Consider the following 40,474-nt stretch of genomic DNA (forward strand, 5'->3'; position numbering starts at 1 on the left):
GCCTCGCGCTGCGAGGTCCAGGTCGCCTACGCCATCGGCAAGGCCGAGCCCGTCGGTCTCTTCGTGGAGACCTTCGGCACCGCGAAGGTCGACGCGGAGAAGATCGAGACCGCCATCACCGAGGTCTTCGACCTCCGCCCGGCGGCCATCATCCGTGACCTCGACCTGCTGCGCCCGATCTACTCCCAGACGGCGGCCTACGGTCACTTCGGCCGGGAGCTGCCCGACTTCACGTGGGAGCGGACGGACCGGGTGGACGCGCTCCGCAGGGCCGTCGGCCTGTAACCGTTCGCGGCTCGCCGCGTCTTGACGAGGCCCGGCGCCCCCTCGGGGGTGGCGGGCCGCCGCGGGGGGGGGGTCGCGCCCCGCCCTTGGTGGCCCCGCCCGGGGGGGCCGCGCCCCGCTGGGCCGGCGCCCGGTACCCGTCCGCGGCCCGCCGCTTGTTCACGCGGCCCGGCGCCCATGCGGGGGTGCCGGGCCTCGTCGTGGGTCCGTGCCCGCCACGTCGGCCCCCGCCCGGCTTGTCGTCCCCACGTCCTCTGTCGTCCCCGCGTCCTCTGTCGCCCCCGTGTCGCCTGTCGTCCCGCCGTCGCCTGTCGGGTCCGCGCGGCCTGCTTCGTCGGTCCGGCGTCCCTGCCGGCGCTCGGCCGTGACGCGGCCGGCTCGGCACGGCGTCCGCGTCGGCGTCCGGCCCGGACGCCCTCGGCGGGGCACGCCCGCGGCGTCCGGCCCCGACGCCCTCGGCGGGGCACGCCCGCGGCGGAAAACGCCTGGCGCGGACCGCCCGCCGTTCCTACGCTGGTGATCTCCCGGTGCGATGGCCGCGGCTACTTCGGCGGAGCGCGTCCCTACGGGCGTGCGGTGAAACTGGACGCATCATGAGCCGCTGCCGCCTGGACCTCGGGAGAGCCGACGTCGCGACCCCCCTTCCCGCCGGTCGGAGGGTGTGGGAAGCGGGCGCGGCGCGAGGCGTCCGTGATCCGCGGCGGCCCTGGTCCGGGGCGCGCGGCGGTGTCGGTGCGGTCTGGTAGGAATACTGCTGTGAGCAGCGCGAACGGGCGGGGTGAGGAAGGCGCGGAGGGCGCGCCGCCCGAGCAGCTTGCGCTGATCCGCGAGGGCGTACGGCAGGCCAGGGCACCGAAGGCGAAGCCGCGGACCTGGCGCGGTGCCGCGCTCGCCAAGGAGCTGCCCGTCGCGCGGGTGCTCGTCGACAAGGGCGTGCTCCACCTGGACCGGTACTTCGACTACGCCGTGCCCGAGGAGCTCGACGCCCAGGCGCAGCCCGGCGTCCGGGTCCGGGTGCGGTTCGGGGCCGGACGGCACCGGGTGCGGGACGGGCGGCGCGAGGGCGGCGGCCTCATCGACGGCTTCCTCGTCGAGCGGCTGGCCGAGTCCGACTACGCAGGACCGCTCGCGGCGCTGGCCCAGGTGGTGTCTCCCGAACCGGTCCTCGGCCCCGAACTGCTGGGGCTGGCCCGGGCCGTCGCCGACCGGTACGCGGGCAGCCTCGCCGATGTGCTGCAACTCGCGGTGCCGCCGCGCAACGCCCGGGCGGAGGCGAAGCCCTCTCCCGCGCCCCTGCCCGCTCCCGACGCGCCCGCGGCGGAGTCCTGGACGCGGTATGCGCGGGGGTCGGCCTTCGTGGAGTCGCTCGCCCGCGGCGGCTCCCCCCGGGCCGTGTGGAACGCGTTGCCGGGCCCCGAATGGGCCGACGAGCTGGCGCGGGCCGTGGGCGCGACGCTCGCCTCGGGGCGCGGCGCGCTCGTCGTCGTACCGGACGGCCGGACCGTCTCCCGGGTGGACGCGGCGCTGACCTCGTTGCTGGGGGAGGGGCGGCACGCGGTCCTCACGGCCGAGGCCGGGCCCGAGAAGCGGTACCGGGAGTGGCTCGCCGTGCGGCGCGGATCCGTACGGGCCGTCGTGGGGACCCGCGCCGCCATGTTCGCGCCGGTGCGCGATCTCGGGCTCGTCGTCCTGTGGGACGACGGGGACGGCAGTCACAGCGAGCCGCACGCCCCCCAGCCGCATGCGCGGGAGGTCCTGCTGCTGCGGGCCGCCCACGACAAATGCGGCTTTCTGCTGGGGAGTTGGGGCTGCACGGTGGAGGCCGCGCAGTTGGTCGAGAGCGGCTGGGCGTTGCCGTTGGTCGCCGAGCGGGACCAGGTGAGGGCGAGCGCCCCGCTCGTCCGGACCGTGGGGGACGGGGATCTCGCGCGGGACGAGGCGGCACGGGCCGCCCGGCTGCCCACCCTGGCCTGGCAGGTCGTCAGGGAGGGGCTGCGGCACGGGCCCGTGCTGGTGCAGGTGCCGCGGCGCGGGTACGTACCGAGGCTGGCCTGCGCGCAGTGCCGGGCTCCTGCCCGGTGCCGGCACTGCGCCGGCCCGCTGGAGGCGCAGGACGCCGGCGCGCTGCGGTGCACGTGGTGCGGGCGTGACGAGACGGCCTGGCACTGTCCCGAGTGCGGTGGTTTCCGGCTGCGGGCGCAGGTCGTGGGCGCCCGGCGGACCGCCGAGGAGCTGGGGCGTGCCTTCCCGGCGGTGCCGGTGCGGACGTCGGGGCGCGAGCAGGTGCTCGACACGGTGCCGGGTGCACCCGCGCTCGTCGTGTCCACGCCGGGCGCCGAACCCGTCGCGGAGGGCGGGTACGCGGCGGCGCTGCTGCTCGACGGCTGGGCGATGCTGTCACGGCCCGATCTGCGGGCCGGCGAGGAGGCGCTGCGGCGCTGGATAGGGGCCTCGGCGCTGGTGCGCGGGCAGGGCGCGGGCGGCACCGTGGTGGTCGTCGCGGAGCCGACCCTGCGTCCCGTGCAGGCGCTCGTACGGTGGGACCCGGTCGGGCACGCGGTGCGTGAGCTGGCCGAGCGGGCCGAGCTGGGATTTCCGCCGGTGTCACGGATGGCGGCGGTGTCGGGTACCGCGGAGGCGCTCGCCGGGTTTCTCGCGGTGGTCGAACTGCCGGGCGACGCGGAGGTGTTGGGGCCGGTGCCGCTGCCCGTCACCGATGCCGGGCGTCCGCGCCGGACGGGGGCGCCGCCGCCGGGGGAGCGGTGGGAGCGCGCGCTCGTCCGGGTGCCGCCGGGGAGCGGTGCCGCACTGGCGGCCGCGCTGAAGGCCGCGCAGGCGGCGCGGATGGCGCGCGGGGGGAGCGAGCCCGTACGGATCCGGATCGATCCGCCGGACATCGGGTGACGGGTGGACGAGGGACTGCCTCCCGGGGCGGCGGCGCCGGGAGGCAGGGCGGAGCGGGAGGAACGGAACCGGGCTCAGCCGTTGCGCGGGCCCGGGAAAGCGGTGGGCCGCACGTCTTCGCGGAGGGTGGGGCTGCCCGCTGTCGGCTGCGTCGGCATGGAGCGGGCGGCGGGGACCGTCGGCACCGCGGGGACGCCGGTGGTGACCGCGACCGTGCGGGCGCTCGCGGTCTCGGTGGCGCGCTCGGCCTCCGCGGCGGCCTGGGCCGCGGCGCGACGGGCGCCGTAACGGCGGTGCACCGCCTGCTTGGTGACGCCGAGGGCCGAGCCCACCGCGTCCCACGAGAAGCCCAGTGAGCGGTCGAAGTCCACGGCGGCCGTGACCAGCGTCTCGACGCTGTCGCGCAGCTCCTGGGCGAGGCGGACGGTCGGGGCGGGGGCGCGCCCGTAGACGACGAAGCCCGTGGCGGGGCCGGAGCGGCGCGGGCGGTAGACGTTGCCCAGTTGGGCGGTGAGCGTGCGCAGTGCGTCCACCTGCCGGCGGACCCGCTCGATGTCCCGCACCAGCAAGTGCAGGCTGGCCCGAGCCTGGGCGTCGTGGGTTGCGTGGTCGGCCATGAACAAGCCTCTCGAACCGGCGTTGAAAAGGATCGGGCCGCGATCACGGCCCGTTGGTGGTCAACTCTCTCTTGACCAACGCGTTTCCGGGTGAGTGGTCACGCTGCGGGGGCGTAGGGGCATATGCACAGGGCGCGTCAGGGGGCGTACGCCCCCGGTGTGCACGGCCCGTACGGAGCGATCCCGGTCCGCGCGCCCCGTGCGGGACGCGGGGTGCGCGGGATACGGGGCCGTCGGCGCGGCGGGCTTCGGCGGTGGGAGCTGCGTCGGTGCGGACGTCGGACCCGGCGTCGGTGCGGGATGTCCGGGCAGCGCCCGAGCCCGGTGCCTGCGCGACGCATAGACTGGTGCGCCGCCCCGTACTCCGGCCCCGTCGGCGTGCTCGCGGGGTCTGAAGCGTTCCCGCCCGAGAGGCCAACCGCCACCCATGAAGCTCGTCTTCGCAGGTACCCCCGAGGTCGCCGTTCCCGCACTGGACGCCCTGATCGCCTCCGGGCGGCACGAGGTGGCCGCCGTCGTCACGCGGCCCGACGCGCCCGCCGGGCGGGGGCGCCGGCTCGTCGCGAGCCCGGTCGCCGAGCGTGCGGCGGAGGCCGGGATCGAGGTGCTGAAGCCGGCCAGGCCGCGGGACGAGGAGTTCCTGGCGCGCCTGCGGGAGATCGGCCCCGACTGCTGCCCCGTGGTCGCCTACGGCGCGCTGCTGCCCCGGGTCGCCCTCGACGTCCCCGCCCACGGCTGGGTCAACCTGCATTTCTCGCTGCTGCCCGCCTGGCGCGGAGCCGCCCCGGTGCAGCACGCGGTGATGGCGGGCGACGAGATCACCGGTGCCTCCACGTTCCTGATCGAGGAGGGGCTCGACTCGGGGCCCGTGTACGGGACCGTCACCGAGGAGGTCCGGCCCACCGACACCAGCGGGGACCTGCTGACCCGGCTGGCCTTCGCCGGTTCCGGGCTGCTCCTCGCGACCATGGACGGCATCGAGGACGGCACCCTGAAGGCGGTACCGCAGCCGGCCGACGGCGTTACCCTGGCGCCGAAGATCTCCGTCGAGAACGCCCACGTCGACTGGTCCGCACCGGCGCTGCGCGTGGACCGGGTGGTGCGCGGATGCACCCCCGCGCCGGGTGCGTGGACCGTCTTCCGCGGCGAACGGCTCAAGCTCGTGCACGCCGCGCCGGTACCCGAGCGCACGGACCTCACCCCGGGTGAACTGTCCGTCGGCAAGAACAACGTGTACGTCGGAACCGGTTCGTACGCCGTCGAACTGCTCTGGGTCCAGGCCCAGGGCAAGAAGCCGATGCGCGCGGCGGACTGGGCGCGCGGCGTACGCATCTCCTCCGGAGAGGGCCTCGGGGTCTGAGTCACGTCGGGGCCCGGTTGCCGCGTCCCCGGCCCCGGCTCCGGCGCCCGAAGGTCCCCGCCCTTGCAGGGGGCTCGGGCGTGTGGGACAGGACCAGAGCCGGCCCGCGCGCCCGAGATGCAGGACACAGGCTCGAACCGCCCCTGCCGGGCAGGACCAGGACCGGCCCGAACATGCCGCCGGGCGAGACCAGGCGCGCGCCGCTCAAGCGAGCTGGCTTCGTCCCGGTGGCCCTGCCCGGGGCCCACTGGGCCCCGCACGGTGTGCCCGGCACTGCCAGGCCTCCTGGCCGCATGGAGGGCCGGACACTTCCAGCGCCCCCTGCCGTACGGAGTGCCGGGCACCCAGCTCCCCCCCCGCACGGTGCGCCGAACACTCCCGGCACCCCCTGCCGTACGGAGTGCCGGGCACCCAGCACCCCCGCCGCACGGTGCGCCGAACACCCCCAGCACCCCCGCCGCCCGGCGTGCCCGGCACTCCCACCACCCCGGCCGCCCGGCGTGCCCGGCACCGCCACCACCCCCGCCGCCCGGAGTGCCGGCGTCGGGACCCGCCCCGCGGCGTACGCTGAGAGGCGCACCTTTTCCTGGATCCGGAGCACCTTTTCGTGAGTGAGCAGTCCCGTCGGCCGAGCAAGCCCGGCAAGCCCTACCGCCGTCCCCAGAAGGACCCGGTCCGCTTTCTCGCCTTCGAGGCGTTGCGGGCCGTGGACGAGCGGGACGCCTACGCCAACCTCGTCCTGCCGCCGCTGCTGCGCAAGGCACGCGAGAAGGGCGACTTCGACGGGCGGGACGCGGCGCTTGCGACCGAGCTCGTGTACGGGACCCTGCGTCGGCAGGGCACGTACGACGCCGTCATCTCGGCCTGTGTCGACCGGCCGCTGCGCGAGGTCGACCCGCCGGTGCTGGACGTGCTCAGCCTCGGTGTCCACCAACTGCTCGGGACACGCATCCCGACGCACGCCGCCGTGTCCGCCTCGGTCGAACTCGCCCGCGTCGTACTCGGCGACGGACGCGCCAAGTTCGTCAACGCCGTGCTGCGCAAGGTCGCGCGGCAGGATCTCGACGGCTGGCTGGAGCAGGTCGCGCCGCCCTACGACGACGACCCCGAGGACCATCTGGCCGTCGTGCACTCGCACCCCCGCTGGGTCGTCTCCGCGCTGTGGGACTCGCTCGGCGGCGGGCGGGCCGGGATCGAGGACCTGCTGGAGGCCGACAACGAGCGGCCCGAGGTGACCCTCGTCGCCCGGCCCGGCCGCTCCACCGCCGAGGAACTCCTCGGCGCGCTGGGCGAGGAGTCCGCCCTTCCGGGGCGGTGGTCGCCGTACGCCGTGCGTCTCAGCGAGGGCGGCGAACCCGGCGCCATCGACGCCGTACGGGAGGGTCGCGCGGGTGTCCAGGACGAGGGCAGCCAGCTGGTCGCCCTGGCCCTCGCGAACGCGCCGCTCGACGGTCCCGACAAGGCCTGGCTGGACGGCTGCGCCGGCCCCGGCGGCAAGGCCGCCATGCTTGCCGGGCTCGCCGCGCAGCGCGGCGCCGTGCTGCTCGCCTCGGAGAAGCAGCCCCACCGGGCCGGGCTCGTCGCCAAGGCGCTGGCCGGGAATCCCGGGCCGTACCAGGTCATCGCCGCCGACGGCACCCGGCCGCCGTGGCTGCCCGGCACGTTCGACCGCGTCCTCATGGACGTGCCCTGCACCGGCCTAGGCGCCTTGCGGCGCCGTCCCGAGGCGCGCTGGCGGCGGCGCCCGGAGGACCTGGACGGTTTCGCGTCGTTGCAGCGCGGGCTGCTGCGCACCGCCCTGGACTCCGTGCGGATCGGCGGCGTCGTCGGATACGCGACCTGCTCGCCGCACCTCGCCGAGACCCGCGCGGTCGTGGACGACGTGCTCAAGCACCAGGAGAACGGCTCCGCCGAGCTGATCGACGCCCGTCCGCTGCTCCCGGACGTACCCGCGCTCGGCGACGGCCCCGACGTCCAGCTGTGGCCGCACCTGCACGGGACGGACGCGATGTACCTGGCGCTGATCAGGCGGACCGCCTGATCAGCACCGGCTGAATCCACCGCTCCACTCTTCCATCCGGCACCGCAGCGTCTCCGGTCCGTCTCGGCCCCCGCGGCCGTGCCGGACGGGCCCGCGGGCGGCCCCGCACGGCATCGCGGACCACCGCGCGGCATCTCCGCGACGGCCCGGTTCCGGACCGGGGAGAGCAACCGGTGCCGGGCATGGCAGTCTTGGGGCATGGCCGTGCAGATCAACCCCAGCATTCTCTCCGCCGACTTCGCCCGTCTTGCCCAGGAGGCACAGGCGGTGCAGGGGGCGGACTGGCTCCATGTCGACGTCATGGACAACCATTTCGTACCGAACCTCACGCTCGGGGTGCCGGTCGTGGAATCCCTGGCCCGTGCGACGGACACGCCGCTGGACTGCCATCTGATGATCGAGGACGCCGATCGGTGGGCGCCCCAGTACGTCGAAGCGGGCGCGGGCTCGGTCACCTTCCACGTGGAGGCGGCCGCCGCGCCGGTGCGGCTCGCCCGCGAGATCCGGGCCATGGGTGCCCGCGCCTCCATGGCGCTCAAGCCCGCGACCCCGATCGAGCCGTACGAGGATCTGCTGCCCGAGCTCGACATGCTGCTGATCATGACGGTGGAGCCGGGATTCGGGGGCCAGGCGTTCCTGGACATCATGCTTCCGAAGATCCGCCGCACCCGTGAACTGATCAGCAAGCACGGTCTCGAACTCTGGCTCCAGGTCGACGGCGGGGTCTCGGCCTCCACCATCGAGCGGTGCGCCGAGGCGGGCGCGGACGTCTTCGTGGCCGGATCGGCGGTCTACGGGGCATCGGACCCGGCCCAGGCGGTACGTGCATTGCGCACCCAGGCGCAGGAGGCGACGGCTCATGCGGCGTGGGCGTGCGACCACTGAACCAAGGGAACGTGAACGCCGCCCATCTGGGCTGATCAAGTACGCCGGATCTGCAAGGATGAACGGCGAATCCAGAGTGTGAACAGCAGTGAGGAGATCGCCGTGTCGGGTATGTCGGCGGGCCGGTCAGCCATGCGGATGGGGCCCGCTGAGCTGGTCCAGGCGGCGGCCATGGCCCGCCGCTTCTACCTCGAGGGCAAATCCAAGATCCAGATCGCCGAGGAGTTCGGCGTCAGCCGCTTCAAGGTGGCCCGGGTCCTGGAGACCGCTCTCGAACGGGATCTCGTGCGCATCGAGATCCGGGTGCCGGCCGAGCTGGACGCGGAGCGCTCCGACGCGCTGCGCGCCCGCTACGGCCTCAGGCACGCCGTGGTGGTCGAGTCCCCGGCCGACGCCGAGGAGTCGCCCGACCCCGAGAACCTCGGAGAGGTGGCCGCCGACCTGCTCGGTGAGCTTGTCAACGAGGGCGACGTCCTCGGCCTCGCCTGGGGCCGCTCCACCATTCACATGGCCGCGGCCCTCGACCGGCTGCCGCCGTGCACGGTGGTGCAGCTGACGGGTGTCTACGACGCCGGGACCGCCGAGCGCGGTTCGGTGGAGGCGGTGCGCCGCGCCGCCCAGGTGTCGGGCGGGGACGCCCACCCCATCTACGCGCCGATGCTGCTGCCCGACGCGGCGACCGCGGCCGCGCTGCGCAACCAGACGGGGATCGCGCGCGCCTTCGAGTACTTCGACAAGGTCACCGTCGCCTGTGTCTCCATCGGCTCCTGGGAGCCCGGCATCTCGACGGTGCACGACATGCTGAGCGACGAGGAGCGCGCCCACTACGCGTCCCTCGGCGTCGCCGCCGAGATGTCCGCGCACCTGTTCGACACCGAGGGCCGGAGGGTCGGCCGGGACCTGGGCGAGCGGTGCATCACCGTCGAGGCCGACCGGCTGCGCCGTATCCCCGAGGTCGTCGCGATCGCCGGCGGACAGCGCAAGGCGGCCGCGATCGACGCCGTCCTGCGCTCCGGGCTCGTCACCAGCCTGGTGACGGACACCTCGGCCGCCGACTACCTCATGGCGGCGGGGCCGGCACCGCGCCCGGCGCTGGCCCGCCAGGACCCGGACGGACCGTGACCCCAGGAGGGCCCACGGCGCCCTCGGACCGTGCCGTGCCCCCTCGGGCTCCCCGCCGCGTCCCACGGACGGCAGGGGGCTCGTGAGGGGCTCACCGGGCCCCTTACGCGCGCCGCGCGCGGCGCGCCGTGGCAGCATCGACGTCATGCTGCCGCGGTCCGTTCCCCGGCTCGTCGCGGGTCTCCTCCTCTGCCTGACGGTCCTGCTCACGGGCTGCTCCACCGCGACCTCGCCCGCCTCCCCGGCGGACACCGCCCCCGGCACCTCGGCGGCGCCCGGCTGGGCACACGGCATGGGCACCGTGCGGGAGAACCGCCTGCCCGCCGAAGCGCGCGCGACCCTCGCCCTCATCGACCGGGGCGGGCCCTTCCCGTACGCCAAGGACGGCGTCGTCTTCGGCAACTTCGAACGGCTGCTGCCGCTCCAGCCGCGTGGCCACTACCACGAGTACACCGTCCGGACACCCGGCGAACGGGACCGGGGAGCCCGGCGCATTGTCGCCGGGCGGAACGGTGAGATCTACTACACCGATGATCACTACAAGTCCTTCCGGGCGGTGCTGAGATGACCGACCCGACCCTCGCGGACGTCCTGGCCGCCGCAGGCTGGGCCCAGGTCCGGCTCGACCTCGCCGGGGTCACCGACAAGCCCGGGTTCATGGACCGCTGCGCCCGCGCGCTCGACCTGCCCGACTGGTTCGGACGGAACTGGGACGCCCTCGCCGACTGCCTCGCGGACCTGTCCTGGGCCCCGCCCGCCCGTGGACGCCTGCTCGTCGTCACCGGCTGGCGCGACTTCGCCCGGGCCGCGCCCCGTGACTGGGGCATCGCGCAGGAGGTGTTCGCCGAGGCCACCGACCGCGGGCGCGGCACCGCGGGGGCGCTCCAGGTCGTCCTCGCTCTTGGAGGATCCGACGACGGGACCACGGGCCGCCCTGGATGATGTGTCTGGGCATCTCACCAGGACCGCCATGGGACAATGAAGTACGTGCTTTCCCCCTGGCTGACCTGTCCGGGGGCCACCTCTGATCGACCGGGATGTGCAGCACGTGCGTTTCCTCAACGACATCCAGCCCCCGTACGACCTGACGTACGACGACGTCTTCATGGTGCCCAGCCGCTCGGCGGTCGGCTCCCGGCAGGGCGTGGACCTCGCCGCCCCGGACGGGACGGGCACCACGATCCCGCTGGTCGTGGCCAACATGACCGCCATCGCCGGCCGCCGGATGGCCGAGACCGTCGCACGCCGCGGCGGCCTCGTCGTCATCCCGCAGGACATCCCGATCGAGGTCGTCACGGAGGTCGTCACCTGGGTCAAGGGACGCCACCTGGTGCTCGACACCCCGATCATCCTCGCCCCCCACCAGACCGTCGCCGACGCCCTCGCGCTGCTGCCCAAGCGCGCGCACAACGCGGGCGTCGTCGTCGACGAGGACGGCCGCCCGGTCGGCGTGGTCACCGACACCGACCTGACCGGCGTGGACCGCTTCACCCAGCTCTCCGAGGTCATGTCCCGGGACCTGCTGCTGCTCGACGCCGACATCGAGCCGCGCGAGGCGTTCAACAAGCTGGACGGCGCCAACCGCCGCTACGCCCCCGCGGTCGACCGGGACGGCAGGCTCGCCGGCATCCTCACCCGCAAGGGCGCCCTGCGCGCCACGCTCTACACCCCGGCCACCGACGCGAACGGCAGGCTGCGCATCGCCGCCGCCGTCGGCATCAACGGCGACGTCGCGGGCAAGGCCAAGCAGCTCCTCGACGCGGGGGTCGACACCCTCGTCATCGACACGGCCCACGGCCACCAGGAGTCGATGATCAGCGCGATCAGGACCGTGCGCGCGCTCGACCCGCACGTCCCGATCGCGGCGGGCAACATCGTCGCCGCCGAGGGTGTCAAGGACCTCGTCGAGGCGGGCGCGGACATCATCAAGGTGGGTGTCGGCCCCGGCGCCATGTGCACCACTCGGATGATGACCGGCGTCGGCCGTCCCCAGTTCTCCGCCGTCCTGGAATGCGCCGCGGAGGCGAAGAAGTACGGCAAGCACGTGTGGGCCGACGGCGGGGTCCGCCACCCGCGCGATGTCGCGATGGCACTGGCCGCGGGCGCGTCCAACGTCATGATCGGCTCCTGGTTCGCCGGGACGTACGAGTCCCCGGGCGACCTCCAGCAGGACGCCAACGGGCGGCTGTACAAGGAGTCCTTCGGCATGGCCTCCGCCCGCGCGGTCCGCAACCGCACCAGCGAGGAGTCGGCGTACGACCGCGCCCGCAAGGCCCTGTTCGAGGAGGGCATCTCCACCTCGCGGATGTTCCTCGACCCGGCCCGTCCGGGCGTCGAGGACCTGATCGACTCGATCATCGCGGGCGTCCGCTCCTCCTGCACCTACGCCGGTGCCAACTCGCTGGAGGAGTTCAGCGAGAAGGCCATCGTCGGCATCCAGAGCGCCGCCGGATACGCCGAGGGCAAGCCGCTGCACGCCAGCTGGAGCTGACCCGCCCCTCTTCCGAACGGCCCCCGCGGTGCGCCCGCGCGGGCCGTTCGGCGTTCCCGCACCGGCCGGCGGACCCCCGCCGGCCGGCACCGGCAGCGGCTCGTCCGGCGGGCCGGGGACGGTGTGCGCAACCATCGAAAGGGCCCGCGCAACGAACACGCGCCGAGCCGGGATGAACGCAATGATCTTGCGGAGACGCGCAAGGTTGCTGCATTACGCCCGTGAAGGCCTGGCTCATAGGGTCGAGCGCTGTACATGGCGTGGCGGGGACTCCGCTCGGTGGGTCCCTACTGTCAGGGATGCCGCCGGTCCCCGCCCCCCGACCGGCAGCGATGAAGGAGCCAGCGCGTGCTCGATCCCGGCGCACCCCCGCAGTCCCGCAACCGGACCGCCCCACCGTCCCCGGGTGTCGGTGCGCGTCTGATGCGCCGCAAGCCCGTGGAACGCCTGGTAGCCGAGGGCGGCCAGGGGGAGGGCGGCACCCTGCGGCGCTCCCTCGGCCTGTGGCAGCTGACGATGATCAGCATCGGTGCCACCCTCGGCACCGGAATCTTCGTGGTCCTCGGCGAGGCCGTCCCCAAGGCCGGACCCGCGGTCACCCTGTCCTTCGTGATCGCCGGCCTCACGGCCCTCTTCTCCGCCCTCTCGTACGCGGAACTCGCGGGCACCATCCCGGTCGCCGGCTCCTCGTACTCGTACGCGTACGCAACGATGGGCGAACTGATCGCCTGGATCTGCGGCTGGTGCCTGGTCCTGGAGTACGGCGTCTCGGTGGCCGCCGTCGCGGTCGGCTGGGGCGAGTACCTGAACGAGCTGCTCGACGGCACCATCGGCGTCACCATCCCGGACGCGCTCTCCGCGCCGCCCGGCGCCGGCGGCGTCTTCAACCTGCCGGCGCTGATCGTCGTCCTGCTCGCCATGGCCTTCCTGCTCGGCGGCGCCAAGGAGTCCGCGCGCGCCAACACGGTCATGGTGGCCGTGAAGATCGTCGCGCTGCTGCTGTTCTGCGCCATCGGCATCCAGGGCTTCAAGTCCGGCAACTACGAGCACTTCATGCCGCTCGGCATGGCGGGCGTCAGCGCGGCCGGGGCCACGCTCTTCTTCTCGTACATCGGCTTCGACGCGGCCTCCACGGCCGGCGAGGAGGCGAAGAACGCGCAGCGCGACCTGCCGCGCGCGATCATGCTCTCGCTGGTCATCGTCACGGCGCTGTACGTCGTCGTCGCGGCCGTCGCCGTGGGGGCGAAGCCCTGGCGGCGGTTCAACGACTCGGAGGCGGCCCTCGCCGAGATCATGAAGAACGTCACCGGGCAGACCTTCTGTGGAACCCTGCTCGCGGCCGGAGCGGTCATCGCGATCGCCAGCGTCGTCCTGACCGTGCTCTACGGCCAGACCCGCATCCTGTTCGCGATGTCCCGCGACGGGCTCGTGCCCAAGGTGTTCTCGCGGGTCCACCCGAAGACCGGCGCGCCCCGCGCCAACACCGTGATCGTCTCGCTGTTCTGCGGTGTCCTGGCCGCGGCGATCCCGCTCGGCCAGCTGGCCGACGCCACCAGCATCGGTACGCTCTTCGCCTTCGCGCTGGTCAATGTCGCCGTCGTCGTGCTGCGCCGGACGCGCCCGGACATGCGGCGTACTTTCCGGGTGCCGCTGTCGCCGGTGCTGCCCGCGATCGGCTTCGCGCTCTGCGTCTGGATGATGGGCAGCCTCTCGGCCGTCACCTGGGTGGTCTTCGGAGTCTGGATGGCCGCCGGGCTCGTGTTCTACTTCAGTTACGGCTACCGCCGCTCCCGAATCGCCACCGTAGAGAAGTGAACCACCCGCAGTGCTGAACGATCTCGACGAACGCATCGTGCACGCCCTCGCCGAGGACGCCCGCCGCTCCTATGCCGACATCGGCCAGGTGGTCGGCCTGTCCGCGCCGGCCGTGAAACGCAGGGTGGACCGGTTGCGGGCGACCGGGGCCATCACGGGGTTCACCGTACGGGTGGACCCGGCCGCGCTCGGCTGGGAGACGGAGGGCTTCGTCGAGATCTACTGCCGGCGCAACACCTCGCCGGAGACGATCCAGCGGGGGCTGGAGCGCTACCAGGAGGTCGTGGCCGCCTCCACCGTCACCGGGGAGGCGGACGCGGTCGTCCAGGTCTTCGCGTCCGACATGCGGCACTTCGAGCGCGTGCTGGAGCGGATCGCGGGGGAGTCGTTCGTGGAGCGGACGAAGTCCGTGCTGGTGCTCTCGCCGTTGCTGCGGAGGTTTTCCTCGGGGTCACCCACGTAGGGTGTGGCCGTTGACCAGGGGTGGGGTGGCGGCGGTTGTGATTCGTCCGCGGGTGGTCCGTGGCTGGTCGCGCAGTTCCCCGCGCCCCTGAGGGGTGGGGGTGTCTGCGGCGTCGATGGGTGCGGGGTGCGGGGTGCGGGGTGCCCGTGGCGTCGACGGGTGCGGGGTGCGGGATGCCTGTCGTGCTTAAGGGCGCGAGTCCTCAGCGGTGCTGAGGGGCCGCGGTTCGCGCGCCTCTGGCGGCGCAGCTCCCCGCGGCTCTGGCGGGCGCAGTTCAGCGTGCCCTTGGTGGGCGTAAGTTCCCGCGCCCTCGGCGGGCGTAATCCCCGCGCTCCTGGCGGTGCGGTTTCCCGACTGCCTGGCGGGCCTTGCTCGTCGCGCCCTCGGCGGGCGTAATCCCCGCGCCCCTGGCCGTGCGGTTTCCCCGGCGCCTGGCGGGTGTTGCTCCTCGCGCCCTGGCAGGCGCGGGGTGTCCGTGCCTACTCCGCCGTTTTTCTTGCCATGGGGTTGTTCCCTATCGAGTTGTGCACGCTGAAGCTCACCGCGTCCGAGCGGTAGCGGTCGTCCGACCACTCCACGGGGCGGCCTTCCCGGGTCGTGGTGACGCGGCGGACGCGGAGCAGGGGGCTGGTGCGGCGGATGCCGAGGAGGTCGGCGTCCTGGGCGCCCGCCGCCACCGCGTCGATGACGTGCTCGCCGTAGGCGAAGACCAGGCCCGTGTCGTCGAAGAGCCGCTGGGTCACGGAAGGGCAGTCGGGCTCGATGGACCCGACGGCGGAGGAGATCCAGTCGGCGTACACGGTCCGCTCCAGGAGCACCGGTTCGCCGTCCAGGCCGCGCACCCGGAGCACGTGCAACACGGCCGTCCCCTCCGGGAGTTGGAGGCGTACGGCATCCTCGGCGGTCGCCGGACGGTAGGTCTGCTCGACCACGTGTCCCGTCGCCTCACGCCCCATCGTGCGGGCCCACTCGGCGAAGCTGCGCAGCTCGGCGAAGCTCTGGCTGCGGCGGCTGGCCAGCACCACCCGGCGCGCGCCCTGTCGGGACCCGATCAGGCCCTCGGCGGTCAGGGCCGCGACGGCCTGCCGGACCGTGCCACGCGCCACGCCGTACTGCGCCGCGAGGTCCGTCTCCGCGGGCAGCAGACTGCCCACCGTGTACTCCTCGCGGTCGATCGCCCGCCGCAGCTCGTCGGCGATCTCCTCGTGTCGCGCCCCCATGCTTCCCCTCTGATCCGGCAGTTGTGCACAGCGTGACCAGCCTAATCGAGATCGGACGGTGATCTGAGCACCCCGGGATTGTGCAGGGAATCGGGGTTCAGGGTTTCGCCAGTGTTTACGAACAGGACACCAGCACCGGGCCTACTGGGATCAACTTGTTCAGACAAGTTCTCCGCTCCATCACACCCTCGTGCGTACTCCTGGAGAGACCGTGACCGTGTTCCTGCCGAGGACCGCCGTCCTCACCGGCGGCCTCGCCGTCGCCGCCGCCCTCGCCCTCAGCGCCTGTGGCGCGGCCCCCGACGACAAGGCGACCACCGCCGACGGCAAGAGCGCGGCCACCGCGACCTCCGCCGCCGACTTCGGTGGTCTCGACGCCCTCGTGAAGGCGGCGAAGAAGGAGGGCACGCTGCACGCGATCGCGCTGCCCCGTGACTGGGCCAACTACGGCGCGCTGATCGACGGCTTCACGAAGAAGTACGGCATCAAGATCGACGTGGAGAACCCGGCCGGCTCCAGCCAGGACGAGATCAACGCCGTCACCTCCCGCAAGGGACAGGACCGCGCGCCCGACGTCCTCGACCTGGGCAGCTCGTTCGCGTTGAGCGCCGCCCAGCAGGGGCTGCTCGCGCCCTACAAGGTGACCTCGTTCGCCGACATCCCCGAGGCCCAGAAGGACCCGAAGGGGCAGTGGTTCAACGACTACGGCGGCTACGTCTCCATCGGCTGCGACGCCAAGAAGGTCAAGGAGTGCCCCAAGACCTTCAAGGACTTGCTCAAGCCGGAGTACAAGGGCAAGGTCGCCCTCAACGGCAACCCCACCAAGTCCGGTTCGGCCTTCGGCGGCCTGTACGCGGCCGCCCTCGCCAACGGCGGCTCCTTCGACGACATCCAGCCCGGCATCGACTTCTTCGCCAAGCTGAAGAAGAACGGCAACTACACGCCCGTCGAGTCGACCCCGGCCACCGTCGAGAAGGGCGAGACCCCGATCAGCATCGACTGGGACTACCTGAACGCCGGCTACGCCGACGAGTTCAACTCCAAGGGCCTCGACTGGACGGTCACGGTCCCCGCGGACGGCCAGTACGCCCAGTACTACTCCCAGGCCATCAACAAGGACGCCCCGCACCCCGCGGCCGCCCGCCTGTGGCAGGAGTACCTCTACAGCGTCGAGGGCCAGAACCTCTGGCTCAAGGGATACGCCCGCCCGGCCCTGATGCCGGCCATGGACAAGGCGGGCACGCTCGACAAGACCGCCGCCGCCGCGCTTCCCAAGGTCTCGGGCACGCCCACCTTCCCGACCGAGGACCAGCAGAACAAGGCCAAGGGCGTCCTCGCCCAGGGCTGGGGCAAGGCCGTCTCCGGATGACCGTCGCCCTCACCGAGGCCGACACGGTGCCCGCCGCTGCCCCACGGCAGCGGCGGCGCCGCGCCGTCGGCCCCCTCGCCGTCCTGCCGCTGCTCGCGTTCGTCGCCATCGCCTTCGGGGTTCCCGCCCTGGCCATGCTGAACGGCGCCTTCACCGTCAAGGACCAGGCCACCGGTGCCGCTTCGTACACCACGGCCAACCTGACCGCCTCGCTCCAGGGCGCGTACCTCACCGCCCTGGTCGGCAGCGTCAAGCTGTCCGCCGTCTCGGCCGCCCTCGCGACCGTGCTCGGACTGCTGCTCGCCCAGGCCGTGGTCACCTCCCGCTTCCGCGCGCTGCGCGAGGCCGTGCTGACCGCGTCCGGTGTCCTCGCCAACTTCGGCGGAGTCCCGCTGGCCTTCGCCTTCGTCGCCACCCTCGGCAACGCGGGCGTCCTGACCCGGCACCTGGGCCTGTCCGACAAGGGCTGGAACCTCTACAGCTTCTGGGGACTGGTCATCGTCTACCTCTACTTCCTGATCCCGCTGATGGTCCTCACCATCACGCCCGCCCTGGACGGCCTGCGCTCCCAGTGGCGGGAGGCCGCGCAGAACAACGGCGCGACCGGGGTCCAGTACTGGCGCCACGTCGCCCTCCCCGTCCTCGCGCCCTCCCTGCTCGGCGGCCTGGTGCTGCTCTTCGGCAGCGCCTTCGCGGCGTACGCCACCGCCGCGGCCATGGTGGGCAGCGCGGTCCCGCTGGTCACCCTGCAGATCGCCGACGCCATCTCCGGCAACGTCCTGGTGGGCCAGGAGAACGTGGCGCTCGCCCTCAGCCTCGACATGGTCCTCGTCGCGGGCCTGGTCATGGCCGTGTACCTGCCCCTGCAACGACGGAGCGCGCGATGGCTGGAAGCGTGAACAAGTCCCCGCGTCCGCGCCTGTGGCGCGGCGTCGTCCTGGCCTTCGCCGGGCTCTACTTCCTGATCCCGCTCGCCGCGTCGCTGGTCTTCACGGTCGACGTGCCGAACCAGGGGATCACCTTCGACGCCTACAGCCAGATCGTCGGCGCCGACGGCTTCACCTCCAGCCTGCTGCTCTCGCTGGAACTGGCCGCCGCCACCATCGCCGTGGTCCTGCTGCTGATGGTGCCGGCGATGGTCGCCCTGCGGCTGAGCGCCCCGAAGCTGCGGCCCGTGGTCGAGGTGATCTGCTCGCTGCCGCTGGTCGTCCCGCCGATCGCGTTCGTCGCCGGGATCTCCACCGTCCTCAAGTGGGGGCCCGAACACCTCTCCCGGACCCCCCTCTTCCAGACGTTCGTGGCACTGCAGAACCCCGACTTCCCGTTCGTGCTCGTCCTCGCCTACGTGGTGATGGCCCTGCCCTTCGTGTACCGGGCCCTGGACGCCGGACTGCGCGCCGTCGACGTACGCACCCTCGTCGAGGCCGCGCGCAGCTGCGGGGCGAACTGGCCGCAGGCGCTGGTGCGGGTCGTGCTGCCCAATCTGCGCGGGGCACTGCTGAACGCCTCCTTCCTCACCCTGGCGCTGGTGCTCGGCGAGTTCACCGTCGCCCAGCTGCTCGGCTTCCAGCCGTTCGCCGTGTGGATCTACAGCATCGGCGGCTCGCAGGCCCAGCTCTCCGTCGCCGTCTCCGTGCTCAGCCTGCTCGTCACCTGGGCACTGCTCCTCTCGCTCGCCGGGCTCGGCGGGCGCTCCCGTACCGCTTCCCGGGGATGACCATGACCCTCACCACGCACAAGACCGCCCTGGCGGTGGAGAAGGCCGCCACCGTCGAATTCCGAGGCCTGCGCCGCTCGTTCGGCACGACCGTGGCCCTCGACGGGCTCGACCTGACCGCCCGGCCCGGCGAACTCCTCGCCCTGCTCGGCCCGTCCGGCTGCGGCAAGACCACCGCGCTGCGGATGCTCGCCGGCTTCGAACACCCCGACTCCGGCGAGGTGCTGGTCGACGGCGAGGACGTCACCCGTGTCCCCGCCCACCGCCGCGACGCCGGCATGGTCTTCCAGTCGTACAGCCTCTTCCCGCACCTCAGCGCGCTCGACAACGTGGCCTTCGGGCTGCGCATGCGCAAGGTGCGGACGGCGGAGCGGCGCACCCGCGCCGCCGAACTGCTCGACCTCGTGGGCCTGGGCGACAAGGGAGAGCGCTACCCCCACCAGCTCTCCGGCGGCCAGCAGCAGCGCGTCGCGCTGGCCCGTGCGCTCGCCCTGCGCCCGCGTGTCCTGCTGCTCGACGAACCGCTGTCGGCGCTCGACGCGAAGGTGCGGCTCAGCCTGCGCGAGGAGATCCGCAGGCTCCAGCAGGAACTCGGCATCACCACCCTCTTCGTGACGCACGACCAGGAGGAGGCGCTGTCCATGGCGGACCGTGTCGCCGTGATGCGGTCCGGGCGCCTCGAACAGTGCGCGGCGCCCGCCGAGTTGTACGGGCGGCCCGCCACCGCGTTCGTCGCGGAGTTCGTCGGCACGATGAGCCGTATTCCGGGGCGTCTGGAGGCCACTACGGTCGAGGTGCTCGGACAGCGGCTGCCGGTCGACGGGGACGCGCCCGACGCCCGGGAGGTGGACGTGCTGGTCCGGCCCGAGGCGGTACGGGTGGAGGCCGACGACGCCGGTGACGCCCGGCTCGTGGCCAGCGCGTTCCTCGGGGCGGCCACCCGTGTCACCGTGCGGCTCGCGGACGGCACCGAGGTGAAGGCTGACCTGCCCACGCACGAGGCCGCCGTCATCGGCCCGGGCGCGGCCGTCACCGTACGCCTGCCGGAGCGGCCGGTACTGGTCGCCGAGCGCGCGCACTGACCTGCTCCGCGCCCGGCACCTTCCCCGCCGGACCTCGCCCCACCGGACTCCCCCCACTGATGAAAGAGACCACCGTGACCCATCGCGCCACCCCCCGACTCCCGCTCCAGGCCGTCCTGTTCGACATGGACGGCACGCTCGTGGACACCGAGCGACTGTGGTGGGAGGCGGTGGAACAGGTGGCCGTCGGGCTCGGGCGTCCGCTCACCGGGGCGGATCAGCCGGAGGTCCTCGGGCGGCCCGTCGAGTACACCGCCGACTGGCTGGGCGCGGTCACGGGGACCCCGGCGGAGGGCATCGCCGCCGGGCTGCACAAGGAGTTCGCGGACCGCGTCCGGACCGGGATCGTGCCCCGGCCGGGCGCGCTGCGGCTCCTCGGGGACCTGGCACGCGAGGGCGTCCCCACCGCCCTGGTGACCGCATCCCCCAGGGCCGTCGCCGACACCGTCCTGGACGCGCTCGGCGCCGCACACTTCGCCACCTCGGTCACCGCCGACGACACCGAGCGCACCAAGCCGGCTCCCGACCCCTACCTCGCCGCCTGCCGCGCGCTCGGCGTGGACCCCGCGCTCTGCGTGGCCGTCGAGGACACCGAGACCGGCGTGGCCTCCGCCGAGGCCGCGGGGTGCGCGGTGCTCGCCGTGCCCTCGCTCGCGCCGATCGACCCCGCCCCCGGACGCACGGTCCTCACCAGCCTGGAGGAGGTGACGCCGGACCGACTGCGGGGCATGCTGGCACCCCGTGAGCTGCGGGTGATGAGCTGGAACCTCTGGTACGGCGGCACCAAGGTCGACGACCACCGCGAGAAGCAGCTCAAGGTCATCACGGAGACCGGCGCGGACGTGGTCGGCCTCCAGGAGACGTACGGCGACGCGGCACGGGAACTGGCCGAGGCGCTCGGCTGGCACCACCACCGGGCCGGTGACAACCTCGGGATCATCAGCCGCCACCCGATCACCGCGCGCCTCGGTGACCCGGAGGTCGGCTTCTACGGCGGGACCGGGGTGCGGATCCGGCTGGAGGACGGTCAGGAGGTGGCCGTCTGGAGCACCCACCTCGACTACACGCCGTACGGACCCTACGAGGCCCGCTTCGACGGGCTCCCGGCGGCCGAACTGATCGCCCACGAGGCCGGCCGGCTCGGCCAGATGCGGAAGATCCTGAGCGAGATCGACGCCGCGGCCGTCCCCGGCGTCCCCGTGATTCTGCTCGGCGACTTCAACTGCCCCTCGCACCTGGACTGGCCGGACGTCGAGTGGCCGGTGACCAGGGCGGCCGAGGAGGCCGGCCTGCGCGACTCCTACCGCGAGGCACACCCCGACCCGGTGCGGGCCCCGGGCCACACCTGGTCGCCGATCCACGCCCTCCACGAGGACGGCAGCGGCCGCCCCGAGCCGCAGGACCGCATCGACTTCGTCCTGCACGACGGCCGCGGCCTGCACGTACGCGACTCCCGCACGGTCGTCACCGGCACCCCGCGCACCTGGCCCGACATCGCGGCCAACGCCTGGCCCTCGGACCACGCGGCGGTACTCACCACGTTCACCCTCGACTAGACGCCCCCACCGACCCCCAGCTCCCCGCGCCCCGGATTTCCCTTTTCCGGGACCGCGGGGACCGGCGTTTCGGGGACGCGGACACCAGCACTTCCGGGCCCGCGGAGACCGGCATTTTCCAGGGGGCGCGGGGACCGGCGCTTCAGGGACGCGGGGAACGGCGCGCCCAGCCCCCACGCACCGGCACCCGACTCCGCACGGAGTCCCCCCAGGGGCGCGGGGAACGGCGCGCCCAGCCCCCACGCACCGGCACCCGACTCCGCACGGAGTCCCCCCAGGGGCGCGGGGAACGGCGCGCCCAGCCCCCACCCACCGGCACCCGACTCCGCACGGAGTCCCCCCAGGGGCGCGGGGAACGGCGCGCCCAGCCCCCACGCACCGGCACCCGACTCCGCCCCCCGGGGGACCCGGGGCGAAGCCCCGGAACCGACCGACCCCCGAGGCCCCGGGGAGGCCCCCAGAGACCCCCCGGAGACCCCTCACAACAAATCACCGCCGGACGGCCCCCGCACGCAACGATTCATTCACCGGCACGCAACGGCTCCTCCTTGTCCACGCCGGCAAGGCGCCCGTACCGTCTACCTGGCCCCCAAACCCGTCCGTACCGGTGAGGAACACGCATGCGCACAGCCCTGCTCCAGAGCTCCGGCCGACCCGGCTCCGTCGTCGAGAACCTCAAGGTCCTCGACGAGGCCGCGGGCCGCGCCGCCGCCGCCGGTGCCGGGCTGCTGGCCGCACCCGAGATGTTCCTCACGGGCTACGCGATCGGCGACGACATCGGGCGTCTGGCGGAGCCCGCCGACGGCGACGCCGCCGACGCGATCGCCGAGATCGCCACCCGGCACGGCGTGGCCGTCGTCTACGGCTACCCCGAGCGTTCCGGTGAGAAGGTCCACAACTCCGCGCAGCTGATCTCCGCCGACGGCACCCGGCTCGCGAACTACCGCAAGACCCACCTCTTCGGCTGCTTCGAGCGCGACCACTTCACCCCGGGCGACCAGCCGGTGGTCCAGGCCGAGCTGAACGGCCTCCGTGTCGGCCTGATGATCTGCTACGACGTGGAGTTCCCGGAGAACGTCCGGGCGCACGCCCTCGCCGGGACCGACCTCCTCGTCGTGCCGACCGCGCAGATGCACCCCTTCCAGTTCGTCGCCGAGTCCGTCGTCCCGGTACGCGCCTTCGAGAACCAGATGTACGTCGCCTACGTCAACCGGGTCGGCGTGGAGGGGGAGTTCGAGTTCGTCGGGCTGTCCACGCTGGCCGGCCCCGACGGAGTCGCCCGCACCCGCGCCGGACGCGCCGAGGAGCTCGTCCTCGCGGACGCCGACCCCGCCTTCCTCACGGCCTCGCGCGAGGCGAACCCGTATCTGCAGGACCGCCGCCCCGGCCTCTACGGGTCGCTCGTCTGACTTCTCAGCCCTCCCCCCGAAGCTTTGTCGCAAGGAGTCCGTACCCCATGACGTCCACGGTGCCCACCGCCGTCCAGCACACCGACGCGCAACAGCCGCCGATCACCATGTTCGGCCCGGACTTCCCCTACGCGTACGACGACTTCCTCGCGCACGCCGCGGGCCTCGGCCAGATACCCGCGACCGAGCACGGCACCGAGGTCGCGGTCATCGGCGGCGGCCTCTCCGGCATCGTGGCCGCCTACGAACTGATGAAGATGGGCCTCAAGCCCGTCGTGTACGAGGCCGACGAGATCGGCGGCCGGCTGCGCACGGTCGGCTTCGAGGGGTGCGACCCCTCACTGACGGCCGAGATGGGCGCCATGCGCTTCCCGCCGTCCTCGACCGCACTCCAGCACTACATCGACCTGGTGGGGCTGGAGACCCGGCCGTTCCCCAACCCGCTCGCGGAGACCACGCCCTCGACGGTCGTCGACCTCAAGGGAGAGTCGCACTACGCGACCACCGTCGACGACCTGCCGCAGGTCTACCGCGACGTGATGAACGCCTGGAACGCCTGTCTCGAAGAGGGCGCCGACTTCTCCGACATGAACCGGGCCATGCGCGAGCGCGACGTCCCGCGCATCCGTGAGATCTGGGCGAAGCTCGTGGAGAAGCTCGACAACCAGACCTTCTACGGTTTCCTCTGCGACTCGGACTCCTTCAAGTCCTTCCGGCACCGCGAGATCTTCGGCCAGGTCGGCTTCGGCACGGGCGGCTGGGACACCGACTTCCCGAACTCGATCCTCGAGATCCTGCGCGTCGTCTACACCGAGGCCGACGACCACCACCGCGGCATCGTCGGCGGCTCCCAGCAGCTTCCGCTGAGGCTGTGGGAGCGCGAGCCGGAGAAGATCGTCCACTGGGCGTACGGCACCTCCCTGTCGTCGCTGCACGACGGCGCACCGCGCCCGGCCGTGACGCGGCTGCACCGCACCGCGGGCAACGGCATCACCGTCACCGACGCGAACGGCGACATCCGCACCTACCAGGCCGCGATCTTCACCGCCCAGTCCTGGCTGCTGCTCTCGAAGATCGCCTGCGACGACTCGCTCTTCCCGATCGACCACTGGACGGCGATGGAGCGGACCCACTACATGGAGTCGAGCAAGCTCTTCGTGCCCGTCGACCGTCCGTTCTGGCTCGACAAGGACGAGACGACCGGGCGTGACGTCATGTCGATGACGCTCACCGACCGGATGACGCGCGGCACCTACCTCCTGGACGAGGGCCCGGACAGGCCCGCCGTCATCTGTCTCTCGTACACGTGGTGCGACGACAGCCTCAAGTGGCTGCCGCTGTCCGCGAACGAGCGGATGGAGGTCATGCTGAAGTCGCTCGGCGAGATCTACCCGAAGGTCGACATCCGGAAGCACATCATCGGCAACCCGGTCACCGTCTCCTGGGAGAACGAGCCCTACTTCATGGGGGCGTTCAAGGCCAACCTGCCCGGCCACTACCGCTACCAGCGGCGTCTGTTCACGCACTTCATGCAGGACGCGCTGCCCGAGGACAAGCGGGGCATCTTCCTCGCCGGCGACGACATCTCCTGGACGGCCGGCTGGGCCGAGGGCGCCGTGCAGACCGCGCTGAACGCGGTCTGGGGCGTCATGCACCAGCTGGGCGGAACGACCGACCCGACCAACCCCGGGCCCGGCGACGTCTACGACGAGATCGCGCCGGTGGAACTGCCCGAGGACTGAGGGTCCACAGCCGCGGGCGGGCCGGACGGCCGGGGTGCCGGCACCACGGCCGCGCTGCTCGGACCCGGCCGTGGTGCTCGGACCCCGGCCGCGGTGGTCAGACCCCGGCCGCGCGGGCCAGCCCGTACACCTCCGCCGCCACGTCCACGAGTTCCGAGGCGTCGCGGAGCGATGCCTGGAGATCGATCAGGAACTCTCCGACCCCGTCCACCCTGTGTGCGGCCAGGTCCTCGGCGATCTGTGCCGCGCTGCCCGTGAACAGCGGACGGTCGGCCCCCTCGTAGGGCTTGGCCGTGTACTGCGCGTTGACGCGGACGCAGACCTCGATCGGGCGTGACCTGCCGCGCTCGGCGGCCAAATCCCGGAGCCGGGTCCACCCCTCGGAGAGCTGCTCGACGCCCTGGGCGGCCGGCATCCAGCCGTCCGCGCGGTCGACCAGCCGGCGCGACGCCCGTGGGCTGTTCGCCGGCAGGTACACCGGGATCGGGCGCGCTGGCTTCGGCCCGACCACGGACGGGGCGATGGTGGTGAGGTCACCCTCGTACGACACCGGGTCCGGTCCCCAGACCGCCGCGCAGACGTCCAGGATCTCGTCGAGGACCTTGCCGCGCTTCTCGAAGGGCGCCACGGCGGCCGCCGCGTACTCGTCGTGGGACCAGCCCGTACCGAGGCCCGCCACCACCCGGCCGCCACTGGCCGCGTCCAGCGTGGCGAGCGAGCGCGCCAGCTGGAAGGGGACGTGCAGGGGCGCCACCAGGACGCTGGTGCCGAGCCGGGCCCGGGAGGTCGACGCGGCCGCCAGGGTCAGGGTCACCAGCGGGTCGGCGACCGAGCGGTAGCTGTCGGGCCAGGGCAGTCCCGGAACCCCGTACAGCCCCTGCGTCGCGGGTTCGGGGAAGAGGACCCGTTCGAACACCCACAGGCTCTCGTAGCCGGTCTCCTCCGCCGCGCGGGCCACCGCCGGCACATCGCGCCCGATGTCGTACTGCTTCATCTGCGGAAGGCCGAGTCCGAGCCGGATCGCCATACCAGTCGCTCCTTTGCACTTCGGTGAGCCGTCCGGTCAACGTACAGCGAGCACCGGGAGGATCACCGGCTCACCTTCCACAGTGGCCGATTCGGTCCCCCAGTGGGGTCAGCATCATGCGTCCGGTCAGGCCCACCGCCGCGTCGAGACGGTCCTCGAACTCGCGGGCGAGGCCGGGGAGTCCGCGCAGCGCCCACAGCGTCCGCGCGGCCGACCAGCCGGCGTCGCGCGCCCGCTCCAGGCTCCACGCGCCGAGCAGATGGGTGAGCGGGTCGGCGACCTCCAGGAGGTCGGGCCCCGGCATCAGATCCTCGCGGACGCGCTCCTCCATCGAGACGAGGAGGTCGCCCACTCGCTCGAACTCGTCCTCCAGATCGGCCGGTTCGCACCCGAGCGCACGACAGCTGTCGACCACGGCGAGCGCCAGATCGTGTCCGACATGCGCGTTGACGCCCGCGAGCGCGAACTGCAGCGGAAGGACTCCGGGATGGCGTCGGAACTGCAGCAGCGGCCGCCAGCAGGCGGGCGGGCGGCCCTCCTCGGCCACCGTCAGGTACCGCTCGGCGAAGCGCACGTCCAGGGTGACCGCGGCCCCGGGGTCCGGGAACTCCCCGGCGTCCAGGCGCCGGTCGATCTCCTCGGTGACGGTGAGGTAGACACGGTTGAAGACCGCGACCCCGTCCCGCTCCGGCAGCGTCGCCTCCAGGGCCCGCATCCGGGAGACGACCATGTGCACGGGAGCGGTGAACTGTTCCAACTGCGCCATGGGGGAAGAGTCCCAGCCGCGGCCCGACGGCCGTGCCGCCTGGCCGGTCGCGTCCCCGGAACGAGGGAAAACCGCCTGCCGGGAGTGACGACGGCGGGGGCGGTACCCCGTGTCGGTCCCATGCACCCGGTGCCCGGTGCCCGGTGCCCGGTGCCCGGTGCCCGGTGCCCGGTGCCCGGCCGCACGCGGGGCGGCGGAGCGCGTACGGGCACCCGGGCATCGGTGCGTGCCGTGGCGGCCGTGCCGAAGCGGCTGTGCCGTGGCCGCCGGCCGGATCGTCGTCGCCTACGCGCCGGCGCGCCGGTCCGGGTCCTCGGGGGTGCCGTCCTCGTCGTAGGCCGACGTGCCCGAGTCGAGCAGCGGCTCCCCGGTCCTGAGATGGGCCGGCGCCATCGCCCGCAGCGCGTGGTACCCGGTGATCACGACGAGCGTGCCGAGCGCGATGCCGCTGAGCGAGAAGGTGTCCGTGAACTTCAGCGTGACGCCGCCGACACCGATGATGATGCCCGCCGCGGTCGGCACCAGGTTCAGCGGATTGCGCAGGTCGACCCGGCCGTGCAGCCAGATCTGGGCGCCGAGCAGGCCGATCATGCCGTACAGGATGACGGTGATGCCGCCGAGGACGCCGCCCGGGATCGCGGCGACGACCGCGCCGAACTTGGGGCAGACGCCGAACAGGAGGGCGAATCCGGCGGCGGCCCAGTAGGCGGCGGTCGAGTAGACGCGTGTCGCGGCCATCACGCCGATGTTCTCGGAGTACGTGGTGTTCGGCGGGCCGCCGACCGCCGTGGAGAGCATGGAGGCGGCGCCGTCCGCGGAGATCGCGGTGCCCAGCCTGTCGTCCAGGGGGTCGCCGGTCATCTCGCCGACCGCCTTGACGTGGCCCGCGTTCTCGGCGACCAGCGCGATCACGACCGGCAGCGCGACGAGGATCGCCGACCACTGGAACGAGGGGCCGTGGAAGTGCGGCAGCCCGATCCAGTCCGCCCTGCCGACACCGGAGAGGTTCAGCCGCCAGTGGTCGGTGACCTTGCCGCTCGCGTCGACCGAGTGGATCTTCCCGAAGATCCGGTCGAAGAGCCACGAGATCACATATCCGAACACCAAGCCGAGGAAGATCGCGATGCGGGACCAGAAACCGCGCAGGCAGACCAGGGACAGCCCGGTGAACAGCATCACGAGCAGGGCCGTCCACTGGTCCTGCGGCCAGTAGGTGGAAGCGGTCACCGGAGCCAGGTTGAAACCGATCAGCATGACGACGGCGCCGGTGACCACCGGCGGCATCGCGGCGTGGATGATCCGTGCCCCGAACCGCTGGACGGCGATCCCCACCAGGAACAGGGCGACGCCCACGACGAACACCGCGCCGGTCACCGTCGCGCTGGTGCCGCCCTGTGCGCGGATGATCGCGGCGACGCCCACGAAGGAGAGCGAACAGCCGAGATAACTGGGCACCCGGCCGCGGGTGGCGAGCAGGAAGATCACCGTGGCGACGCCGGACATCATGATCGCGAGGTTCGGATCGAGCCCCATCAGCACGGGCGCCACGAAGGACGCCCCGAACATCGCCACCACGTGCTGGGCGCCGAGCCCGACGGTGCGTGGCCAGGAGAGGCGTTCATCGGGGCGGACGACGGCTCCGGGCGCGGGGTTGCGTCCGTCGCCGTGCAGTTTCCAGCGCACGCCGAGATCCATGGTGCGGGCTTCGCTTTCTCTGTACGTGAATCGGTCCGGACCATTGTCATGGCTAGCCGGCGGTCCTACGCTCGCACGGTCCTATTCATGAACTGCGTTCACATACTGGATCGGAGTGCTCGATGGGTAGAAGACCCCGTGCGGGCGTGGTCCTGGCGGCCGTGGTCGCCCTCGCGGCCGCCGTCGTCCCGACCGCCTCGGCCCACGAGGGCCGCTCGGCACCGAAGGCCCCCGCCACCGCGGTCCTCGACGGCGCCCGGCTGCAACGGACGAAGATCCGGCTCGACCACGGCGACGCCGGACTCCGGCACGCGGTCGCGAACCTCACGGCCCGGGCGGACGGCTGGCTGGACCAGGGCCCCTGGACGGTCGTCGACAAGCCGAAGCCCGCCCCCGGCGGCGACGCCCACGACTACCTCAGCCAGGCCCCGTACTGGTGGCCCTCACAGCCCGCGACCGCCGACAACCCGTGGGGCTGCCCCTACGTCCAGCGCGACGGGCAGCGCAACCCCGAGGTCGACACCGGCACCGACCGCCAGGACGTCGAGAAGGTCTTCGACTCGACGTACGACCTGGCGCTCGCCTGGTACTACACGGGCCGCAAGCAGTACGCCCAGAAGGCCGCCACCGTCCTGCGCACCTGGTTCCTCGCCCCGGCCACCCGGATGAACCCGAACCTGGACCACGGGCAGTTCATCCCCTGCAAGTACGACGGCCGGGCCATCGGCATCATCGACTTCTCGCAGTCCTACACCAGCGTCCTGGACGCCGTCGCGATCCTCGACACCGGCGCCCCCGGCTGGTCGAGGACCGACCGCACCGCCATGCGCTCCTGGAACACGGACTTCCGTGACTGGCTGGCCGGCAGCGCCTTCGGCACCGAGGAGGGCGCCGCCGCGAACAACCACGGCACCTTCTACGACATGCAGCTCGCCGCCCTGGCGTACGCGACCGGCGACCGGGAGCTGGCCCGGCGGACCGTGCTCGACGCGCGATCCCGGCGCATCGACCCGCAGATCGCCGCCGACGGCACCCAGCCCCAGGAGCTCGCCCGCACCCGCAGCTGGCACTACTCGACCTTCGACCTCGTCGCCTACACCCGCCTCGCGGCCATCGGCCGGCACGTCGGAGTGGACCTGTGGGCGTACCGGGGGCCGGACGGTCAGAGCCTGTTCAAGGCGGTCGACCAACTGCTGCCCGCCGCCACCGGCGCCGCCCCGTGGCCGTACCCGGAACTGGAGTTCCACCGCTTCGCGGCGAGCGACGTCGTGCACGCGGCGGCCGACGCGGGGGACCGGGCGGCGCGCGCCGCGGTGCCGCGGCTGGAGGCGCCGCCCGGCGGCGACCTCTGGGCGCTGCGGCCGGCCGCGGAGCAGCTCGACTCGATCGCGGGCTGACCCGGACGAACACCCTGATCAGGGGCTCCTGAGCGGCTGCTTAGGATGGGGTGCCCCCACCTCCCCTCCCGGCACCCTCAGGAGCCCCGCCCGTGACCGCCGAAGCCCCCGTCGCCCCCGCCCTCCCGTACGGGAGTCTGCTCCCCGTCACCGTCCACTTCGACGACCTCGACGCGCTGGGGCTGCTGCACAACGCCCGCTATCCGGTGTTGGTCGAACGTGCCTGGACCGCGTTCTGGAACGAGAGGGGCTTCGGCTTCGAGGGCGACTGGGAGGCCGCGGGCGACTTCTGCAACGCGGTCAGGGAACTCCGGATCAGCTACGACGCACCCGTCGACCGGCCCGGCACGTACGCCGTCCACCTGTGGCTGGAGCGGCTCGGCACCACCGGACTGACCTACGGCTTCCGCTTCTGCTCGGCCGACGGCTCGGTGACCTACGCGAGCGGGACCCGCGTCCTGGTCCGGCTGGACGCCGGCACGCTGCGCCCGACGCCGTGGAGCGACCGCTTCAGGGCCGCGGGCCGGGAACTGCTGCGCTCGGGGGACTGACCTTCGGACGGTCGCGCTCGCCCGCGCGCAGCACGCCCGCGAACACGGCGAGTCCGCTCGCCAGGACCGTGACCAGTCCGAACGACACCACCAGACTGGTCGCCTGGGCCAGCGAGCCGATCGCGCTCGGCGCGACCAGCCCCGAGGTGTAGGTGATGGTGGCGACGCCCGCGATGGCCTGGCTGGGGTTGGGGCCGGCGTGACCCGCCGCGGCGAAGCAGAGCGGGACGACGACCGCGATCCCGAGGCCCAGCAGGGCGAAGCCGCCCATCGCTACGGCGGGGTTGCCCGCGACGACGACGAGCAGTCCGCCGAGCACGGCCAGCAGCCCGCCCGCCCGCACGGTGCGCACCGCGCCGAACCGGTTCACCACGGCGTCGCCCACGAGCCGGGCCAGCGCCATGGTCAGCATGAAGCCGGTCGTCGACGCCGCCGCGAGCCCGGCCGAGGTGCCGAGTTCGTCCTTCAGATAGACCGCCGACCAGTCCAGGCTCGCGCCCTCGGCGAACACGGCGCAGAAGCCGATCGCGCCGATGAGCAGCGCGGACTTCGGCGGCAGCGCGAAGCGCGGCGGGGGGACCTCGTCCTCGGTGGGCCGCAGGTCCAGGACCCATCGGCACGCGGTGAGGCCCAGGACCGTGAGGACCCCGGCCGCGAGGACGTGGTGCAGACGCGCGTCCGAACCGAGGTGCGCGGCGAGGGTGCCGCCCGCGGACCCGACCAGCGCGCCCGCGCTCCACATGCCGTGCAGCCCCGACATGATCGACCTGCCGAGGCGGTTCTCGATCTCGACGCCGAGCGCGTTCATCGCCACGTCCGCCATGCCCGCCGTCGCGCCGTAGACGAAGAGGGCCAGGCACAGGGTGAAGAGGTTCGGCGCGACGGACGGGAGGACCAGCGCCAGCGTCCACAGGGAGATCAGCCCGCGCAGCGCGGTGCGAGCACCGAAGCGGTGGCTGATCCGGCCCGCCAGCGGCATCGCGAGGGACGCCCCGACGGCCGGGAACGCCAGGGCCAGTCCGAGCTGGCCCGTGCTGACGGACGCGTGGTCCTGGATCCAGGGCACGCGGGTGGCGAACGAGCCCGTCACCGCTCCGTGCACGGCGAACACGGCGGCCACGGCGTACCGGGCCCGCTTCACCTCGCCCGGGTCCTGGACCACGCCCTTCGTGGTCGCCGTCGGTCCCGTCGTTTCCGTCATTCCCGCCCTCCCGGCTCCGCTCCCCATATTGCCGCCGTAAACTATCAGGGACCCTGCCTGATAGATAGGCGATAAAGAGGCGATGCGTCGGCCGGCCCGGCCGGCGGCCGTGAGCTCCGGGTCCCGCGTCGGCGGGCCCCGCCGATCTGGGAGGACTCCGTGGTCTGGGAAGATCCCGGCATGCCCGCATCTCCGAGCACGGCCCGGGCCATCAACGACCGGCTCGCCCTGCGGCTGTTGCAGCAGGAGGGTCCGCTGACGGCCGGACAGCTGAAGCAGCTCACGGGCCTGTCCCGGCCCACCGTCGCCGACCTCGTCGAACGCCTGACCGCCGCCGGTCTGGTCTCGGTCGTGGGGGAGTCGGGGGAGCAGCGGCGCGGCCCGAACGCCCGGCTGTACGGGATCGTCGCGGACCGGGCGCAGCTGGCCGCCCTCGACGTCCGCACGGAGGGCGTCACGGTCGTCGTCGCCGACCTGCTCGGCGCGGAACTCACCCGGGCGTCGGTGCCCATCGCGGACGACGCCGGCACGGGGCCCGCCGTGGAGCAGGCGGTCGCCCTGGTGGAGCGGGCCGCGAAGGAGGCGGGAGCCGAGCGGCTGCACACCGTCGGCATCGGCGCGCCGGGCCTCATCGACCCCGCCACGGGTGAACTCCGGGACTCCTCCGGCCTGCCCGAATGGCACCGCCGGCTGGTCGCGGCCCTCCAGGAACGCCTGCCGGCCCGGGTCATCGTCGAGAACGAGACGAACCTCGCCGCGATCGCCGAACAGCGCGACGGCGCGGCCCGGGACCGGGACACCTTCGTCCTCCTCTGGCTAGGTCACGGCACCGGCGCGGCCGTCGTCCTCGACGGCAGGCTCCGCCGCGGCGCCTCGGGCGGCACCGGCGAGATCGGGTTCCTCCCGGTTCCGGGCACCGCCACGCTCCCCTCGGCGACGGATTGCGAGGGAGGGTTCCACTCGCTGGCGGGGGCCGCCGCGATCGCCGAACTCGCCGCGGGGTACGAGCTGGCGGCGACGGAGGTCCCCGGTGAACCACGGGCGGCGGCTCTGGTGCGCGCGGCGGTGGCGGCCGCGTCCTCCGGTGGCGCCGACGGCCTCCGGCGCGACCGTGCCGACCGGTTCCTCGCCGCGCTCGCCGACCGTCTCGCCGTCGGTGCCGCGTCCGTCGTGGCGGTGCTGGACCCCGGCTGCGTGGTGCTCGGCGGTGAGGTGGGGCAGGCCGGCGGGGAGGCGCTGGCCACGCGGGTCGGCGAGCGGCTGGCCCGGATGTCCCCGCTGCCGGCCGAGGTGCGGGCCGGCGCGCTGGGCGGAGGCGCGGTGCTGAGGGGCGCCCTCCTGACCGCTCGGGAGTCGGCCCAGGACGACCTCTTCACGTTCACGCCGCACCCACGGTGACCCACCGCGCCGGCGCACCCGCCCGAAGGCGTTCCGGCCGCCGCCGGCCCGTGGCCGGAAGGGGGAAGTCCGGGGCCCGGAGGCCGAGTTCCCGGCGGCGTACCACGGTCTGTCTCCCTCTGGTGGGGAGACCCGGCGGCGGGGCAAGGGCCTCCGTCACCGCCGCCGGGTCGCTCAGGGGGCGAGTAGGCCACCTCGGCTTCTGCAAACCTTGATCGCCGACCCTAAGAGGACTAGACCAGAGCGTCAATAGGTATGGACCAATATCCGTACCTCCGTCAAGCATGGGCCCGTTCCCGGGAGTTGGCCGCCCCCGTGCATCCGCGACAACTCGTTCGGGTGACCTGTGAGGCACCCCACAGAACTTCACCCGCATGGGCATGGACAGGGCATGGCACACTGATGCTGTACCAGAAGCAGCGCACTCCGGGGTCGGTGAAAGTCCGAACCGGCGGTTACAGTCCGCGACCCGGTCGCTTCCAGCGGCCGGTTGACCAGGTGAAATTCCTGGACCGACGGTTAAAGTCCGGATGGGAGGCAGTGCGCGGCGGGCGGGCATTCGTGCGCGCTGCCGGTTGTCGTGACGTGTCCTGCGGGACAGGTCCCTTTCGGCATCGTTCCCGGTGTCGCAGTCCGTTCAGTTCTGTCGTCATCGACAGGCCCCGGAGTCCGTGCCCCATGAGGCAGGAGGACCCGGGAAGTGTTCACCGGAATCGTCGAAGAGCTGGGTGAGGTCACCGCCGTCGAGAATCTCGACGAGGCCTCCCGCTTCCGTCTGCGCGGACCCGTCGTCACGCAGGGCGCACAGCACGGCGACTCCATCGCCGTGAACGGAGTCTGTCTCACGGTCGTCGACCACGAGGGCGACGAATTCACCGCCGACGTCATGGCGGAGACCCTGAACCGCTCCAGCCTCGGTGCCCTCACCGTCGGCTCCCGCGTCAACCTCGAACGCCCCATGGCCGTGGGTGACCGCCTCGGCGGACACATCGTCCAGGGCCACGTCGACGGCACCGGCACGGTCATCGAGCGCAAGCCGTCCGAGCACTGGGAGATCGTGAAGATCTCGCTCCCCGCGGACCTCACCCGGTACGTGGTCGAGAAGGGCTCCATCACCGTCGACGGCATCAGCCTGACGGTGGTCGACGCGGGCCCGGACCATTTCACCGTCAGTCTCATCCCCACCACGCTCGACCTGACCACGCTCGGCCGCAAGCAGCCCGGCGACCCGGTCAACCTCGAGGTGGACGTCATCGCCAAGTACGTCGAGCGGCTGCTCGGCGCCCGCGGCGGGCAGCCGGTAGCGCTGCCGGACACCTCCGGGGGCCGGCCGTGAACTGGCTCAACTCCGAGGCGTTCACCCTCTTCGGACAGCACATCAAGTGGTCGGACATGATCGGCAACGTGATCGGTCTGATCGGACTCGCGCTCGGCTGGCGTCGCTCCCTCTGGAGCTGGCCCGTACAGCTCCTGTCCGGCGTCATCCTGCTCACGGCCTTCGCCTCGGCCCATCTCTCCGGCAGCGCCGGGAAGCAGCTCGTGGTCATCGTCGTCGCCCTGTGGGGCTGGTGGCAGTGGAACCGCGGCCGGGGCCAGGACGGCGCCGTCGCCGTACGGTTCGCCACCTGGCGCGAGCGTGGCTTCCTGGTGGGCGCCGCCGCCGTCGGCACCCTCGCGGTCAGCGCCCTGTTCCACGCGTACCCGTCGCTGTCCTGGGACCCCTGGCCCGACGCCTACATCTTCGTGGGCACGGTCATCGCCATGTACGCCCAGGCGCGCGGCATGGTCGAGTTCTGGTTCGCCTGGCTGCTGGTCGACGTGGTGGGCGTCCCGCTCAACTTCGCCAACGGCTTCGCCTTCTCCGGTTTCGTCTACGTCGTCTACGGCGCGCTCGTCCTGTGGGGCATGCGCGACTGGTGGCTGCGCTCCCGCAAGGCCGGGCAGCCCCTCCTGGAAGGAGTCCCGGCATGACCGCCGCCCCCGTCTGGTACAGCACCGGCCACGAGCAGGACGCCTCGGACTTCACGCTCGACCCGGTCGAGAAGGCCATCGTCGACATCGCGGCGGGCCGGCCGATCGTGGTCGTCGACGACGAGGACCGGGAGAACGAGGGCGACCTCGTCATCGCCGCCGAGAAGGCGACCCCCGAGATCATCGCGTTCATGATGAGCGAGTGCCGCGGACTGATCTGCGCACCCATGGAGGGCGACGAACTCGACCGCCTCCAGCTCCCCCAGATGGTCGAGAACAACACCGAGTCGATGAGGACGGCGTTCACGGTCTCGGTGGACGCCTCCGGCGCCCACGGCGTGACCACCGGCATCTCCGCCGCCGACCGCGCCACCACGCTCCGGCTGCTGGCCGGGGGCCAGGCCGGGGCGGGCGACTTCGTGCGGCCGGGCCACATCTTCCCGCTGCGCGCCAGGCCCGGCGGCGTCCTCGTCCGCAACGGCCACACCGAGGCGGCCGTCGACCTGGCCCGGCTCGCCGGACTGCGCCCCGCGGGCGCCATCGTGGAGATCGCGGGGGAGGACGGCCGCATGCTGCGCCTTCCCGAACTGATCCCGTTCGCCCGCAAGCACGGCCTGACCATCATCTCCATCGAGGACCTGGTCGCCTACCGCCGCTCCCCCCAGCTGCCGGCCCCGCTCGACCAGGGGGCACCCCCGGCCGAGCCCGCGGTCCGCCGCGAGGCCAAGACGCAGCTGCCCACCGCCTTCGGCGAGTTCACGGCGTACGGCTACCGCTCCACCCTCGACGGGGTCGAGCACGTCGCCCTCGTCCACGGCGAGATCGGCGACGGCGAGGACGTCCTCGTCCGCGTCCACTCCGAGTGCCTGACCGGCGACGTCTTCCACTCGCTGCGCTGCGACTGCGGCCCCCAGCTGCAGACCTCCCTGCAACGCGTCCAGGCCGAGGGCCGCGGCGTCGTCGTCTATCTGCGCGGACACGAGGGACGGGGCATCGGACTCCTGTCCAAGCTGCGCGCCTACGAGCTCCAGGAACGCGGCCGGGACACCCTCGACGCCAACCTCGAACTCGGCCTGCCCGCCGACGCCCGCGACTACGGCGCGAGCGCGCAGATCCTGGAGGACCTCGGCGTCCGCAGCCTGCGTCTGCTGACCAACAACCCCGACAAGACCGACGCGCTCGTCCGGTACGGCCTGCGGGTCGTCCGGCGGGAGCCGATGCCCGTCCAGGCGGGCGAACACAACCTCCGCTACCTGCGCACCAAGCGGGACCGGATGGGGCACGACCTGCCCTGGCTGGAGACGCCCACCGCCTCCGCCTGCGGCAACCAGTGACACCCGCGGGAGGCAACACCCGCGGAGTCCAGTGACGACGGAGACCGGCAGCAACGGAATCCGGCGACAACGGCACGACCGGCGACAACGGCACGACCGGCAACACGGCACGACCGGCAACACGGCACAGAGGCACTGAGGAGAGACGTGAGCGGCAAGGGTGCACCCGAACTGTCCGTACGCAACTGCGGCGACCTGCGCGTCGCGGTCATCGCGGCACAGTGGCACGAAAAGGTGATGGACGGCCTCGTGGACGGCGCGCTGCGCGCCCTGCACGAGCTGGGAATCGACGAACCGACCCTGCTGAGGGTCCCGGGCAGCTTCGAGCTCCCGGTCGTCGCCAAGGTCCTCGCGGGCCGCGGCTACGACGCCGTCGTCGCGCTCGGTGTCGTCATCCGCGGCGGCACACCCCACTTCGAATATGTGTGCCAGGGCGTCACACAGGGCCTCACCCAGGTCTCCATCGACACGGGCGTCCCCATCGGCTTCGGCGTACTGACCTGTGACACCGAGGAGCAGGCCCTGGACCGGGCGGGCATCGAGGGCTCCCACGAGGACAAGGGGCACGAGGCGGTGACGGCCGCCGTGGCGACCGCGGCCACGCTGCGCTCAGTATCCGAACCCTGGCGCTGAGACACCGGCTCGGGCGCGTAGGGTGGGCAGCACCATGTCCAAGAAGACGTTCGAGGAGCTCTTCACCGAGCTCCAGCACAAGGCCGCCAACGGCGACCCCACCACCTCACGCACCGCCGAGCTGGTCGGCAAGGGTGTCCATGCCATCGGCAAGAAGGTCGTCGAAGAGGCCGCAGAGGTCTGGATGGCCGCCGAGTACGAGGGCAAGGACGCCGCCGCCGAGGAGATCTCCCAGCTCCTCTACCACGTCCAGGTGATGATGGTGGCGCGCGGAATCTCCCTCGACGACGTGTACGCCCACCTCTGAGCCGCGACCCGCACCCCGCCGACGTACGCACCACCAGACGTACGCACTAACAAAGGAAGCCGACCTCATGCTGCGCATCGCCGTCCCCAACAAGGGTTCCCTGTCAGGACCTGCGGCGGAGATGCTGCATGAGGCCGGCTACCGGCAGCGCCGGGAGTCCAAGGAGCTCAGGATCGTCGATCCGGGCAACGAGGTCGAGTTCTTCTACCTCCGCCCCCGCGACATCGCGATCTACGTCTCCTCGGGCCGCCTCGACATCGGCATCACCGGCCGCGACCTGCTCGTCGACTCCGGAGCGAAGGCGGAGGAGATCCTCCCGCTCGGCTTCGCGCGTTCCACCTTCCGTTTCGCCGGCAAGCCCGGCACCGCCAAGGGCGTCGAGGACCTCGCCGGCCTGACCGTCGCCACCTCCTACGAGGGCATCGTCGCGGGCCACCTCACCGACAACGGCATCGACGCCTCCGTCGTCCACCTCGACGGCGCCGTCGAGACCGCGATCGAACTCGGTGTCGCCGAGGTCATCGCGGACGTCGTCGAGACCGGCACCTCGCTGCGCAACGCGGGCCTGGAGGTCTTCGGCGAGCCGATCATGAAGTCCGAGGCCGTCGTCATCCGCCGTGTCGAAGCCGACACCTCCGAGGACGCCGAGCCCAAGGTCCAGCAGTTCCTGCGCCGCCTCCAGGGCGTCCTGGTCGCACGGACGTACGTGATGATGGACTACGACTGCCGCGCCGAGCACCTGGAGCAGGCCGTCGCGCTCACCCCCGGCCTGGAGTCGCCGACCATCTCGCCGCTGCACAACGAGGGCTGGGTGGCCGTCCGCGCGATGGTCCCCGCCAAGGAGGCGCAGCGGATCATGGACGACCTGTACGCGCTCGGCGCGCGGGCCATCCTGACCACGGCCATCCACGCCTGCCGCCTCTGAGGACCGTCCGAGCCATGTCCCACCTTCCCGAGCTCCCCGTCACGTTCCGGCCGTCCCGGACCCGGGCCGTCCTGCTCACCGCGGGCGTCTCGATCTTCGTGGTCATCACGACGGTCGCGATGCTCCTGGAGCAGCTCAGCCCGGGCGAGCGCGTCAGCTTCGTCTTCACCGCCGCGCTCCTTCTCGGCGTGCTCCTGCTGCTCTCCCGGCCCAAGGTCGTCGCCGATGAGAGCGGAGTCACAGTTGTCAACATCGCCAGCAGCCGGCGCCTGGACTGGGCGGAGATCCTCCAGGTCAACCTGCGCCCCGGCGACCCCTGGGTGTTCCTCAACCTCAGTGACGGCACCAGTCTCCCGGCGCTCGGCATCCAGCCGGGCATCGCCCGGCAGCGCGCGATCGACGACGCCCGCACCCTGCGGGCCCTCGCCGAGGCCCGCTCCATCGGCGACCCGGAGCAACATCACGGCTGACTCTCGGCCTTCCACCCTGCCCGCCGGGCCCATGTCTTGATTAACCTGTTGGCGGAGGCGTTTTCGTTGCGCCTCCGCCACTGACGTGCCACCCGGCATTCAGAGGCCCCCTGCTACCCGAGGAGTGACTCCCTCCAGCGATGGACGGATCGTCCTGTAGTACCTGCGCCGCCCCCTCCCGACCCATCGAGGCGGCGGCATGACCATCCCCCTGCTGCTGCTCGCGGCCGCGTTCCTGCTGATCCTCGCCAACGGTTTCTTCGTGGCGGCGGAGTTCGGCCTCGTCACGGTCGAGCGGCCGGACGCCGAGAAGGCCGCGGCCGAAGGCGACCGACGGGCCCGTACCGTCGTCAACTCGCTCAAGGAGCTGTCCTTCCAGCTCTCCGGCACCCAGCTCGGCATCACCATCACCTCGCTCGTCGTCGGCATGCTCGCCGAACCGGCGCTGGCCCAGCTGCTCCACGGCCCCTTCACCGCGCTCGGCCTGCCCGAGGGCGCCGTGTCCGGCGTGGCCGTGGTGGTCGGCATGCTGCTCGCCGCGGCCGTGCAGATGGTCGTCGGCGAACTCGTGCCGAAGAACTGGGCGGTGTCCAAGCCGCTGCAGGTCGCCCGCTTCGTCGCGGGCCCGCAGCACGTCTTCTCCAGCCTGTTCCGGCCGGTGATCGCCGCGCTCAACACGGTCGCCAACCGGCTCGTACGGGCGCTCGGCGTCGAACCCGCCGAGGAGCTGGCGTCCGCCCGCACCCCCGGCGAGCTCGTCTCCCTGGCCCGGCACTCGGCCCAGGCCGGCGCCCTGGAGCAGGACACCGCGGATCTCTTCGTACGGACCATCTCGCTGGCCGACCTGACCGCGCAGCACGTCATGACACCGCGGGTGAGGGTCAGCGCCCTCCAGTCGACGGCCACGGCGGAGGACGTCGTCAATCTCACCCGGGCCACCGGCCTGTCCCGCTTCCCCGTCTACCGGGAGCGGATCGACGAGGTGGTCGGCATGGTCCACCTCAAGGACGCCCTCGCGGTGCCCTCGCACGACCGGTTGCGCACGCCCGTCGGCCGGATCGCCCAGGCCCCGCTGCTCGTCCCGGAGACCCTGCCCGTGCAGCCGCTCCTGGAACGGCTGCGCAGTGAGCAGCCCATCGCCGTCGTCGTCGACGAGTACGGCGGTACGGCGGGCGTCGTCACCCTGGAGGACATCGTCGAGGAACTCGTCGGCGAGGTCCGCGACGAGCACGACGGACAGGACCTGCCGGAACTCGCCGTGGCGCCGCCCGAGGAGGGCCGGCCCGCCTGGGACGCCGACGGCAGCTGCCGTGTCGACGTCCTGCAACGCATAGGACTGGATGTGCCCGAGGGCCCGTACGAGACCGTGGCCGGACTCGTCGCCGATCTGCTCGGCCGCATCCCCGCACCCGGTGACAGGGCGGAGCTTCCGGGCTGGCGCCTGTCGGTGCGCCAGGTCGGGCACTACCGCGCCGAACGGGTCCGGCTGGTCAGGATCGCGGACGCGGCCCTCGCCCCGGAGGCCGTCCGATGAGCGTGCTCCAACTTCTCTTCGCCGTCCTCCTGGTGCTCGCCAACGGCTTCTTCGTGGGAGCCGAGTTCGCGCTCGTCTCCGTGCGGCGCAGCCAGATCGAGCCGCTGGAGTCGGCCCGCGCCCGCCAGGTCCTGTACGGACTGGAGCGGCTGCCGCAGATGATGGCCGCGGCCCAGTTCGGCATCACCATCTGCTCCCTGACGCTCGGCGCGGTCGCCGAGCCGACCGTCGCCCATCTGCTGGAGCCCCTCTTCGAGGCGGTCCGTCTGCCGGACGGCGTGATCCACCCCCTCGGATACGTCATCGCGCTCGCCCTCGTCGTCTTCTTCCACCTCGTCATCGGCGAGATGGTCCCGAAGAACCTGGCGATGGCCGCGCCGGAGAAGACCGCGCTGTGGCTCAGCCCGGGCCTGGTCGCCTTCGCCCGCCTGTGCCGGCCGGTCACGGTGGCCCTCGGCGCGTGCGCGCGGCTGATCCTGAAGCTGTTCCGGGTGGAGCCCAAGGACGAGGTCGAGGCGGTCTTCACGAGCGAGCAGCTCAACCGCCTGGTCGAGGACTCGGGCCAGGCGGGACTGCTGGACCCGGAGGAGCAGGAGCGCCTCGAGGACGCCCTGGAACTCGGTTCCCGACCGGTGACGGACGTCCTCCTGGACCGCGAGTCGCTGGTCACCGTGGGTGCCTCGGTCACCCCGGGCCAGGTCGTCGCCCTCACCGCGCGCACCGGGTACTCCCGCTTCCCGGTGGTCGCGGAGAACGGCGCCTTCATGGGCTACCTGCACGTGAAGGACGTCCTCGACCTGGAGGAGTCCGAGCGCGCGGTGCCCCAGCAGATCTGGCGGCACATGACGACCCTGCGGTCGGAACTCCCGCTCGACGACGCCCTGACCGTGATGCGCCGGGCCGCCACGCACCTCGCGCAGGTCGCGGACGCGTCGGGGAAGGTGCTCGGACTCGTGGCGCTGGAGGACGTACTGGAGCTGCTGGTCGGCGAGGTACGGGATCCGGCGCACCGGGACGTCGCCGTGGTGTCCGTGGGGTCACCGCCGCCGACCGTGGAGCCGGTGGCGATGCCGGTGCCGGTGCTCAGCGAGGCTCAGGAGGAGGCGCTGGCGACCTGAGCGTGGTCCCGTCCCTGGGGGCTGCCGCCCCCAGACCCCCGCTCCGGCCTTAAGGGCCTTGTCCTCAAT

The 40,474-nt window shown here is 72.6% G+C and carries 36 protein-coding genes and 1 riboswitch; of the genes, 30 read left to right on the forward strand and 6 right to left on the reverse strand.

Translation table 11 applies throughout. The features are described 5' to 3' along the window. On the forward strand, window positions 1-285 hold a 285-nt coding region (locus tag ACFV2J_RS35870), incomplete at its 5' end, for a methionine adenosyltransferase domain-containing protein (RefSeq protein ID WP_385442640.1). Window positions 286-1,041: 756 nt separating this feature from the next. Next, window positions 1,042-3,189, forward strand: coding sequence for a primosomal protein N' (locus ACFV2J_RS35875; RefSeq protein WP_385095274.1), 2,148 nt, complete (start codon window positions 1,042-1,044; stop codon window positions 3,187-3,189). A gap of 74 nt (window positions 3,190-3,263) precedes the next feature. Here ACFV2J_RS35875 and ACFV2J_RS35880 read toward each other — a convergent pair whose 3' ends face one another. Continuing rightward, entirely contained in the window at window positions 3,264-3,806 is a 543-nt protein-coding gene (locus ACFV2J_RS35880) for a hypothetical protein (RefSeq protein ID WP_385095271.1), read from the reverse strand. Window positions 3,807-4,233: 427 nt separating this feature from the next. Here ACFV2J_RS35880 and fmt point away from each other — a divergent pair, with 427 nt between their 5' ends. From fmt to ACFV2J_RS35925, 9 genes are all read left to right on the forward strand, one after another. Further along, window positions 4,234-5,166 carry a methionyl-tRNA formyltransferase gene (gene fmt, locus ACFV2J_RS35885; RefSeq protein WP_385095268.1) on the forward strand — a complete coding sequence of 311 codons (933 nt, stop codon included), beginning with the start codon at window positions 4,234-4,236 and terminating at the stop codon, window positions 5,164-5,166. Between the two features lie 607 nt (window positions 5,167-5,773). Next, the gene (locus tag ACFV2J_RS35890) at window positions 5,774-7,207 is read left to right on the forward strand and encodes an RsmB/NOP family class I SAM-dependent RNA methyltransferase (RefSeq protein WP_385442645.1); all 1,434 of its coding nucleotides are present in this window, start codon (window positions 5,774-5,776) and stop codon (window positions 7,205-7,207) included. A 198-nt stretch (window positions 7,208-7,405) separates the two neighbouring features. Beyond that, window positions 7,406-8,092 (forward strand): ribulose-phosphate 3-epimerase, encoded by a 687-nt coding sequence (gene rpe / locus ACFV2J_RS35895; RefSeq protein WP_385098077.1) that lies wholly within the window; start codon window positions 7,406-7,408, stop codon window positions 8,090-8,092. A gap of 78 nt (window positions 8,093-8,170) precedes the next feature. After that, window positions 8,171-9,214, forward strand: a complete 1,044-nt coding sequence (locus ACFV2J_RS35900) for a sugar-binding transcriptional regulator (RefSeq protein WP_385442649.1) — start codon at window positions 8,171-8,173, stop codon at window positions 9,212-9,214. A 145-nt stretch (window positions 9,215-9,359) separates the two neighbouring features. Continuing rightward, window positions 9,360-9,782, forward strand: a complete 423-nt coding sequence (locus ACFV2J_RS35905; protein WP_385089700.1) for a ribonuclease domain-containing protein — start codon at window positions 9,360-9,362, stop codon at window positions 9,780-9,782. After that, window positions 9,779-10,156 (forward strand): barstar family protein, encoded by a 378-nt coding sequence (locus ACFV2J_RS35910; RefSeq protein WP_385089703.1) that lies wholly within the window; start codon window positions 9,779-9,781, stop codon window positions 10,154-10,156. Before ACFV2J_RS35905 ends, ACFV2J_RS35910 begins: the two co-directional genes overlap by 4 nt. Window positions 10,157-10,262: 106 nt before the next feature. Continuing rightward, window positions 10,263-11,705: a GuaB1 family IMP dehydrogenase-related protein gene (locus tag ACFV2J_RS35915; protein WP_168533426.1), complete on the forward strand. Its 1,443-nt coding sequence runs from the start codon at window positions 10,263-10,265 to the stop codon at window positions 11,703-11,705. A gap of 348 nt (window positions 11,706-12,053) precedes the next feature. Continuing rightward, on the forward strand, window positions 12,054-13,520 hold the full coding sequence (locus ACFV2J_RS35920) for an amino acid permease (protein WP_385089705.1): 1,467 nt from the start codon (window positions 12,054-12,056) through the stop codon (window positions 13,518-13,520). Window positions 13,521-13,530: 10 nt separating this feature from the next. After that, window positions 13,531-13,983: an Lrp/AsnC family transcriptional regulator gene (locus ACFV2J_RS35925; protein WP_385089708.1), complete on the forward strand. Its 453-nt coding sequence runs from the start codon at window positions 13,531-13,533 to the stop codon at window positions 13,981-13,983. Between the two features lie 479 nt (window positions 13,984-14,462). Here ACFV2J_RS35925 and ACFV2J_RS35930 read toward each other — a convergent pair whose 3' ends face one another. Beyond that, window positions 14,463-15,203 (reverse strand): GntR family transcriptional regulator, encoded by a 741-nt coding sequence (locus ACFV2J_RS35930; RefSeq protein WP_385089711.1) that lies wholly within the window; start codon window positions 15,201-15,203, stop codon window positions 14,463-14,465. Window positions 15,204-15,414: 211 nt separating this feature from the next. Here ACFV2J_RS35930 and ACFV2J_RS35935 point away from each other — a divergent pair, with 211 nt between their 5' ends. From ACFV2J_RS35935 to ACFV2J_RS35965, 7 genes are all read left to right on the forward strand, one after another. Further along, window positions 15,415-16,572 (forward strand): ABC transporter substrate-binding protein, encoded by a 1,158-nt coding sequence (locus ACFV2J_RS35935; RefSeq protein ID WP_385089723.1) that lies wholly within the window; start codon window positions 15,415-15,417, stop codon window positions 16,570-16,572. Then, the gene (locus ACFV2J_RS35940; protein WP_153291699.1) at window positions 16,569-17,471 is read left to right on the forward strand and encodes an ABC transporter permease subunit; all 903 of its coding nucleotides are present in this window, start codon (window positions 16,569-16,571) and stop codon (window positions 17,469-17,471) included. Before ACFV2J_RS35935 ends, ACFV2J_RS35940 begins: the two co-directional genes overlap by 4 nt. Further along, a complete protein-coding gene (locus ACFV2J_RS35945) occupies window positions 17,456-18,289 on the forward strand; it encodes an ABC transporter permease (RefSeq protein WP_385089714.1) in 834 nt (277 codons plus the stop codon). Before ACFV2J_RS35940 ends, ACFV2J_RS35945 begins: the two co-directional genes overlap by 16 nt. A gap of 2 nt (window positions 18,290-18,291) precedes the next feature. Beyond that, window positions 18,292-19,371, forward strand: coding sequence for an ABC transporter ATP-binding protein (locus ACFV2J_RS35950; protein WP_385089717.1), 1,080 nt, complete (start codon window positions 18,292-18,294; stop codon window positions 19,369-19,371). Window positions 19,372-19,430: 59 nt separating this feature from the next. Beyond that, window positions 19,431-20,927, forward strand: coding sequence for an HAD-IA family hydrolase (locus tag ACFV2J_RS35955; RefSeq protein ID WP_385089720.1), 1,497 nt, complete (start codon window positions 19,431-19,433; stop codon window positions 20,925-20,927). Window positions 20,928-21,547: 620 nt separating this feature from the next. Beyond that, on the forward strand, window positions 21,548-22,336 hold the full coding sequence (locus ACFV2J_RS35960; protein WP_385442657.1) for a carbon-nitrogen hydrolase family protein: 789 nt from the start codon (window positions 21,548-21,550) through the stop codon (window positions 22,334-22,336). A gap of 47 nt (window positions 22,337-22,383) precedes the next feature. Beyond that, the gene (locus ACFV2J_RS35965) at window positions 22,384-24,078 is read left to right on the forward strand and encodes a flavin monoamine oxidase family protein (RefSeq protein WP_385092044.1); all 1,695 of its coding nucleotides are present in this window, start codon (window positions 22,384-22,386) and stop codon (window positions 24,076-24,078) included. Between the two features lie 97 nt (window positions 24,079-24,175). Here the strand turns inward: ACFV2J_RS35965 and ACFV2J_RS35970 are convergent, their stop codons facing one another. From ACFV2J_RS35970 to ACFV2J_RS35980, 3 genes are all read right to left on the reverse strand, one after another. After that, entirely contained in the window at window positions 24,176-25,105 is a 930-nt protein-coding gene (locus ACFV2J_RS35970; RefSeq protein WP_385092047.1) for an LLM class F420-dependent oxidoreductase, read from the reverse strand. Window positions 25,106-25,175: 70 nt separating this feature from the next. Then, on the reverse strand, window positions 25,176-25,871 hold the full coding sequence (locus tag ACFV2J_RS35975; protein WP_385092050.1) for a DUF5995 family protein: 696 nt from the start codon (window positions 25,869-25,871) through the stop codon (window positions 25,176-25,178). Between the two features lie 285 nt (window positions 25,872-26,156). Continuing rightward, window positions 26,157-27,566 carry a uracil-xanthine permease family protein gene (locus ACFV2J_RS35980; RefSeq protein WP_385092053.1) on the reverse strand — a complete coding sequence of 470 codons (1,410 nt, stop codon included), beginning with the start codon at window positions 27,564-27,566 and terminating at the stop codon, window positions 26,157-26,159. Between the two features lie 122 nt (window positions 27,567-27,688). Here ACFV2J_RS35980 and ACFV2J_RS35985 point away from each other — a divergent pair, with 122 nt between their 5' ends. Together ACFV2J_RS35985 and ACFV2J_RS35990 are read left to right on the forward strand one after the other, a co-directional pair. After that, complete coding sequence (locus ACFV2J_RS35985) at window positions 27,689-28,963, forward strand: alginate lyase family protein (RefSeq protein WP_385092056.1); 1,275 nt, start codon at window positions 27,689-27,691, stop codon at window positions 28,961-28,963. A 92-nt stretch (window positions 28,964-29,055) separates the two neighbouring features. Then, window positions 29,056-29,514, forward strand: coding sequence for an acyl-CoA thioesterase (locus ACFV2J_RS35990; protein WP_385092058.1), 459 nt, complete (start codon window positions 29,056-29,058; stop codon window positions 29,512-29,514). Here the strand turns inward: ACFV2J_RS35990 and ACFV2J_RS35995 are convergent. Continuing rightward, window positions 29,474-30,715: an MFS transporter gene (locus tag ACFV2J_RS35995; RefSeq protein WP_385092061.1), complete on the reverse strand. Its 1,242-nt coding sequence runs from the start codon at window positions 30,713-30,715 to the stop codon at window positions 29,474-29,476. The two genes, ACFV2J_RS35990 and ACFV2J_RS35995, sit on opposite strands and share 41 nt — an antisense overlap. Before the next feature lie 180 nt (window positions 30,716-30,895). Here ACFV2J_RS35995 and ACFV2J_RS36000 point away from each other — a divergent pair, with 180 nt between their 5' ends. From ACFV2J_RS36000 to ACFV2J_RS36045, 10 genes are all read left to right on the forward strand, one after another. Continuing rightward, window positions 30,896-32,113, forward strand: coding sequence for an ROK family transcriptional regulator (locus tag ACFV2J_RS36000; RefSeq protein ID WP_385442663.1), 1,218 nt, complete (start codon window positions 30,896-30,898; stop codon window positions 32,111-32,113). Window positions 32,114-32,530: 417 nt separating this feature from the next. Beyond that, window positions 32,531-32,661: riboswitch (FMN riboswitch) on the forward strand. Between the two features lie 152 nt (window positions 32,662-32,813). After that, the gene (locus ACFV2J_RS36005; RefSeq protein ID WP_385094630.1) at window positions 32,814-33,449 is read left to right on the forward strand and encodes a riboflavin synthase; all 636 of its coding nucleotides are present in this window, start codon (window positions 32,814-32,816) and stop codon (window positions 33,447-33,449) included. Further along, window positions 33,446-34,084 carry a nicotinamide riboside transporter PnuC gene (locus ACFV2J_RS36010; RefSeq protein WP_385094627.1) on the forward strand — a complete coding sequence of 213 codons (639 nt, stop codon included), beginning with the start codon at window positions 33,446-33,448 and terminating at the stop codon, window positions 34,082-34,084. Before ACFV2J_RS36005 ends, ACFV2J_RS36010 begins: the two co-directional genes overlap by 4 nt. After that, a complete protein-coding gene (locus ACFV2J_RS36015; RefSeq protein WP_385442667.1) occupies window positions 34,081-35,418 on the forward strand; it encodes a bifunctional 3,4-dihydroxy-2-butanone-4-phosphate synthase/GTP cyclohydrolase II in 1,338 nt (445 codons plus the stop codon). Before ACFV2J_RS36010 ends, ACFV2J_RS36015 begins: the two co-directional genes overlap by 4 nt. A gap of 147 nt (window positions 35,419-35,565) precedes the next feature. Continuing rightward, the gene (ribH, locus tag ACFV2J_RS36020; RefSeq protein ID WP_385094625.1) at window positions 35,566-36,051 is read left to right on the forward strand and encodes a 6,7-dimethyl-8-ribityllumazine synthase; all 486 of its coding nucleotides are present in this window, start codon (window positions 35,566-35,568) and stop codon (window positions 36,049-36,051) included. 34 nt (window positions 36,052-36,085) lie between these two features. Further along, window positions 36,086-36,358, forward strand: coding sequence for a phosphoribosyl-ATP diphosphatase (locus tag ACFV2J_RS36025; protein ID WP_385094622.1), 273 nt, complete (start codon window positions 36,086-36,088; stop codon window positions 36,356-36,358). Between the two features lie 67 nt (window positions 36,359-36,425). Continuing rightward, entirely contained in the window at window positions 36,426-37,283 is an 858-nt protein-coding gene (gene hisG, locus ACFV2J_RS36030; protein WP_385094619.1) for an ATP phosphoribosyltransferase, read from the forward strand. Between the two features lie 14 nt (window positions 37,284-37,297). Further along, the gene (locus ACFV2J_RS36035; protein WP_385094616.1) at window positions 37,298-37,753 is read left to right on the forward strand and encodes a PH domain-containing protein; all 456 of its coding nucleotides are present in this window, start codon (window positions 37,298-37,300) and stop codon (window positions 37,751-37,753) included. Between the two features lie 199 nt (window positions 37,754-37,952). Continuing rightward, on the forward strand, window positions 37,953-39,287 hold the full coding sequence (locus ACFV2J_RS36040; protein ID WP_385097752.1) for a hemolysin family protein: 1,335 nt from the start codon (window positions 37,953-37,955) through the stop codon (window positions 39,285-39,287). Beyond that, entirely contained in the window at window positions 39,284-40,405 is a 1,122-nt protein-coding gene (locus ACFV2J_RS36045) for a hemolysin family protein (RefSeq protein WP_385097754.1), read from the forward strand. The genes ACFV2J_RS36040 and ACFV2J_RS36045 overlap by 4 nt, the downstream gene beginning before the upstream one ends. The last annotated feature ends 69 nt before the right edge of the window (window positions 40,406-40,474 follow it).

The organism is Streptomyces sp. NPDC059668, assembly GCF_042734135.1.
Taxonomy (GTDB): domain Bacteria; phylum Actinomycetota; class Actinomycetes; order Streptomycetales; family Streptomycetaceae; genus Streptomyces.

Coding starts and splice junctions, on each gene's coding strand:
- fmt (WP_385095268.1), top strand. CDS start 4,234: ATGAAGCTCGTCTTCGCAGGTACCCCCGAGGTCGCCGTTCCCGCACTG.
- ACFV2J_RS35950 (WP_385089717.1), top strand. CDS start 18,292: ATGACCCTCACCACGCACAAGACCGCCCTGGCGGTGGAGAAGGCCGCC.
- ACFV2J_RS35995 (WP_385092061.1), bottom strand. CDS start 30,715: ATGACGGAAACGACGGGACCGACGGCGACCACGAAGGGCGTGGTCCAG.
- rpe (WP_385098077.1), top strand. CDS start 7,406: ATGGCCGTGCAGATCAACCCCAGCATTCTCTCCGCCGACTTCGCCCGT.
- ACFV2J_RS36045 (WP_385097754.1), top strand. CDS start 39,284: ATGAGCGTGCTCCAACTTCTCTTCGCCGTCCTCCTGGTGCTCGCCAAC.
- ACFV2J_RS36040 (WP_385097752.1), top strand. CDS start 37,953: ATGACCATCCCCCTGCTGCTGCTCGCGGCCGCGTTCCTGCTGATCCTC.
- hisG (WP_385094619.1), top strand. CDS start 36,426: ATGCTGCGCATCGCCGTCCCCAACAAGGGTTCCCTGTCAGGACCTGCG.
- ACFV2J_RS35955 (WP_385089720.1), top strand. CDS start 19,431: ATGAAAGAGACCACCGTGACCCATCGCGCCACCCCCCGACTCCCGCTC.
- ACFV2J_RS35960 (WP_385442657.1), top strand. CDS start 21,548: ATGCGCACAGCCCTGCTCCAGAGCTCCGGCCGACCCGGCTCCGTCGTC.
- ACFV2J_RS35975 (WP_385092050.1), bottom strand. CDS start 25,871: ATGGCGCAGTTGGAACAGTTCACCGCTCCCGTGCACATGGTCGTCTCC.
- ACFV2J_RS36025 (WP_385094622.1), top strand. CDS start 36,086: ATGTCCAAGAAGACGTTCGAGGAGCTCTTCACCGAGCTCCAGCACAAG.
- ACFV2J_RS35980 (WP_385092053.1), bottom strand. CDS start 27,566: ATGGATCTCGGCGTGCGCTGGAAACTGCACGGCGACGGACGCAACCCC.
- ACFV2J_RS35985 (WP_385092056.1), top strand. CDS start 27,689: ATGGGTAGAAGACCCCGTGCGGGCGTGGTCCTGGCGGCCGTGGTCGCC.
- ACFV2J_RS35930 (WP_385089711.1), bottom strand. CDS start 15,203: ATGGGGGCGCGACACGAGGAGATCGCCGACGAGCTGCGGCGGGCGATC.
- ACFV2J_RS36000 (WP_385442663.1), top strand. CDS start 30,896: ATGCCCGCATCTCCGAGCACGGCCCGGGCCATCAACGACCGGCTCGCC.
- ACFV2J_RS35970 (WP_385092047.1), bottom strand. CDS start 25,105: ATGGCGATCCGGCTCGGACTCGGCCTTCCGCAGATGAAGCAGTACGAC.
- ACFV2J_RS35945 (WP_385089714.1), top strand. CDS start 17,456: ATGGCTGGAAGCGTGAACAAGTCCCCGCGTCCGCGCCTGTGGCGCGGC.
- ACFV2J_RS35880 (WP_385095271.1), bottom strand. CDS start 3,806: ATGGCCGACCACGCAACCCACGACGCCCAGGCTCGGGCCAGCCTGCAC.
- ACFV2J_RS35940 (WP_153291699.1), top strand. CDS start 16,569: ATGACCGTCGCCCTCACCGAGGCCGACACGGTGCCCGCCGCTGCCCCA.
- ACFV2J_RS36015 (WP_385442667.1), top strand. CDS start 34,081: ATGACCGCCGCCCCCGTCTGGTACAGCACCGGCCACGAGCAGGACGCC.
- ACFV2J_RS35910 (WP_385089703.1), top strand. CDS start 9,779: ATGACCGACCCGACCCTCGCGGACGTCCTGGCCGCCGCAGGCTGGGCC.
- ACFV2J_RS36035 (WP_385094616.1), top strand. CDS start 37,298: ATGTCCCACCTTCCCGAGCTCCCCGTCACGTTCCGGCCGTCCCGGACC.
- ACFV2J_RS35905 (WP_385089700.1), top strand. CDS start 9,360: ATGCTGCCGCGGTCCGTTCCCCGGCTCGTCGCGGGTCTCCTCCTCTGC.
- ACFV2J_RS35965 (WP_385092044.1), top strand. CDS start 22,384: ATGACGTCCACGGTGCCCACCGCCGTCCAGCACACCGACGCGCAACAG.